The organism is Xanthomonas massiliensis (assembly GCF_900018785.1).
Lineage (GTDB): Bacteria > Pseudomonadota > Gammaproteobacteria > Xanthomonadales > Xanthomonadaceae > Xanthomonas_B > Xanthomonas_B massiliensis.
Window position 1 is genome coordinate 515,484 of the sequence record NZ_FCOY01000007.1, and the last position, 54,631, is coordinate 570,114.

The following is a 54,631-nucleotide window of genomic DNA, read 5'->3' on the forward strand; positions in this document are numbered from 1 at the left end:
TGTCCCAGCCGCCCGCCTCGCGCAGCAGGCTGCGCGCATCGCTACCGGCGCGCGGGCCGGCGGGCAGGCCATCGATGCGGGCCATGCCGCCGCCCGCGTCGCTGAGCGTCCAGCTCTGCCGGGTCACCGGCGCGCTCAACTGCACGGTGTAGGCCGCGCCCTGCTGGTGCCAGTCGATATGGCCGCTGCCGCCGTCGCGGCCGCTGCTGACCGCCAGCCGCCCCTGGAACTCCCAGGCCGGCCGGGCCTGCAACCAGGCGCGGCGCTGGGCCTCGGCCTGGCGCGCCGCCGCGGACACCTGCGCGACCGGCTCGGGCGGCGCCGGGCCGCGCGACGGCACGGAGGTGCAGGCGGACAACGCCGCCGCCAGCGCCAGCAGCGCCGGCCATCGCATCGTCATCGCCAGGTTCATGCGCCGGTCTGCTCCAGGGCCCGTTGCAGCGCGCGGTTGTCCGGGTCGATCTTGCGCGCCTCGTCGAAGTAGTGGCGGGCCTCGTCCTGGCGGCCCAGCCGCCAGAGCACCAACCCGACATGGGCACCGATCTCCGGATCGCGGGCCAGCGACCAGGCGCGCCGGAGCTGGACCAGCGCCTCGCGGTCGCGGCCCAGCCGGTACAGCACCCAGCCATAGCTGTCGATGATGGCGGGGTTGTCCGGCTCGGCGGTGCGGGCGCGGTCGATCAGTTCCAGTGCCTCCTGGTAGCGGTCGGTGCGATCGGCCAGGGTGTAGCCCAGGGCGTTGAGCGCGGCCACGTTCTCCGGCTCGGACACCAGCACCTTGCGCAGGTCGGCCTCGGCACGGTCGATGCGGTCGCGCCGCTCCCACGCCAGCGCCCGCGCATACAGCAGCGCGCTGTCGTCCGGGTAGGCGGCCAGGCCGCGCGCGAACACGTCCAGCTCGCCGGGGTCGTCGCCGGCCTTCTGGCGCAGCTCGGCCTCCAGCAGGTAGGCGTCGCGGCGCGCATCGTCGTCGGCGCCGGCATCGGCCTGCAGCGCATGCACCTCGGCCAGGGCCTGGTCCGGCTGGCCCAGTTCGAACAGGGCATTGGCCGCGCGCAGGCGCGCCTCGCTGCGCTGCGGGTCGGCCGGGACCCCGTGGTACCAGTCCACCGCCTCGCGGTAGCGCTTGAGGTATTCGGCGATCTTGCCCAGCAGCAGGCGCCGGTCCGGGTCCGGGGTGGCGGACGCCTTGGCCAGTTCCCCGTAGAGCCCGCCGAGGGCGGCACGGTCGCCGGCCTTGGCCAGCATCGAGGCACGCAGGCCGTAGCTGCGGGTGTCCTGCGGGCCCTGCGCCAGGATCCGCGCCGCCGCCAGCGGCTCGCCCATCGCGTCGTAGGCCAGGGCCAGCGCATCGCGCAGGTCGGCATCGGTGCTGGCCTTGGGCTCGATGCCCTCCAGCAGCGCCAGCGCCTGCGCCTTGTGGCCGCTCTGGAACAGCTGGGTCGCGTGCAGCAGCGCCACCCGCGGCTCGTCCGGGAAGCGCCGCACCACCTGGTCGACGATGCGCTTGGCCAGCGCCGGCTGGTCCAGGCGCAGGGCGAGGCGGCCGAATTCCTGCCAGGCGTCGAGCTGGTTGGGAATGGCGCCGGCATCGACCAGCGAATCCAGCGCGCGCGCACTGGCCTGCGGGTCGCCGCCATTGGCCAGGGCCACCAGCGCGAAGCGCCAACCATGCGGGTCCGGGTCCCGCAGCAGGGCCAGCAACTGCTTGCGCGCCGCGCGCAGGTCGCCGCGGCGCAGGTCCAGCGAGGCCTGCGAGCTGCGCATGGCCAGCGACTCCGGCGCGCGCTGGCGCCACAGGGCCAGGGCCTGGGCGGCGCGATCCTCGTCGTTGGCGAGCATGGCGATGCGGGTGGCACGCTCGGCCAGGCCGGCATCGCCGGGGGACTGGCGCGCGGCCTCCAGGTAGCCCTCGGCGGCCTGGTCGAGCTGGCCGGCCTGCAGCGCGAACTCGCCGGCCAGCGCCGGTTGCAGGGCACCGGCGACCGGGTCTTCGGCGGGGGACGGGGGGACGACGGCGGCCGCCGGCAGCGCCGGCAGCAGCAGCGCCAGGGCCAGCGCGGCGGTTCGGATGCGAATCGTTTCGGGCATCTGCAGCGACCGGGGCGTAAAATAGGCCCCTTGTTATAGCCAGCAGCTTATCGCAAGCGACTGAACAGATGACCCTCTGGGTGCTCGGACTGAACCACCAGACCGCGCCGCTGGCGCTGCGCGAACGTGCCGCGTTCGCCGGCGATGCGCTGCCCGACGCCCTGGCCTCGCTGCGCGCCCTGCCCCAGGTCAGCGAGGCGGCGCTGCTGTCCACCTGCAACCGCACCGAGCTGTACGCCATGGCCGAGGACGCCTCGCCCCTGGCCGCCTGGCTGGAAGCGCGGGCCAGCGGGCTGCGCGACTACCTGTATGCCCACCACGGCGCCGAGGCCGCGCGCCACCTGTTCCGGGTGGCGACCGGGCTGGACTCGATGGTGCTGGGCGAGCCGCAGATCCTGGGCCAGGTGAAGGACGCCTGGGCGCTGGCGCGCGAGCACGGCGCCCTGGGCCACGAGCTGGACCGGCTGTTCCAGCAGACCTTCGCGGTCGCCAAGCGCGCGCGCACCGACACCCGCATCGGCGCCAACCCGGTCTCGGTCGCCTCCACCGCGGTGCACCTGGCGCAGGATTCCTTCGCCCGCCTCAGCGAATCGACGGTGCTGCTGGTCGGCGCCGGCGAAACCATCGAACTGACCGCCAAGCACCTGGCCGCCGCCGGCGCCAGGCGCCTGCTGGTGGCCAACCGCACCCTGGCCCATGCGCAGACCCTGGCCAGCCGCCATGGCGGCTACGCACTGGCGCTGCCCGACCTGGAGCGCCACCTGGCCGAGGCCGACGTGGTGTTCTCGGCCACCGCCAGCCGCGAGCCGGTGATCGCCCGCAGCCAGGTCGAGGCCGCGCTGCGCGCGCGCAAGCGCAAGCCGATGCTGCTGTTCGACCTGGCCGTGCCGCGCGACATCGAGACCGGCGTGGCCACGCTCGGCGATGCCTACCTGTACACCGTCGACGACCTGGAGCGCGCGGTGGAGGACAACCGCCGCAGCCGCCGCGAGGCCGCCGCCGCGGCCGAGGCGATCATCGACCTGCAGGTGCAGCACTACGTCGAGGCCCGCCGCGCCAGCGCGCTGCAGGAACCGATCAAGCGCCTGCGCGCCTTCGGCGAGGCCACCCGCGCCGAGCTGCTGGCCCGCGCCATGCAGCAGCTGCAACACGGCAAGCCGGCCGAGGACGTGCTCGAGCAGCTCGCCCACGGCCTGACCAACCGCCTGCTGCACCCGCCAACCGCGGCCCTGCGCGAAGGCGCCATGCACGGCGATGCCGACCTGGCCGACGCCGCCGCGCGCCTGTTCCCGGCCATGCCCGGTTACCGGCACACTGTGCAGCCCGACACCGCGATCACGAGGACCGATGACGCCGACCCTGCGCCGAAAGCTTGAAGCGCTGGCCGAGCGCCGCGAGGAAATCGAACGCCTGCTTGCCGATCCGGACGTGGTGGCCGACACCGCCCGGTTCCGCGACCTGTCGCGCGAGTTCGCCCAGCTCGAACCGGTGGCCGCCGCGCTGGCCGAGGAGGCCCGCGCCAAGGCCGACCTGGCCGCCGCGGAGGCGATGCGCCACGATCCCGAGCTGGCCGGCCTGGCCGCCGAGGAGATCGCCGCCGCGCAGGCGCGCCTGGCCGAGCTGGACGGCGAGCTGGCGCTGCTGCTGGTGCCCAGGGACCCGCGCGACGACGGCAACCTGTTCCTGGAGGTGCGCGCCGGCACCGGCGGCGACGAGGCGGCGATCTTCGCCGGCGACCTGTTCCGCATGTACGCCCGCTACGCCGAGCGCCGCGGCTGGAAGGTGGAGATCGAGTCCGACAGCCCCGGCGAGCACGGCGGCTACAAGGAGATCGTGGCGCGCATCGTCGGCCGCGGCGCCTATTCCCGGCTGAAGTTCGAGTCCGGCACCCACCGCGTGCAACGGGTGCCGGCCACCGAGTCGCAGGGCCGCATCCACACCTCGGCGGCGACCGTGGCGATCATCCCCGAAGCCGACGAGGTCGAGGACGTGGTGCTCAACCCGGCCGACCTGAAGGTCGACACCTTCCGTTCCTCCGGCGCCGGCGGCCAGCACGTCAACAAGACCGAATCGGCCATCCGCATCACCCACCTGCCCTCCGGGCTGGTGGTGGAGAACCAGACCGAGCGCAGCCAGCACGCCAACCGCGAGAAGGCGATGAAGCGGCTCAAGGCGCAGCTGCTGGAGGCCGAGCGCAGCCGCCAGGCCGCGGCCGAGGCGCAGACCCGGCGCCTGCAGGTGGGCAGCGGCGACCGCAGCCAGCGCATCCGCACCTACAACTTCCCGCAGGGCCGGATCACCGACCACCGCGTCGAGGGGCTGACCCTGTACGACCTGCCCGCCATCGTCGAGGGCGACCTCGACCCGCTGGTCGAGCGCCTGCAGCACGAATACCAGGCCGACGAGCTGGCGCGGCTGGCCGCCGCGCCGTGAACGCCGGACGCGACGCCCTGCGCGAGCGCGTGCGTCGGCAACCCGGGGATTTCGTCGCCTGGCTGATGCTGGCCGACGCGGAGATGGCGGCCGGCGCGCTGGCCGCCGCGCAGGGCGCGATCGCGCGCGGCATGGCGCTGCGCCCGGGCCATCCCGAGGCGCTGGCGCGGCTGGGCCGGCTGCGCTGGCAGCAGGGACGCTTCGACGAAGCCGCGCGGGCGCTGGCGCAGGCCGCCGCCGCCGCGCCGCGGCACCCGGGCATCGCCCTGTGGCTGGGCCACGCGCTGGAGGATGCCGGCCAGCCCGAAGCGGCGATGGACGCCTACGAGCGCGCCCACGCTCTGGCGCCGGACGAGCCCTACATCGCCGCGCAGTTGCTGAACTGGCGCCGGCGCCTGTGCGACTGGCGCGGGCTGGAGGCGCTGTCGCGGCAGGTCCGCCGGGCGGTGGCGGAAGGACGCCCCGGCGTGGAGCCGTTCGCCTTCCTGTCCGAGGACGCCGATGCAGCCGAACAACTGGCCTGCGCACGCCTGCGCGCCGGCGCCGTCGCCGCGCAGGTGGGGGCGCTGCCGCCGCCGGGCGCGCGTGCCGCCGGGCCGCTGCGGCTGGGATTCCTGTCCAATGGCTTCGGCGCGCACCCCACCGGCCTGCTCACCGTGGCCTTCTTCGAGGCCCTGCACCGGCGCGGCCGGCCGGCGCAACTGTTCGCGCTCGACGCGGCCGACGGCAGCGCGATCCGCGCCCGGCTGCAGGCCGCCGCCACGCTGCACGACGTGGCCGGCCTGGACCACGCCCAGGTGGCCGCGCGCATCCGCCAAGCCGACATCGACGTGCTGTTCGACCTGCGCGGCTGGGGCGGCGGCGGCGCCCCGGAAGTGCTGGCGCTGCGCCCGGCACGCCGGCAGGTGAACTGGCTGGCCTATCCCGGCACTTCCGGGGCGCCGTGGATCGATGCGGTGCTGGCCGACCGCTTCGTCCTGCCCGCGGCGCTGGCCGCGCACTTCAGCGAGCGGGTGCTGTACCTGCCGCGCGCCTTCCAGCCCTCGGACACCACCCGCGCGGTCGCCGCGCCGCCGCCGCGCGCCGCCTGCGGCCTGCCCGAGCGCGGCCCCGGCACCCAGGGATTCGTGTTCTGTTGTTTCAACAACGGCTACAAGCTCAACCCGCGCAGCGTCGGCCGGTTGCTGGAGGTGCTGCGCCAGGTCCCGGGCAGCGTACTGTGGCTGCTGGCCGCCCCGGGCCGCGCCGACGAGCGCCTGCGCCGGAGCGCCGCCGCCGCCGGGGTGGCGCCCGAGCGCCTGGTGTTCCTGGCCCGGCAGGCGCATGCCGGCTACCTGGCGCGCTACCGCCATGCCGACCTGTTCCTGGACACCTCGCCCTACAACGCCCACACCACCGCCTCGGATGCGCTGTGGGCCGGCTGCCCGGTATTGACCGTGCCCGGCACGACCTTCGCCGCGCGCGTGGCCGGCAGCCTCAACCACCACCTGGGCCTGGCGTCGATGAACGCCGCCGACGACGACGCCTTCGTCGCCACCGCGGTGGCCCTGGCGCACGCGCCGGCGCGCCTGGATGCGCTGCGCGAGACGCTGGCCGCCCGGCGTCGCGACAGCGGCGTGTTCGACATGGACGGCTTCGCCGACGACTTCCTCGCCACGATCGACGCCTTCGCGGCCTGAGCGCCCGCCTCACGCCGGCGCTGCCACACTGGCGGCCTCATCACCGAGGGCATGCGCATGGCCACCGCGAACGGGCAAGCACACAAGGACTACAAGCACCGCCTGCAGGAGCTGCAGCTGGAACTGGCCGGGCGCATCAGCTGGCTGCAGCACGCCGGCCGGCGCGTGCTGGTGCTGTTTGAGGGCCGCGACACCGCCGGCAAGGGCGGCGCGATCCAGGCCATCGCCGAGCACCTCAATCCGCGCCAGTGCCTCCACGTCGCCCTGCCCAAGCCCAACGACCGCGAGGCCACGCAGTGGTATTTCCAGCGCTATGTCGCGCACCTGCCGGCGGCCGGGGAAATGGTGCTGATGGACCGCAGCTGGTACAACCGCGCCGGCGTGGAGAAGGTGATGGGGTTCTGCACCCAGGACCAGTACCGCACGTTCCTGCGCCAGGCGCCGCTGTTCGAGCGGCTGCTGGTGGACGACGGCATCCTGCTGTTCAAGTACTGGCTGTGCGTGGACCAGGCGCAGCAGGAGAAGCGCTTCGCCGAGCGCAGCCGCAACCCGCTCAAGGGCTGGAAGCTCTCGCCGGTGGACCTGGCCTCGCGCAGCCACTACACCGACTACACCCGGGCGCGCGATGCCATGCTGCAGGCCACCCACACGCCGCAGGCGCCATGGACGCTGGTGGACTTCAACGAACAAAAGCGCGGCCGCCTGACCCTGATCCACGACCTGCTGCGGCGCCTGCCGCATTCGGACGACCCGCTGGAGACGGTGCCGGCGCTGACCCCGCTGGCCGGGCGCCTGCACCACGAGAAGTACGACGTGCTCGCGCCGATCCCGCCGTGGCCGGCCGACTGAGCCCGGTCAGCCGGTGACGAAGCCGGGCGCCACCGGTGCCGTCCACGGCAGGCGCTCGACCGCTTCCACCCGCGCCGCCGGCGGGCCCTGCCGCAGCCACGCCGCCAGCGCGTCGATGGCCGCGGCATCGCCGGCCACCACCACCTCCACGCTGCCGTCGGCGCGGTTGAGCGCGCGCCCGTCCAGGCCCAGCGCGCGTGCCCGCTCGCGGGTGGAAGCGCGGTAGAACACGCCCTGCACGCGCCCGCGCACGAGGAACCGCGCCGCGCTCACGGCATCGCCACCTTGCCGCCGGCGGCGGTGATCGCCGCCTCGATCTGGCGGGCGTCCACCGGCCCGAGGAACTGCTTGGCCACCCGGCCGTCCGGGGCGATCAGGTAGGTCATCGGCAGCCCGCGCGGGGTGGCGAAGTCGTGCGGCGGATCGAAGGTGTCCACGATGGCGATCGGATAGGCCACCGGATGCTCGGCCAGGAACGCCTTCATCGCCTCCGGATCGACGTCCTCGTAGGCCAGCCCGACCACTTCCACGTTGTCGCGCAGCGCGTGCAGCGCCGACAGCTCGGGCATTTCCTTCAGGCACGGCGCGCACCAGGTCGCCCAGAAGTTGACCACCACCCACTTGCCGCGGTGGTCGGCCAGGACATAGCGGCCGCCGCCGACGGTGGCCAGGTCCAGCGCCGGCACCTCGGCGGTCTCCTGCACCACGTGCGGGACCGGGGCGGACTCGGCCGGTGCCGACGGTGCGGGACCGACCGGGCCTTGGGCCGGGGCCGGCGGGGTGCGTTGGCATCCTGCCGCCAGCCCGGCCAGGACCAGCGCGGTCAATGCGAACGGACGGGGTTTCATGCGCGCTCTCCGGAAGGATTCTGGTAGATGTCGGCCACCGGCCGGGCCAGCAGCTCGCGCAGCGGCAGGCGCAGGCGGTCCAGCGCCGCCTGCACGGTACGCCCGAGCGCGTCGTCGCGACAGGGCAGCGGCCGGGTGCCGGCGGGGATGCGCAGCTGGCAGTTCTCGTACAGCTCCAGCAGGCTCACGTCGGACAGGTCGCGCGCCAGCAGCCACTCCCCGCCCTCGTCGCGGCGCAGCAGGCCGATCCGCTCCAGTTCGGCCAGGAACTGCTGGATCAGCGCATCGGTGAGCATCGGCTCCAGCACCTGCATGCGCTCCTCGTCCAGTCCCTTGCCCAGCGTGCGCGCCTGCTGGAAGCGGCCGAGCAGGCGCAGCAGCCCGTACAGCTCGTAGCCGTCGGGCAGGCGCATGTCGGCGGGCTGGTAGCGGAACGCGGCGATGGCCGAGGCCAGCGACGCGCCCAGCAGCACTGCCACCCAGCTCAGGTAGATCCACAGCAGCAGGATCGGCAGGATCGCCAGGGTGCCGTAGATGCGCTGGTAGGACTGGAAGTTGCCCAGGTAGGCCCCCAGCCCCCACTTGGCCAGCTCCAGCAGCGCCACCGCCAGCAGCCCGCCGGCCAGGGCATGGCGCCAGCGCACCAGGTGGTGCGGCACCACCCGGTAGATCAGCACGATGCAGGCGAACTCGATCAGCACCGGCGTGGCCAGCAGCGAGAACTCGGCCAGCGCCCGGCCCTCGTCGGTGCGGAACAGCGGCAGCGCCAGGACCCGCGCGGACACCGCCAGCGAGGCGGCCGCCAGCAGCGCGCCCAGGGTCAGCACCGTCCAGTAGACCAGGAAGCGACTGAGCCGGGGCCGTGCCGAGGCCACGCGCCAGATGTGGTTGAACGTCTGCTCGATGCTGTTGAGGGTGACCAGCAGCGAGGCCACCAGGGCGATCACGCCGGCGGCGGTGAGCTGGCCGGCACCGGCCAGGAACCGGTCCAGGTACTGCTGGGCCGAACGCGCCGCACTGGGCACGAAGTTGGAGAACACGTAGTCCACCAGCTGGCCGCTCCAGCCGCCGAAACTGGGGAAGGCACCGAGCACGCCGAACACCACGATCGCCAGCGGCGCCAGGGCGAACACGGTGGTGTAGGCCAGCGAACCGGCGGCCTGGAACAGGCGGTCGGCCAGGAACCGCTGCAGCAGGAAACGGGCGAAGCTGGCCGCGCGATGGCGATCGCGCAGGCGTTCGAGGATCAGGCGCGGCAGGGCCCACGGCTTCATCGCGCCAGCGTACCCGATGCACGCGCCCGCCCGCATCGCCGATACTGGCGCGCTCTTCCCGCATGGCAACCCGACATGGCCGAGATCCTGGTCCTCTACTACAGCCGCGGCGGCTCGGTGGCGCGGCTGGCGCGGCAGATCGCGCGCGGCGTCGGCGAGGTGGACGGCATGGCCGCGCGCCTGCGCACGGTGCCGCCGGTGGCCCCGGTCACCCAGCAGGCGGCCCCGCCCGTGCCGGAGGACGGCGCGCCCTACGTGCAGCCGGCCGACCTGGCCGAGTGCGCTGGTCTGCTGCTGGGCAGCCCGACCCGCTTCGGCAACATGGCCGCGCCGATGAAGTACTTCCTCGACACCCTCGGCGCCGACTGGGCCAGCGGCACCCTCGCCGGCAAGCCGGCCGGCGTGTTCACCTCCACCGCTGCGATGCACGGCGGCCAGGAATCCACGCTGCTGTCCATGCACCTGCCACTGCTGCACCACGGCTGCCTGATCGTCGGCATCCCCTTCACCGAAGCCGCGCTGGGCCATACCCGCGGCGGCGGCACGCCCTACGGCGCCAGCCACGTCGCCGGCACCGACGACGACCCGCAGCCCAGCGCGGACGAAGCGCAGCTGGCCCGCGCGCTGGGCCGGCGCGTGGCCGACGTGGCGCGTCGGCTGCGCGCCTGAGGCCTCGCCGCGCCACGCGGGGCCGGCGCCGGCTCGCGTAGAATCCGCGCCATCCGCACCACCGCAAGGCACGCACCATGATGGACGAGCTGCTGATCGTCACCACCGGCGGCACGATCGACAAGATCTACTTCGACGACAAGTCCGACTACCAAATCGGCGACCCGCAGATCGGCACGATCCTGCGCGAGCTGGGCGTGACCTTCCGCTTCAGCGTGATCCCGATCCTGCGCAAGGACTCGCTGCACATCACCGACGCCGACCGCGAGCTGATCCGCGCCACCATCGCCGCACAGCCGGCGCGCCACGTGCTGGTCACCCACGGCACCGACAGCATGGTCGCCACCGGCCAGGTGCTGAAGTCGATCCCGGACAAGACCATCGTGATGACCGGCGCGCTCAGCCCGGCGCGCTTCCGCGGCTCGGACGCCGAGTTCAACATCGGCTGCGCGATCGGCGCGGTGCAGAGCCTGCCGGCCGGCGTGTACATCGCCATGAACGGGCTGATCTGGGACCCGGCCAAGGTGCGCAAGAACGTGGCCGCCAACCGCTTCGAGGCGATCGGCTGAGCCCATGTCCAGCGCCACGCCCGCCACCCGCGCATTGGATGCGGCCAAGGTCGCCTACGTGCTGCGCCCGTACGACTACGAAGCCGGCGCCGGCGAGCACAAGGGGCTGGAAGCGGCCCACGCGCTCGGCGAGCCGCCGGCGCGGGTGCTCAAGACCCTGCTCGCGCGGGTGGACGGCAAGCCGGTGTGCGTGGTGCTGCCGTCCGACCACGAAGTGTCGATGAAGAAACTGGCGGCGGCCTTCCACGGCAAGTCGGCGCAGATGATGCCGCCGGCCGAGGCCGAGCGGCTGAGCGGCTACCACGTCGGCGGCATCAGCCCGCTCGGCCAGCGCAAGCGCGTGCCGGTGGCGATCGAGGCCGCCGCGCTCGCCCACGACGCCGTGCTGGTCAACGGCGGCCAGCGCGGCCTGCTGCTGCAGCTCGCCCCCCGGGCGCTGGCGGACGTCCTGCGCGCCGTGCTCGCCGACCTGGTGGCCTGACGCCGGCGCGCGCCCATCCGGATCGGCTGCGGGATCATGCGGCCGGGACGAACCCGGGCAAGCCCGCGGGTCGTGCGCCTGCCCGGATCGGCGTGTTGGCCCACACATCCCCGAGCCTGTGGCCGTGCCAGACCGGGTCCGTCGACGGCGGCTTCCGGGCGATCCACGCCCGCCTGGGCGAGCGCACCGGACAGGTGTGGGGGGCCGGCCAGCCCGCCGGCCGCACGACGTCGCTGGCGATCCACACGAGGAACTCGCCGCCCCAGGCATCCGTTTCGCCCCTGGATCGGCGGTCTTCCTGCACGGCCGCCGCCATTGCCTTCCCCCAAAAAGAAACGGCGCCCCCGCTTCCCTGCGGGGACGCCGTCGGCGGGACTTCCCTGTCCCCTGGCGACGATCAGTAGGTCGCCACCAGACTCACGCCGGAGAAGGTGCTGTAGGCCTTGACCCGCACGTACCAGGTACCGCTGGCCGGTGCGCTGAGGGTGCAGGTCTCGGCGTTGCCGGACAGGTAGGGCCGGCAGGTGTAGCTGCTATCGGTCGGGGCGCTGCCCTGGCGCACGTACAGGTCGGCATCGCCGCTGCCTCCGCTGATCTTCACCGTCAGCGTCGAGCGGCCGGCGGGCACGGCGATCGTGTAGAGCAGCGCGTTGCCGGTGCTGGCGGCCAGGCCGGTCTTGGCCACGCCGGAGGTCAGCACCGTGTCGCTGCCGCCACCGCCACCGCCACCGCCGCTGCTCCCCGCCTTGGCCGCGGTCACCGCCGCATTGGCATCGAGCAGGCCGGCACCGCAGCCCTGCGAGCAGGAGAAGCTGGCCGCCGTGCTCTTGATGATCGATTCCACCTGCGCCGGGGTCAGCGGCGTGGGCGCGACCGACTGCATCAGCGCGACCACGCCGGCCACGTGCGGGGTGGCCATCGAGGTGCCGTTGTAGGACGCGTAGGTGGCGCTGGCCGGCACCGTGGTGCCCGAGTTGAGCGTGGACAGGATGCTCGAGCCGGGCGCGGAGATGTCCACGCCGGTGCCGTAGTTGGAATAGCTGGCCTTGGCCCGCGCCGAGGTGGTGGCCGCCACCGCGATCACGTTCGGGCAGTTGGCCGGCACCGCGGTGGATACGTTGGCGGCGTCGTTGCCGGCGGCCACGACCACGGTGGTGCCGCGCGAGACCGCGCCGTTGATCGCGTTCTGGTAGGTGGTCGAGCAGCTGCCGCTGCCGCCGAGGGACATGTTGATCACCTCGGCCGGGTACGGGTTGGCCGGGACGCCGCTGACCGTGCCGCCGGAAGCCCAGACGATGGCGTCGGCGATGTCGGAGGTGTAGCCGCCGCATTTGCCCAGCACGCGCACCGGCACGATCCTGGCGTTGTAGGCGGTGCCGGCCACGCCGGTGCCGTTGTTGGTCGCCGCGGCGATGGTGCCGGCCACGTGGGTGCCGTGCCAGCTCGAGTTGGACGCCGGATAGCCGCTGCCGCATTCGTTGGCGCCGTACCAGTCGCCCTCGTCGGACGGATCGCTGTCGCGGCCGTTGCCGTCGCGGGCCATGGCCGAGTCGCTGATGAAGTCGTAGCCCGGCAGGATGTTGGCATTCAGGTCGGGATGGGAGGTGATGCCGGTATCGATCACCGCCACCACCACGCCGGCGCCGGTGGCCTGGTCCCAGGCTGGGCGGATGTTGATGCCCGCGGTGGTGGTGCCGAAGGCCCACTGCTGGGACAGGCTGGGATCGTTGGGCACCAGGCTCGCCTTCATCAGCTGGTCGACCTCCACGCTGGCCACCTCCGGATCGGCGGCGAGCTGGCGCATCAGGGTCTCGGCCTCGCTGCGGTCGAGCGGCCGGTCGGCCTGGACCAGCTCCGGGCCGACCGCCAGCCGGCGCACCCCGGTCAGCTGCAGGGCCCTGCCGTTGCGCGCCGGCAGCACGCGCGCCGCCCGCGCCAGCGAGGCTTCCAGCGCGGCACCGGCCTTGAGCCGGGCCGCGGCGCTGGCCGTGGCCTGGGCGGCAACGACGCTGGAGCCGTCCTTGTAGGTGACGATGAAGCGCTGGTGGGTGGACGCGGAGTCCAGCCCGTCCAGGTACACCTCGCCGGCCAGGGCCGGGAAGGTCAGGAGCAGGGACGACAGCGAGGAAACGCCAAGAATCCACCGTGCATGCCGGCGCATGCGGCTACGAACGTCTGACATTGAATTTCCCTTTTCGGTTGTCGTTGAAGTGCCGCGACTGCGGCGACCGCGACGGGAAGGCGATCGTCCGGCCTCCTCGCCGGCTTGCGGACTCGCCCCCTGTTCGGCGTCCGTTCATCGAACCTAGCCAAGGCCAGGGGCCTTGACAACGGAAAGTCCTGCAAACGTGTCAGTAAATTTCCGATTCGTGACTTCACGCGCCATTTCATGTCATTGCATGTCACAAAAGCGGATACCCGCATCCGCCCCGTCCGGGCCCGGATGCGCGAAGGCCCCGCCGGAGCGGGGCCTTCGCAGGTGGCGCGGGCCGTGGGCCCGGCGTCAGTCGCGCAGCTTCACCAACCAGCCGTGGCGGTCGGGCAGGCGCCCGTACTGGATGTCGGTCAGCTCCTTGCGGATGGCCATGGTCACCTCGCCGGCCGGGGCGTTGATGTCGCCGACCGAGAACCCGGTGCCCTTCAGCTCGCCGATCGGGGTGATGACCGCGGCGGTGCCGCAGGCGAACACCTCGCTGATCTCGCCGGAGGCCACGCCCTCCTTCCATTCGTCCACCGACACCTTGCGCTCCTCCACCTTGAGGCCGCGGTCGCGGCCCAGTTGCAGGATACTGGCGCGGGTCACGCCCTCCAGGATGCTGCCCGACAGCGCCGGGGTGACCAGGCGGCCGTCCTTGAATACGAAGAACAGGTTCATGCCGCCCAGTTCTTCCAGGTACTTGCCCTCGACCGGGTCGAGGAACGCCACCTGCGAGCAGCCCTGGGCATAGGCTTCCTGCTGCGGCAGCAGCGAGGCGGCGTAGTTGCCGCCGCACTTGGCCGCGCCGGTGCCGCCCTTGGCCGCGCGCGCGTAGTCGGTGGACAGCCAGATCGACACCGGCGCCACGCCCTTGGCGAAGTAGGCGCCGGCCGGGCTGGCGATCACGTAGTAGCCGGCCTCGGCGGCGGCATGCACGCCGAGGAAGGCCTCGGTGGCGATCATGAACGGGCGGAAGTACAGGCTCGTCTCCGGCGCCGAGGGGACCCAGTCGGCATCGGCCGCGACCAGCTGGCGCAGCGATTCGACGAACTCGCCCACCGGCAGCTGCGGCAGCGCCAGGCGGTGGGCCGAGCGCTGCAGGCGCGCGCCGTTGGCGTCCGGGCGAAAGGTCCAGATCGAGCCGTCGGCGTGGCGGTAGGCCTTCACGCCCTCGAAGATCTCCTGGCCGTAGTGCAGCACCGCGGCGGCCGGGTCGAGCGAGAGCGGGCCGTAGGGTTGCACGCGCGCGTCGTGCCAGCCGCTGTCCTTGTCCCAGTCGATGGCCACCATGTGGTCGGTGAAATGCACGCCGAAGCCGGGATTGGCGAGGATGGCCTCGCGCTCGGCGGCGGGTTTGGGGTGGGACGACCGGATCACCCGGTAGGTCAGCGCAGCGGCAGCGTTCATCGGATACCTTGAGCAGTCGGTTCAGCGGAAGGCGGTCCGGCGAGGCCGGGCCGCGCGGATTCTCAGAGCATGCCCGTTTCCAGGCGGGCCTCTTCGGACATCATGTGCTTGCCCCACGGCGGGTCGAACACCAGTTCGACGTCGGCCTCGGCCACGGTCGGGATCATCTCCAGCTTGGCGCGCACGTCGTCGACCAGGATCTCGCCCATGCCGCAGCCCGGCGCGGTCAGCGTCATCCGCACCTCGACCCGGCGCTGGCCGTCCTCGCGGTGCTCGACGCGGGCCTCGTAGATCAGCCCGAGATCGACGATGTTGAACGGGATCTCGGGATCGAAGCAGGTGCGCAGCTGCTGCCAGACCAGTTTCTCCACGTCGGCGTCGGCGGCGTCGGCCGGCAGTTCCAGCCCCGGCGGCGTTTCCTTGCCGATCGCGTCGCCGTCCTTGCCGGCGATGCGGAACAGGTTGCCGTCCACGAACACCGTGTAGCTGCCGCCCAGCGCCTGGGTGATGTAGCCGTAGCTGCCCGCCGGCAGGGTGACGGTGTCGCCCTGGGGCACCATCACGGCCTGGCAGTCGCGCTCGAATTGGATGGGTTCGCTGCTGCGTGAGTACATGGGAGACCAGATCGGGGCACCCGCGGGCGGGGGCAAGGCAGGCATTTTATCCCGCTTGCACCAAACAGGCCTTATCCTGTCCGCATTCTCCCGGGGTTACCGATGTCTGCCTCACCCGTCACGGCCCGCCCGCGCCACTGGCTCTGGCCGTTGCTCCTGTTGCTCGGCGCGGCCACCGTCACGGTCGCATGGACGATGGTGGCGCTGGCCAGCGGCCGGCAGGCCGGCTGGATGGCCGTGGTGGCGGCGCTGGAAGCGGCATTCATGCTGCGCCTGGGCGGCTGGCGCGGCGGCCCCGGCCGCATCGTCCTGGCGCTGCTGGCCACCGCGGCCGTGGTGCTGGCGGCCAACTGGTGCATCGCATCGGCCTACGTCGGCGGGGCGATGGGGCTCTCGCCCTGGGCCTCGCTGAGCCGCATGGGCCCGGCCTACGCCTGGACGCTGTCGGTGCTGGCCAATTCGGGGGTCGACCTGGCGTGGATGGCGATCGCCGCGGTCGCCGCGGTGATGGCCGCGCGCTGAACGCCGCCGCCGGGCCGTCAACCGATCGCCAGCCGGCGCGTTGATCCAGGCATGTCCGCCTGGAACGCTATCCTGTGCTGGTGAGCCCGCCGACCCACGTGGAACCCGACGTCCTGCCCGCGCCCGCCGACGCGCCGGCGTCGCTGGAGGCATTCCTGGCCGGCATCGGCCCGCGTGCCTTCCGCTTCGCCGAGGCCGGCCTGCGCCATCGCGAGGACGCCCTGGACGCGGTGCAGGACGCCATGGTCAAGCTGCTCGCCTACCGCGAGCGGCCGGCCGGCGAATGGACGCCGCTGTTCTGGAGCATCCTGCGCAGCCGCATCATCGACGTGCAGCGCCGCCGCCGTTTCCGCCTGCGCTTCTGGGCACCGGCCAACGACGCCCAGGACGCGCCGATCGACTGGGCCGACGAGACCCCCGGCCCGGCCGGCCGCCACGAGCAGCGCGAGACCTATGCGCGCCTGGTCCAGGCCCTGCGCCAGCTGCCGGCACGCCAGCGCGAGGCCTTCACCCTGCGCGTGCTCGAGGAACTGGACGTGGCCACCACCGCCAGGGCCATGGGCTGCTCGGAAGGCTCGGTCAAGACCCATCTCTCGCGCGCCCGCGAGGCGCTGAAACAGCAACTGGAGGAACTGCGATGAACATGCCGGACCCGCGCATCGCACCGCCCGCATCGACGCCGGCCGCGGACGCACGCTGCCGCGCCCTGTACCGGACCGCGCTCGGCGCCACCTCGGCGCCGACCCTGGCACGGCTGCGCCAGGCACGCCAGGCGGCCACCGCCCCCGGCCACGCGCGCCACGGCTGGCGCTGGGCGCTGGCCGGCGTGCCGGCGCTGCTGGCCCTGGCGCTGGGGCTGCACCCGGCGCTGCATCCGCCGACGGCGCCGGTTCCCGCCCCTGCCGCTGCGGCCACCGCGCCCGCGGGCGAGGACGATCCCGGTGCGCTGCTGGAAGAAAACCCCGACCTGTACGTCTGGCTGGATGCCCATCCGGCCCTGGCGATGGAGTGAGCCCATGTCCCGCTTCCCCACTTTGCGCAATGCCGTCTGCCTGCTGTTCGCCGCCGCCGTGGCCGCCGTGCCGGGCGGCCTGATGGCGCAGTCGCGCCCGCCCGCACCGGCCGGCACCGCCGCACCGCTGCCGGACTGGGACCACCTCAGCGCCGAACAGCGCGAGCTGCTGGTCGCGCCGGTGCGCGAGCGCTGGAACGGCGCCCCGGAACAGCGCGCGCGCATGCTCGACCATGCCCGGCGCTGGCAGCAGATGACGCCCGAGCAGCGCGACAAGGCCCGCGACGGCGCGCGCCGCTTCGAGCGCATGTCGCCCGACCAGCGCGCACGCGCGCGCCTGATCTTCGACAAGACGCGCGACCTGCCGCCCGAGCAGCGCAAGCAGTGGTTCCAGCGCTGGCAGCAGATGACGCCGGAACAGCGCCAGGCCTGGTTCGACCAGAACGGCGGCGGCGCGCGCTGAAACGCCTCCGTCCGCGCCCTCGCCGCGGACGCCAAAAGCCGCCCAGCCGCTCAGTGCAGCGTGTGCGACGGCGCGTCGGACGGGGTCTCCAGGCGTTCGATCACGCCCTGCAGCGCGCTGTCGAAGGCGTCACCGCCTACGTGCGGGCGCAGGCGGCCGAGCTTGACCATCATCGCCAGTTCCTCGGGCGAGGCCACGCAGAAGCGCACGCCGCGGCGGTTCACGAACAGCCGGCGCGCGGAGATCGGGCTGATCCAGGACAGCTTGCCCGGCTGCACCTTGCCGTCGCGGTCGATGAAGTCCAGCCAGGTTCCGATCTCCATCTGCCGGAAACGCTCGGCGTCGGCATCGTCGAAGCCGCCGCCGTTGGCGGCCACCGGCGGCGGCTCCATCGGCGCGGCCGCGGCGGGCGGCAGGTTGCTGGCCGCCACCGCCGAGCGCGCCGACTCGGGCAGCGGCCGCAGCGCCTCCTGCGGCTGGTGTTCGGCGATGGCCTGCAGTGCGCCGTGCAGGACATCGATGGAGGCGTCGCACGCCTCGCCCTGCAGGCCGACGCTGGCCAGCACCTTGCGCAGCGCCGGCTGCCAGGCTTGCAGCCATGGCTTGCCGACCACGTGGCGGCGCGCCTCGGAGAGCTCGTCGAGCACGCCGTCGGCCAGGGCCAGCGCCTCGGCCACGCCGGCGCCATCCTCGCCCTCGCGCAGCAGCAGCAGGGTCAGGTGGTGGGTCCATGCCTGGCGCATGAAGTCGTCCAGCGCCGGCGGCAGGCTCACCTCGTCCAGGCGGCTGTCCAGTTCGCCGGTGGCGCGCTGGCGCGCCTGCTCCAGCTTCTCCTGGCCGCGCTGGGCCTCGGCCGCGCGACGCTCGGCGATCTCGATCTTGCGCCGGTGCCGGGCCAGGAACTCGCGGAACTCCTCCTCCAGGGTCAGGAAGATGGCCAGGTTCTCGTTGAACTCGGCCACCAGCCGGTCGACCACTTCCTCGACCTTGCCCATCAGCGCCTGCTCGGCCGGGGTCTGCCCGGTGTTGCCCTCGCAGGCCTCGGCCAGCGAGTTGAGCAGGCGCCGCGCCGGATGGGTCTTGTGCACGAACATCTTGCGGTCCAGCAGCGCCACCTTGACGAAGGGCACCACCAGCCGGCCGATCAGCTCGCGCGAACGGCCCTCCAGCTCGCGCTCGTCGAGCATCACGTCGAACAGCATGCCGACCAGGTCGATGGCGTCCTCGTCGACCGGATCCAGGCGGGCGCTGGCCGGGTCCACGCCCAGTTGCGACACCCCGGAGAGCACCTCGCTCTTGAGCCGCTGCGCCAGCGACTCGCCGTTCTCGCCCAGCGCCGCACTCAGGGTGGCGCTGGGCGCGGCCTGCAGCAGCGACAGCACCGAAAGCATCTCGCGCTGGCTCAGCGAGCGCCCGCTGCCGGCGCCACCGCCCGCCGTGCCCGGCCCGGCGCCGGGTGCCTGCGCCCCGGTGCCGGCCTGGCCGCGGCCCTGGCGGCTCTGCTCGAGCAGTTCGTGCAGTGCCTCCAGCATCAGGCCCTGGGCCTGGCTGGCGCCATAGCCGCCGGGTGCCGCGCCAGGCTCGCCACCACTACCGCCACCGCCACCGGCTTCGGCCTCGATCCCGTGGGCCTGGGCCCAGCGCTGCAGGAAACGGCTGGCCCACGGCGGCGGCGCGCCCGGGCCCTCCTCGTCGGCGGCGAACGCCGCCGCGGCCGGCGGCGGCGAAGCCGACGCCCGGCCCTGGCGGCCCAGGTCCGGCAGCACGCCGGCCTTGAGCAGGGCGGCATCGAGCGCCGGGTACAGCGACGTCACTGCCCCGACCAGCGCGCGCTCGAACAGCTTGAACAGCACCAGCCGCACTTCCGCGGCCAGCTCGGCGCTGGCCAGCGCCTCGTGCACGGCCACGCCGATGTGGTCCGGGCCGACGGGATCGGTGTCCGGCGCCAGGGCATCGACGCCGGCGACCCAGCCGAGGCGGGGCTCCATGCGCGCCAGTACCGCCTTGGCCTCGCGCTGCAGCACCGAGGCCAGGTTGCGCACGGCCAGGCGCGATTCGAGTTCGTCCTCGCCGACCAGGCTCAGGCCCTCGGCCGCCGGGCCGGACAGCACCGCCTCGGCCGACAGCGGCGTGCCTTCGGCCAGGGCGCGCCAGGCGCGGTCGAGATGGGCCCGGAAGCGGCCGGCGATCTGGCCGCCGCGGCGGCGCATCTCGCGCATGCCGTCGAGGAAACGCATCTGCGCCGGGCCGGCCTGCTCGGCCCGGTCGAACAGGGCGTCGTCGGCACGTGCCAGCGTAGCCGCGAACGTCTCCGCCAGCGCCGGCACCATCATCGCGTGGGCGCGCTCGAGCAGCTGCGGATCGCGTGGGCCGGACACGGCGGGACTGGACATGGCGGTTGCGGGGCTCCCCACCCCGGGCTTCTCGTTCGGTCACGCGCCCCTGTCACGCGTGCAGACATGGTAGCGATTCGGGAGAAAGGGGCAATGTGATCGCGGCCGCAGTCTGCCGCGTCGCGTCGCCTTGCGACCGGGCGCCGGGCGCCGCCCCCGCGCTAGGCCGCCACCGGGCGCTCCAGGCGGTCCACCGCGGCCTGCATCGCCGCATAGAACGCATCCTCGTCGCGGTGCAGCGCCACGCGCTGCAGCTGCACCATCAACGCCAGTTCCTCCGGCGACACCACGTGCAGGCGCGCACCGCTGCGGTCCACGAACATGCGCCGGCCGGAGATGGGGCTGATCCAGGCCAGCTTGCCCGGCCGGCGGCGCCCCTGGCGGTCGACGAAATCCAGCCACGTACCCAGCGGCAGGCTGCGGAAATAATCGGCGGTGACATGGTCGAAGCCGGCCTCGGTCTCGGCCGGGTCGATCAGGACGGACGACGCCACTGCCTCAGCCGCGGCCGCCTCCGGCGCCGCTTCCTGCGGCGACGACGGCGCGGCCGGCACGTCGGCCGGCGGCACCGGCGCCTGGTCGCAGGCCGTGGCCAGCGCCTCCCATTCGTCCTGGGCCCGGTCGGGCGCGAGCCCCTGCCCGGCCCACAGCGCCAGCAGCGCGGCCTGGTGCTCGTGCAGCCAGCGCCGGCGTGCCTGCGGTTCGCCGGGAATCTCGCCCAGCGCCATGGCGCGCACCAGGCCGGCGCCGTCCTCGCGCAGCGCCAGCTGCTCGATGCCGGTGCGCCACGGCCCGGCCAGGAATGCGGCGAAGGCCGGCGGCAGCGCGCGGGCGCGACCGTGTTCGCGCCAGGCCTGGTCGGCCAGCGCGCGCGCCTGCGCGCGGCGCTCCTCGGCCCGCTGCATTTCCCCGGCGCGGCGCTCGGCGATCTCGGCCTTGCGGCGGAACTGCTCGTAGTGGCGCGACAGCGCCAGCGCGGCGGCCAGGAAGGGGCCGAGATGCTCGTGGTAATCGGCCACGACCTGGTCCACCGCCTCCTGCACCTGCTCGAGCATGGTCTGTTCGGCCGCGGTCGCCCCACCGTTGCCGTCGCAGGCATCGGCCACCAGGTTGAGCAGGCGCCGCGCCGGATGGCCGTCGCGCACGAACAGGCCCGGATCGAGCAGCGCCACCTTGGCCAACGGCACCAGCAACCGGCCGAGCAGCTCGCGCTGCGGCGGCTGCAGGGTGCTCTGCTCCAGCACGGTCTCGAACAGGCGGCCGACCAGGTCCAGCGCGTCGGCATCCAGCGGATGCAGGCGGGTGCTGGCCGCATCCAGCCCGAGCGAGGCCGCGCTGGCCTGCACCGCGCGGCGCAGGCCCAGTCCCAGCGACCCGCCGCCCAGCAGGACCACGTCGCCGAAGCCGGCGCCCGGCCCCATCTGCAGCAGCGACAGCGCCGAGACGAGCTCGTCGCGCGCCAGGATCCGTCGCCCGGCGGCCGCGGCCTGGTCCGGCTCCTCGTGCCGGCGGGCGTCGCGCAGCAGCTGCTGCAACGGTTCGGGCAGGTGCACGCGCGGTATTGCCTCGCCCGCCGCCGCGCCGGTATCGGGGGCGTCGTCGGCATCGATCGCGTCCACGTCCTCGCCGGGCACGGCCCATTCGGCGAAGAAGCGCGCGATCCAGTCCGGCTGCGCTTCCTCGGCTTCGCCCTGGCCGTCGCGCGGGATGCCGCGGCGGCGCGCGCGCGGCTCGGGCAGCTCGCGCAGGTGGGCCACGTCCTGCAGGCGTGCCTGCAACGTGGCGTACAGGCCGCCCACGCCGGCCACCAGCGGCGCCTCGAGCCGGCGCACGATGGCCAGCTGCACTGGCGCGGCCAGGGTCAGCGGCGCATAGGCCTGCCGTACTGCCAGGGCGATGTGCTCCGGTCCGAGCGGGTCGGTGTCGCCGTCCACGCGCAGTCCGCACACCAGGCCGAGGTAGCGCTCCAGGCGCATCAGCTCCGGGCGCCAGCGGTGCTGGATCGCCCCGGCCAGGTTGCGCACGGCCAGGCGCACGTCCATGTCCTGTTCGCTGACCAGGGCGAAGCCGGCGCCGGCCTGGCCGTGCAGGCGCTCGGCCGACAGCGGGCGCCCGGCTTCCAGTGCCTGCCAGGCCCGGGCCAGGTGCGCGCGGAAGCGCGCGACCACTGGCTCGCGCTCGCGCCGCAGCTGGGTGATGGCCTCCAGGTAATCCCCCTGGCCGCTGCGCAGGCTGCCGGCGATGCGGAACAGCTCCTGTCCCAGCGGCGCCTGGGCGCCATCGAACACCCCTGCAAGCGCCGGCAGCATCAGCTCGCGGATGCGTTCGAGCAGCTCCGTGTTGCCGATCACGGATGCTTCGTGGAACGGCGGATTCGTCATGGCCTCCCTTCGACGTCCGTGGCGCAACGGCGGGTGCACCTATAATTCATGATGCACGTCTCGAAAAGATGAATCATGACCGATCCTGCCCTGCTGCAAGCGCTGGACCAGCGCCGCTCGGTACCCTCGCGCCAGCTCGGCGAGCCGGGACCCGATCCCGCCACGCTGCTGCGCATGCTGCGCGCGGCGGTGCGCGTGCCCGACCACGGCAAGCTGGTGCCGTTCCGGTTCCTGGCGGTACGCGGGGATGCGCGGCTGGCGCTGGGCGACTTCCTCGCCGCGCGCGCGCGCCAGCGCGACCCGCAGGCGCCGGAGCCGGCCATCGCCAAGGACCGCCAGCGCTTCGCCCACGCGCCGCTGGTGGTGGTCGTCGTCGCCTGCCTGCACGACAGCCCCAAGGTCCCGCCGGTGGAGCAGTGGATGACCGCCGGTTGCACCTGCTTCGCCCTGCTGCAGGCGGCACAGGCGTTCGGCTACGGGGCGCAGTGGCTGACCGGCTGGGCCGCCTTCGATCGCCCCGTCGCCACCCACCTGGGCCTGGCCGGGAACGAGCACGTGGCTGGCTTCATCCACATCGGCACCGCCCAGGTGCAGGCGCCCGAGCGCGACCGCCCCGATCCGGCGACGCTGCTGGCGGACTGGCGCCCGTGAGCGCCGACGGCGCCCCGGTGCCGCCGCGCCCGCCGCTGGTGCTGGTCGATGCCAGCGTCTACGTGTTCCGCGCCTGGCACGCCATGCCCGACAGCTTCGTCGATGCCGAGGGCTGGCCGGCCCAGGCGGTGCACGGCTTCGCCCGCTTCCTGCTGGAACTGCTCGAGCGCGAGCGCCCGCGGCACATCGCGGTGGCCTTCGACGAGGCGCTGGACGGCAGCTTCCGCAACGCGCTCTATCCGGCCTACAAGGCCAACCGCGCCCCGGCCCCGGACGAACTGCGCCGCCAGTTCGCGCACTGCAAGGCGCTGTGCGCGGCGCTCGGCCTGGGCGTGCTGGCCGATGCCCGCTACGAGGCCGACGACCTGATCGGCAGCGCCCTGCACGCGGCCCGTGGCGACGGCTTCCGCGGCCTGATCGTCTCGGCCGACAAGGACCTGTCCCAGCTGCTGCGCACCGGCGACGAGCAATGGGATTTCGCCCGCAACCAGCGCTGGGGCGCGGCCGGCGTCAAGGCGCGCCACGGCGTGCACGCCGAACAGATCGCCGACTACCTGGCCCTGTGCGGCGACGCGGTGGACAACATCCCCGGGGTGAGCGGCGTCGGCGCCAAGACCGCGGCCATCCTGCTGGCCCACTTCGGCAGCCTGGACGCACTGCTGGCGCGCATCGACGAGGTGCCGTTCCTGCGCCTGCGCGGCGCCGCCCAGGTTGCCGTGCGCCTGCGCGAGCAGCGCGAGCACGCGCTGCTGTGGCGGCAGCTGACCACCATCGCCCTGGACGCGCCGCTGGCGCTGCCGGCCCACGGCTTCGCCCGCGGCGCGGCCGATGCGGACATGCTCGACGGGCTGGTCCAGGCACTGCGCCTGGGCCCGCTGACCCGGCGCCGCCTGCGCCTGGCGGCGGGGCTGCCCGATCCCTTCAGCCAAGAGGTTTCCATCGCATGAGCATCGACAACGACGCCGCGCCGCGCGTGGTCTGGGAAGGCAAGTACCAGCGCATGCTGGTGCGCGGCACCTGGGAGTACACCGAACGCACCAACCCCGGCAGCGTGGCGGCGATCATCATCGCCGTGACCCCCGAGGACAGGATCGTGTTCGTCGAGCAGTTCCGCATCCCGCTGCAGGCGCGCACCATCGAGATGCCGGCCGGTCTGGTCGGCGACATCCATGCCGGCGAATCGATCGAGCAATCGGCCATCCGCGAACTGGAAGAGGAGACCGGCTGGACCGCCGAGCACGCCGAGGTCCTGGTGGTCGGCCCGGTGTCCTCCGGCGCCAGCCGCGAGCGCGCGGCGATGGTGCGCGTGACCGGCCTGCGCAAGGTCGGCCCCGGCGGCGGCGACGCCAGCGAGGACATCACCGTGCACGAGATCCCGCGCGCGCAGGCCCCGGCCTGGCTGATGGAGATGGGCCGGCGCGGCTACCAGCTCGATCCCAAGCTGTGGGCGGGGCTGTGGATGATCGAGCATGCCATGGACGGCCGTCCGCGCTGAGTGCAGCGCCGCGTCCCCGGCGCGCTCCGGGCGGCCGAGGCGCGCGGCCTCAGTCGGCCGCCGCGCGCGCGTAGCGGCGCTCCACCTCGAACCGGCTGCCCGGCCGCGGGATCGGCCCCTCGGCCTTGACCTGCACCGCCAGCACCCCGGCCTCCGGCTCGGTATAGCGGTAGTCCACCTGGATGCCGTTGCTGGTCTGGATGTGCAGGCCGAGCTGGCCGTCCTGGTCCTGCAGGCGGGCCTGCACGCCCGGGGCGATCTCCACCGGCGCCCCGGACAGCGGCAGCACCACGCTGTCCGAGCCGTGCGGGCGCCCGAACAGCACCGCCTCGCGGGTGCGGTACAGCACCAGCGTGCCGGCCACCGGTGCGGCGAAATCCATTTCCGGGCGCAGCATCGCCGCCGCGCTGACCTGGCGGCCGCTTGCGCCAGGCGAATCGCCATGGCCGCCGTGGCCGCCGCGCCCCTCGCCCGGGCCGCCGCCGTCCGGGCCGCCCTCGCCGGGCGGGCCACCCGCGCCGCCGGCGCCGCGTCCTTCCGGAGGATGCCCGTCCCGGCCCTCGCGCGCGGCCGGCGGCGGCGCGCCGGCCTGGGCCAGCTTCGCCGCCTCCTTCTGCGCATGCTTGTTGGCCTTGGCATCGGCCTGCCAGGCCACCGGCGCATCGGTCACCACCGGCTGGGCCAGGGCGACGAACGCCGGCACCAGCAGGAACAGGGGGAACAGGCGTCGGGACAGGGACATCGCGGGCCTCGCGGCAGGGAAAGCACGCATGCTAGGCACCCGCGCCGGCGCGGATTTGCCGGCGCCGACACGTGCGCATGCCGCGCGCCGCCGGTTCAGCCGGCGTAGCGGTCCGTGGCCGCGACCAGCGCGTCCACGTGCTCGGGCTCGAAGGCCGAATGGCCGGAGGTCGGGTTGATGTGCAGCTCGCCCTTGGGCCAGGCCTTGTGCAAGTCCCAGGCGTTGACCAGCGGGCACACCACGTCGTAGCGCCCGTGCACGATCACCCCGGGGATGTCGGCGATGCGGTGGGCGTCGCGCAGCAGCTGGTCCTCGACCTCGAAGAAGCCGCCGTTGACGAAGTAGTGGTTCTCGATGCGGGCGAAGGCCAGGGCGAACTGCGCGTCCTCGTGGCCGCTGATGAAGTCCTGGTCCACGTGCAGGAAGCTGGTGGCGCCTTCCCACACGCTCCATGCGCGTGCCGCGGCCAGGCGGGTGGACTCGTCGTCGCTGGTCAGGCGGCGGCCGAAGGCGGAGATCAGATCGTGGCGCTCCACCGGCGGGATCGCGGCGACATAGTGCTCCCAGGCATCCGGGAACAGGCGGTTGGCGCCTTCCTGGTAGAACCACTCCAGCTCGAAGCGGCGCAGCAGGAAGATCCCGCGCAGCACCAGCTCGGTGACCCGCTCCGGGTGCTTCTCGGCATAGGCCAGCGCCAGCGTCGATCCCCAGCTGCCGCCGAACACCTGCCAGGTGGCGATGCCGAGCTTCTCGCGCAGCTTCTCGATGTCGGCCACCAGGTCCCAGGTGGTGTTGTCGGTCAGGTCCGCGTGCGGCGTGGAACGCCCCGAACCGCGCTGGTCGAACAGCACGATGCGGTATCTGGCCGGGTCGTGGAACTGGCGCATCTTGGCGCTGCAGCCGCCGCCGGGCCCGCCATGCAGCAGCACCACCGGCTTGCCGTGCGGGTTGCCGCACTGTTCGTAGTAGAGCGTGTGGCGCCCGTCGACCTTCAGCAGGCCGGTGTCGTAGGGCTCGATGGCGGGATAGAGGGTGCGCATGACGGGTGGCGCCGTGGAAACGGAGAAGACGCCATTCTAGCTATCCGGATGGATGCGCCCACCGCCCGCGGCGACTGCATGCAGGTCGATGCCCCGGCCGGCCCCGGCGCCGGCGGGCTCCCGGCGGACGCCGATATGGGCCGGGCGATGACCCGATGCGGGCCTGGCCCGGCGGGGGAAGCGGCATGGCGCCGGCACGCCCCGCCACCTTGGCGCCATGTTGCGCCATGCGGTGTGCCGGGGTAAAAGGCCCGATCCGTTTCACAGGCAGGAACGAAACCATGGCTTCCCTGGCCACACGCATTCGCCTGGCACGCCACCAGGCCGGTTGTTCGCAGTCGCTGCTCGCGCAGCGGCTGGGCGTGGGCCGCAGCGCCGTGGCCAACTGGGAGTGCGGCAAGGCCCATCCCAGCACCCAGCACCTGCTGCGGCTGGCAGCCACCACCGACGTGTCGCTGGCGTGGCTGGGCACCGGCGAAGGCCCGATGGCGACGCCCGCCGCCCGGGCGCCGCAGGGCGCCGCCGGTCCGCTGAGCGAGCAGGAACACCTGCTGCTGAGTGCCTTCCGGGCCGCGTCCGAGGCACGGCAACCGCACATCCTGCGCGTGGCCCTGTCCCTGGCCGCCACCACTGCCGTATCGCTGTCGGATCTGCTCTCCCCGATCGCCGGCTAGGACCGCAACCGCGGTCGCCCCCCGCCGGGCCGAGGGTCAGCCCGGCCGGCGTCCCAGGCTGACCCGGTCGCGGTCTTCCAGGTCGCGCACGGTCGCCACGCCGGCATAGCCGCCGGCTTCCAGCAGCGCGCGCACCGCCTCGCCCTGGTCCCAGCCGTGCTCCAGCAACAGCCAGCCGCCGGGCACCAGGTGCGCCGGCGCACCGGCGACCAGGCGGCGGATCGCGTCCAGTCCGTCGGCGCCGGAGGCCAGGGCCGGGGCCGGCTCGAAGCGCAGGTCGCCCTGCGCCAGATGGGGGTCGCCGGCGGCGATGTAGGGCGGATTGCTGGCGATCAGATCGAAGCGCTCGCGGCCCAGCGCGACGAACCAGTCGCCGCGGCGGAACCAGACGTTGTCCACGCCGTTGGCCCGGGCGTTGCGGGTGGCCACCGCCAGGGTCGGGCCGTACAGGTCGGTGGCGACCACCGCCGCCAGCGGCCGTTCGCGGGCGATGGCCAGGGCGACGGCGCCGCTGCCGGTGCCCAGGTCGGCCACCCGCAGCGGTTCGCCCTGCGGCAGCAGGGCCAGGGCCTGCTCGACCAGCAGCTCGGTCTCCGGACGCGGGATCAGCGTGGCCGGGGTGACCTCCAGGTCCAGCGTCCAGAAGCCGCGCCGGCCGGTCAGGTAGGCCACCGGCTCGCCGCGGGCGCGACGCTCGACCAGCCGGGCGAAGGCCGTGGCCGCATCGGCGTCCACCGGGGCCTCGCCATGGGCGAACAGCCAGGCACGGTCGCGGCCGAGCGCATGCAGCAGCAGCGCTTCGGCATCGAAGCGGTCGATCGTGGCGGCGGCCTGGCGCAGCAGCTGCGCGGCGGAAGCATCGGGCATGGGCGGGAACAAGGACGACGGGCGCTTAACCGGCCCACGTCACCATTATCCCGTGGACGGGGATTTCGATAGATGAACCCTATCTATTCGATTCCATCAATCGATTTGAGTTATCTATCGACGATTCCTATGATCATCCCCGGTCCATATCGACCCTTTGCCAACCCAAGAGGAACGCCATGTCCGTCATCAACACCGAAATCCTCCCCTTCGAAGCCGACGCCTACAAGGACGGCAAGTTCATCAAGGTCAGCGACGCCGACCTGAAGGGCAAGTGGTCCGTGGTCGTGTTCTACCCGGCCGACTTCACCTTCGTGTGCCCGACCGAGCTGGAGGACCTGGCCGACCATTACGCCGAGTTCCAGAAGCTGGGCGTGGAGGTGTACTCGGTGTCCACCGATACCCACTTCTCGCACAAGGCCTGGCACGACACCTCGGCCGCGATCGGCAAGATCAAGTTCGCCATGATCGGCGACCCGGACCACAAGATCGCCACCAACTTCGACGTGCTGCGCCCGAGCGGCCTGGCCAACCGCGGCACCTTCATCATCGACCCGCAGGGCGTGGTCCAGGCGCTGGAGATCACCGCCGAGGGCATCGGCCGCGAGGCTTCGGACACGCTGCGCAAGGTCAAGGCCGCCATCTACGTCGCCAACCACCCGGGCGAGGTGTGCCCGGCCAAGTGGAAGGAAGGCGAGAAGACCCTGGCGCCGTCGCTGGACCTGGTCGGCAAGATCTAAGCCTTGCCGCGTCCCCGCCTCCGCCCGCGCGGCGGAGGCCGGGGGCGAACCGGAGCCGGTGCCGGCCAGCCCGCCACCGCCCGCCATGCCGCCTGCGCCGGCTGCGGTTCGCCCCCCATCCCTTCCCGATCCGCCGGCAGCCGCCCGCTGCCGTCCCCCATTCGCTCATTCGCGAGGAGTCCGCACCATGTTGGATGACGCCCTGAAGACCCAGCTCAAGGCCTACCTGGAAAAGGTGGTCCGCCCGATCCACATCACCGCCTCGGTCGATGATGGCGCCAAGTCCGCCGAGATGCTGGAACTGCTCGAGGACCTGGCATCGCTGTCCGATGCCGTGAGCCTGGAAGTGCGCCGCGACGACGACGTGCGCAAGCCGTCCTTCGCCCTGACCAGCCCCGGCCAGGACATCCACCTGCGCTTTGCCGGCATCCCGATGGGCCACGAATTCACCTCCCTGGTGCTGGCCCTGCTGCAGGTCGGCGGGCATCCGTCCAAGGCCGCGCCGGAGCTGCTGGAGCAGGTGAAGAACCTCGACGGCGACTACCGCTTCGAGACCTATTTCTCGCTGTCGTGCCAGAACTGCCCAGACGTGGTCCAGGCGCTGAACCTGATGGCGGTGCTAAACCCCCGGGTGCAGCACGTGGCCGTGGACGGCGCCCTGTTCCAGGACGAGGTCGAGCAGCGCCAGGTGATGTCGGTGCCGACGGTCTACCTCAACGGCGAGCCCTTCGACCAGGGCCGCATGACGCTGGAGCAGATCGTGGCCAAGCTCGACACCGGCGCAGCCGCGCGCGAAGCCGGCAAGATCGCCGCCAAGGCACCGTTCGACGTGCTGGTGGTCGGCGGCGGCCCGGCCGGCTCGGCGGCGGCGGTCTATGCCGCACGCAAGGGCATCCGCACCGGCCTGGTGGCCGAGCGCTTCGGCGGCCAGGTGCTCGACACCATGGCCATCGAGAACTTCGTCTCGGTCGAATACACCGAGGGCCCGAAGCTGGGCGCGGCGCTGGAGAGCCACGTGCGCATGTACGACGTGGACATCATGAACCTGCAGCGCGCCGAGCAGCTGGTGCCGGCCGGCGCCGACGGCCTGGTCGAGGTCAAGCTGGCCAGCGGCGCCTCGCTGAAGTCGCGCACGGTGATCCTCTCGCCCGGCGCACGCTGGCGCGACATGGGCGTGCCCGGCGAGGCCGAGTACCGCACCAAGGGCGTGACCTACTGCCCGCACTGCGACGGCCCGCTGTTCAAGGGCAAGAAGGTGGCGGTGATCGGCGGCGGCAACTCCGGCGTGGAAGCGGCCATCGACCTGGCCGGCGTGGTCGGCCACGTCACCCTGATCGAGTTCATGGAGACCCTGCGCGCCGACGAGGTGCTGCAGCGCAAGCTGCGCAGCCTGCCCAACGTGGACATCGTCACCCATGCCCAGACCACCGAGGTCCTGGGCGACGGGCAGAAGGTCACCGGCCTGGCCTACAAGGACCGCGCCACCGGCGAATCGCACACGGTGGAACTGGCCGGCGTGTTCGTGCAGATCGGCCTGCTGCCGGTCACCGGCTGGCTGAAGGACACGGTGGCGCTGACCCCGCGCGGCGAGATCGTGATCGACGAGCGCGGCCAGACCAGCCTGCCCGGCGTGTTCGCCGCCGGCGATGCGACCACGGTGCCCTACAAGCAGATCATCATCGCCATGGGGGCCGGCGCCACCGCCGCGCTGAGCGCCTTCGACCACCTGATCCGCACCAGCGCCCCGGCCGAAAGCGCCGAGGCCAAGGCCGCATGACGGAGGCGCGGCGGGGCCCGCCCCGCCGCCACGGACCGGCATGAACCTGCGCGATCTCAAGTACCTGGTGGCCCTGGCCGACCACAAGCACTTCGGCAAGGCCGCCGAGGCCAGCTTCGTCAGCCAGCCCACGCTCTCCACCCAGATCAAGAAGCTGGAGGAGGAGCTCGGCGTGGCGCTGGTCGAGCGCGCCCCGCGCAAGGTCATGCTGACCCCGGCCGGGCGCGAGGCCGCCGAGCGCGCGCGCCGCATCGTCGCCGAGATCGACCAGCTCAAGGAGGCGGCGCGGCGAAGCCGCGACCCGGAAGCCGGCACCGTGCGCCTGGGCATCTTCCCCACCCTGGGGCCATACCTGCTGCCGCACGTGGTGCCGCGCATCCGCCAGCGCTTCCCCCACCTGGAGCTGCTGCTGGTGGAGGAGAAGAGCGACCGCCTGCTGGCCCAGTTGCACGAGGGCAAGCTCGACGCCGCCATCCTCGCCCTGCCGGTGCACGACGACCAGCTGCACACCGAATTCCTGTTCGAGGAGGCCTTCCTGCTGGCCGTGCCCGAGGGCCATGCGCTGGCGGCGCGGCCGGACATCGCCCTGGACGACCTGCACGAGCAGCGCCTGCTGCTGCTCGAGGACGGCCACTGCCTGCGCGACCAGGCACTGGACGTGTGCCATCTGGCCGGTGCCAGCGAGAAGTCCGAGTTCCGCGCCACCAGCCTGGAGACGCTGCGGCAGATGGTGGCCGCCAACGTCGGGGTGACGCTGCTGCCGGCGCTGGCAGTACAGCCGCCGGTGGCGCCGTCCCCTGACATCCGGCTGCTGCCGTTCCGCGACCGGCCGCGGCCAAGCCGGCGCATCGCCATGGCGTGGCGGCGCAGCTCGGCCATGGCCGGCTTCCTGGCGCGCCTGGCCGAGCAGTTCCGGGCCCTGCCGCCGGCGCTGCTGGCCGGGGAGGGCGAATCCGCGCCGGGCATCCGGGCCAGGGCCTGAACCGTCGCCGGGCCGGGTCTCGCCTCGGCCCGCGTTCCTCCGGACAATGGCGCGGGGCGCCGGATGCGGCGCCCTTCGTCCATCCATGACCGGAGCCTTCCGATGAACACCCATGCCAGCGGCCTGCCGCCGTCCCCCGCCGCCCCTTCCCTGATCCTCTCCAGCCACGACCTGGCCCGGCTGGAAGCCCTGCTCGAGTCGCCCGCCCTGGCACGCCTGCCGGCGGCCGCGGCCCTGGCCGGCGAACTCGAACGCGCCACCGTGGTGCCGCCCGGGCAGCTGCCGCCGGACGTGGTCGCCATGCACTCGCAGGTGGACTGCGAGGATGAGCTGGGCGGCGAGCACCACCGCCTGATCCTGGTCTACCCGCACGAGGCCGACGTGGCCCGCGGCCGGATCTCGGTGCTGGCGCCGGTGGGCGCGGCGCTGCTGGGCCTGCGCCAGGGCCAGTCCATCGACTGGCGCACCGCCGACGGACGCGCCCTGCGCCTGCGCGTGAGCGCCGTGCGCCGCCCGACCGAGGCCGCCGGCGACGCCCATCGTTGAAGCGGTTAAGGTAGCCGTCCGACACCGCGCACACCGAGAAAACCAAGCGATGACGCAGAACGAATCCAAGCTGGCCCAGCTGCGGCGCATGTCCGTGGTGGTGGCCGACACCGGCGACTACGAGGCCATCAAGCGCCTGCAGCCGGTGGACTGCACCACCAATCCCACCCTGGTGAAGAAGGCGCTGGACCTGCCGGTCTATGCCGGGCTGATCGAGCGCGAGCTGGCCTGGGGCCGGCAGCAGGCCGGCGACGCCGGCACCGTGGCGCGCCAGGTGGCCGACCGCCTGACCGTCGGCGTGGGCAGCATGCTGGCCGGGCTGGTGCCGGGCCGGGTCTCCACCGAGGTCGATGCCGACCTCTCCCACGACAGTGCCGCCACCGTGGCCAAGGCGCGCGCGTTCATCGCCCTGTACGCCGCGCGCGGCGTGCCGCGCGAGAAGGTGCTGATCAAGATCGCCGCCACCTGGGAGGGCGTCGAGGCCGCGCGCCAGCTGCAGGCCGAAGGCATCGACTGCAACCTGACGCTGATCTTCAACCCCACCCAGGCGCTGGCCTGCGCCGAGGCCGGCGCGTTCCTGATCTCCCCGTTCGTCGGCCGCATCCTCGACTGGTACGTGGCCCACGGCCAGGCGCCGGCCAGCATCGACGAGGACCCGGGCGTGATCTTCGTGCGCGCGGTGTATACCGGCTTCAAGCGCCGCGGCTTCGCCACCGTGGTGATGGGCGCCTCGTTCCGATCCACCGCGCAGATCGAGGCGCTGGCCGGCTGCGACCGCCTGACCATCTCGCCGGAGCTGCTGGAGAAGCTGGACGCCGAGTACGGCCCGCTGCCGCGCAAGCTGGTCCCCGGCGCGGCGGACCCGGTCGAGGCGGCGGCACCGGTGGATGCGGCCCGCTTCGCCGCCGCCCTGGAGGCGGATGCGATGGCCCGCGAGAAGCTGGCCGGCGGCATCGCCACCTTCGCCCAGGACCTGCAGGCACTGCGCGAGCGGCTGGGCGAGCGCCTGCGCGCCTGAGATCGACCCGCCGCGCGCCACTGCGGTGCGCGGCGGCCATCGCCTTGCCGTGCGTGGTGGCCGTCGCCTTGCCGTGCGTGGTGGCCACAGCCGACCATCGGCTGATCCCTGGGCGAAGAAGGGAGGCGGCATGGCGAAGAACGCGACCGTGATGGTCGATGGCGCGTGGCGGACAGGGAGATCGGCCTGGTGCTGCCGGCCGCGCGCGAAGGGTTCGGCGACGAGGTGGCCAGCGCCCGCATCGATGGCCAACCGCTGGAGTCGATCGGCGGGCTGCGGATCGTGCCGCAGTTCGCCCTGTCCGGCCTGGACCCGCTGGAGGCCGACCTTGGATCCTGCCCGGCGGCGAGCGCCGGCAGGCCGGCGAGATCCCGGGCCTGAGCATCCTGCCGCGCCAGCGCCTGCAGCACGGCCGGCCGGTGGCGGCGATCTGCGGCGCCACCCTGGCGCTGGGCCATGCCGGCCTGCTGGAACGGCATGCCCACACCAGCAATTCGCCCGGGTTCCTGCAGCGGCACCTGCCCGGCTACGCCGGCCAGGCGCTGTACCGGACGCAGCCGGTGGTGAGCGAAGGCGGGTTGGCGACCGCGCCGGGCATCCGCCCGGTCGGCTTCGCCTGCGCCTGCTGCATCCCGAACGCGAGGACACGATCGGGCAGGTCCGCGCGGAGTTCGTCGCCGAATTCGCCGGCGCCCGCTGAAGCCGCGCGCCTCAGCGCGGTGCTTCGGGCGGGTCGGAATCGATCACCTGCACCGGCTGGCCGGTGGTCTGCGGCAGCACTTGCGCATCGGTGGCCACCATCACCGTGCCCGGTGCCAGCAGCGGCAGCACCTGCGCCTTGAACGCTTCCGGGATCACGATCTGGTTGGCCTCGGCGGGCGTGAGCACCTGGCCGGCATCGTCCTCGTGGCCAGGCACGCCGATGGCGATCCACGACGGCTGCGGTGCGTCGGCCGCCGCATCGGCCGTGGCCGGCGGCACGTAGCCGTCGGCGACGATGTAGACGCGGGTGCCGGTGCGCGGCTGCGGCTCGTCCAGCGCGATGCGGGTGCGGCCGATCTCCACGCCGTCGCGGTAGACGAACATGATCCGGTCGCTGCGGCTGAACACGATCGAGATCGGCCCGGTGCCGGGCGCGCGCTCGGGCTCCCAGCGCCACGGCCGGCCGTCCTCCAGCAGCAGGTCCACGGTCTTGCCGGTGGCCGGGTCGATCGGGCTCAGCGGACCGGGATGGACCACGTCCACCGGCGCCTTGCCGGCCTCGGACACCACCACCGTCATGCCCATGTTGGAAGCCTCGAACAGCTTCTCGGCGAACACCGTGGGCAGGTGGATGCAGCCGTGCGACTCGGGATAGCCGGGCAGGCCGCCGGCATGCAGCGCCACCCCGCCCCAGGTCAGGCGCTGCTGGTAGGGCATGGGGGCGTTGTCGTACTCGTTGGAGTGGTGGTCCTTGTCCTTCTGCAGGATGGTGAACACGCCGGTCGGGGTCTCGTAGCCCTTCCTGCCGCTGCTGATGGTCGACACCCCCACCAGGATGCCGTTGCGGTACACGTAGGCGCGCTGCTCGGTCAGGCTGACGACCACCGCCATCGGCCCCAGTGCCTTGCTGTCGCCGCCCCAGATCCATTCGCCGGGCTTGAGCTGCGAGGGCGCGGTATCCACGCTGCTGGACTTCGGCGCGCCCCAGGTGGGCGCCGCCAGCGCCGGGACGGCCAACAGCAGCAGGGACAGGGCCAGGACGAACGGCCGGCAGAATGCAGCGGAGAGGGACATGCGGGGCGACTTCCATTTCGGAAACAGGGCCAAGTCTATGGCCTGGCATCCCTCCCCGGGCAGATCGCGCCGTCACCGCGCCTGCCCCGGGGGCGAGGAGGAAGGAAGAGGCCGTGGACCTGCGTTCCCGCCGAGCGATGACGAAGCAGCCCCGGGCACGCGCAGGCGCGGCGTCCCCGGTTTGGCCTGCCGGTGAGTGGACGACAAGCCCCGGCGACGGCCGCATCGCCGCTTCGCGGCCGCCGCCGCGCCTGCGCGGCATATGGTCATCGCCAGGCGTCATGACGGTTTTCCCGAAGCCGCGTTTACGTTGGGCACCCCCCATCTGCACCGGCCCGACCATGCCCCAAGCCCGCCTGAGCCGTCGCGTCTTCCTCGGAGGGGCCGGTGCCGGCCTGGCCTCGCTGCTGCTGCCCTGGCCGGTCCTCGGCCAGGCCCCGCCGCGCACCACGCCGGTACCGCAGGTGGACGCGCTCAAGATCCGCGTGGTCACCGACGGGCTGTCCTACGCGCTGGCCAAGAGCGGCCGCGAGGGCGACGTCGATGTCGTGCGCCCCGGGCACTTCCTGACCAGGGACGCGCCACCGGGCAAGGCGCTGATCGGCGAGTTCGGGCTGTCGCTGCACGCCGAGTCGGTGCTCGGCGCGCAGACCCGGCGCGTGCTGGTCGATTTCGGCTATACCCCCGAGGCGATCAACAACAATCTCGAGCTGCTCGGCATCGACGTGTCGCAGCTGGACGCGCTGGTGCTCAGCCACGGCCACTACGACCATTTCGGCGGCATGGCCGGCTTCCTGGACAAGCACGGCCCGGCGCTGAAGCCGGACATCCCGCTGTACCTGGGGACCGAGGAGGCGTTCTGCGCGCGCCGCTACACCAGCAACGGTGGCAACTACGGGGTGATCGACCGCGCCGCGCTGCAGGCCGCGCACGTACGCGTGGCGTCCTCCGACGCGCCGGCCCTGGTCGCCGGCCACGCCCTCAACACCGGGTACATCCCGCAGGACGGCTTCGAGAAGGTGCTCTCGCCGACCCAGTACCGGGCCGGCCTGGACGCGGCCGGCAACGGCTGCCGGCCCGACCGGCTGGCCGATGCGCACGACCACGACGCCGACGTCCCCGACGACTTCCACCACGAGGTCGCCACCGCCTACCACCTGCGCGGCAAGGGGCTGGTGGTGCTGACCTCGTGCGGCCATCGCGGCGTGGTCAATTCGGTCAAGCGCGCCCGGGCCGTGTCCGGCGTGGACAAGGTGCACGCGGTGATCGGCGGCTTCCACCTGGCCCCGCACGGGCCGGACTACGTGGCCGAGACGCTGGACGGCCTGCTGGCGCTGGACGTGGACCACATCGTGCCGCTGCACTGCAGCGGCGAGCCGTTCTACGAGCTGGCCCGTGCCACCGCGCCAGAGCGCCTGATCCGCGCCTACGTCGGCACCACGCTGGGGTTCAGCGCGTAAGCGTGGCGGCGGTGTCCGCCGCGCTCGCCACCTGGCGTGGCGGCTGCTGCAGCCGCGCCTGGGCGCAGCGCGCCAGCGCCGAACGTGCCAGCCAGGCCTGCTCGGGGTAGTAGGAAAAGACGAACTGGCCGTCCTTGAGCTGGTCGATGATCGGCTTGGCCACCGCCTTGCGCAGCGCCGGGCAGCCCCAGCTGCGGCCGAGCCGGCCCATGCGCCGGCCGTTGTCGGCATCCACGTAGGGGGCACCGTGCATGACGATGGCCCGGCTCATCGCCGCGTCGTTGAAGCCCGCGTCGAGCCCGTCCAGGCGCAGCGAATAACCGTTGCGCCCCTGGTAGGTGCCGCGCGTGTAGAACAGCCCCAGGCTGGAAGCGTGGGTGCCGTCGTCGTTGGAGAAGCGGGTCGGCACGTCGCCGCCGGAGCCCTGGCCGTGCGCCACCCACTCCCGGTACAGCAGCTGCCGGGCAGCCAGGTCGAACACCCACAGGCGCGGGGTCAGCGAGGAACGGCTGTAGTCGATCACCGCCAGCCGGGTGGCGTCGCGCCCGGTGCCGGAGGCCTGCGCGCAGCGCATGGCCGACAGGCCCAGCGCCAGCACCTGCGGATCGGCGCCGGGCGCCAGGCGGGCCAGTTCCTCGCCGGTGGGCATGGCGGTGGGCATGGATCCGCCCCCCGCCGCCGGCGCCAGCGGCGGGCGCAGCGATCCGGCGGCATCGGGCAGGCGGGCGGGTTCGGCGGGCGAACGTGCGCCGGCCGGGGCGATGGCGGCGGCCAGCACGGCCAGGGCGGGAAACAGGAAATACTTCATGGCAGGCGATTCAGGGCAGGGACGGGGGAGAACACGGAAGGCACGGCGCCCTTGCTTATCCCGGCGACGGCGTGGCCGCCACGCCCACGCCGAGCGGGCAACTCACCCCGGTGCCGCCGAGCCCGCAGTAGCCGTCCGGGTGCTTGGCCAGGTACTGCTGGTGCTCGTCCTCGGCGAAATAGAACGGCGGCGCCGGGAACACGATCTCGGTGGTGACCGGCGCGAAGCCGGCCTCGGCCAGCCGCGCCTGGTAGGCGTCGCGGCTGGCCAGCGCCGCCGCGTACTGGGCGCGCGAATGGCAATAGATGGCCGAGCGGTACTGGGTGCCCACGTCGTTGCCCTGGCGCATGCCCTGGGTGGGATCGTGGCTCTCCCAGAAGGTGCGCAGCACGGTGTCCAGGTCGACCCGGGCCGGATCGAATACCACCCGCACCACCTCGGCATGGCCGGTCAGCCCGGAGCACACCTCGCGGTAGGTGGGATGGGGCGTGTAGCCGCCCTGGTAGCCGACCGCGGTGACCAGCACGCCCGGCAGCTGCCAGAAGCGGCGCTCGGCGCCCCAGAAGCAGCCCATGCCCAGGTCGATGACCTCGGCGCCGGCCGGATACGGCCCGCGCAGCGCCTGGCCGCCGACGTAGTGCACGTCGTGCAGCGGCAACGGCTCGGCGCGCCCGGGCAGCGCCTCCTCCGGCCGCGGCATGCGCTGCTTGAACGCGCCGATGCCCAGTCCCAATGCTTCGCCGATGCCCAGCATCGTGTTCCTCCTCAGGCCGGCGCCAGGCCGGAATCCAGATCTTCCTGCGAGGTGGGGACGGCGGCGGCGGCGTCCAAGTCCAGCGCGCGCACCGCCGCCTGCGCGGCCGGCAACGATTCATCCGGCACGCACACCCGCAGCACGCCGAACAGCGGCAGCTCGCCGGCCCCGCCCAGCAGCGACTCGCCCAGCACGAACACCGGGATCCCGGCATCCTCGATCGCGTGGCGCGCCAGGTGGGCATCGATCAGGTTCGCGGCGTGGTAGGCGACCTTCATGGCGCGGCTCCGGCAAGGGACTTCGAAGATACGCCTGGCGGCCCGGCGCGATAAACTGCCGGCCTCCTTGCATTCAGTTCCGGCATGTCCAGCACGCCTTCCGACACTTCTTCTTCCGCTTCGGCGCCCGAGACCCCCATCGCCGACGCCCTGCCGGAAAAACGGGATTTCATCCGCCAGATCGTCCGCGAGGACCTGGCCAGCGGCCGCCAGCACGCCATCCGCACCCGCTTCCCGCCCGAGCCCAACGGCTACCTGCACATCGGCCACGCCAAGGCGATCTGCCTGGATTTCGGCATCGCCGCCGAGTTCGGCGGGCGCTGCAACCTGCGCCTGGACGACACCAACCCGGCCAAGGAAGACCCCGAGTTCGTCGCCGCGATCCAGGACGACGTGCACTGGCTGGGCTTCGACTGGGCCAGCCTGCGCCACGCCTCGGACTACTTCCAGGTGCTGTACCTGGCCGCCGAGAAGCTGATCGCCGACGGCAAGGCCTTCGTCTGCGACCTGAGCGCCGAGCAGGTGCGCGAGTACCGCGGCACCCTGACCGAGCCGGGGCGCGAATCGCCGTGGCGCGGGCGCAGCGTCGAGGAGAACCTGGACCTGTTCCGGCGCATGCGCGCCGGCGAGTTCCCGGACGGCGCGCGCACGCTGCGGGCGAAGATCGACATGGCCGCCGGCAACATCAACCTGCGCGACCCGGCGCTGTACCGGATCAAGCACGTCGAGCACCAGAACACCGGCAGCGACTGGCCGATCTACCCGATGTACGACTTCGCCCATTCGCTGAGTGACGCCATCGAGGGCGTGACCCACTCGCTGTGTACGCTGGAGTTCGAGGACCACCGCCCGCTGTACGACTGGTGCGTGGACAACGTCGACCTGGCCGGCCATCCCGAGCTGCTGCAGCCACTGCTGGACAAGGGCTTCCCGAAGGAAGCCGGCAAGCCGCGCCAGATCGAGTTCTCGCGGCTCAACATCAACTACACGGTGATGAGCAAGCGCAAGCTCACCGCGCTGGTCGAGGACCACCTGGTCGACGGCTGGGACGACCCGCGCATGTACACCCTGCAGGGCCTGCGCCGGCGCGGCTACACCCCGGCGGCGCTGCGCCTGTTCGTGGACCGGGTGGGCATCAGCAAGCAGAACTCGGTGATCGACTTCTCGGTGCTGGAAGGCTGCCTGCGCGAGGACCTGGATGCGCACGCGCCGCGGCGCATGGCGGTGGTCGAGCCGCTCAAGCTGGTGCTCGCCAACCTGCCCGAGGGCCACGAGGAACGCCTGACCTTCCCCAACCACCCCAAGGACGCCACCTTCGGCGAGCGCCAGGTGCCGTTCTCGCGCGAGCTGTGGATCGAGCGCGAGGACTTCGCCGAGGTCCCGCCCAAGGGCTGGAAGCGGCTGGTGCCGGGCGGCGAAGTGCGCCTGCGCGGGGCCGGCATCGCCCGCGTGGACGAGGTGGTGAAGGACGCCGCCGGACAGATCGTCGAGCTGCGCGGCTGGCTCGACCCGGAATCGCGCCCGGGCATGGAGGGCGCCAACCGCAAGGTCAAGGGCACCATCCACTGGGTCAGCGCCGCGCATGCGGTGGAGGCGGAGATCCGCCTGTACGACCGCCTGTTCTCGGTGGAAAAGCCCGACGACGAATCCGAGGGCAAGACCTACCGCGACTACCTGAACCCGGAATCCAAACGCAGCGTGCGCGGCTACGTCGAGCCGGCCGCGGCGCTGGCGGCGCCGGAGCAGTCGTTCCAGTTCGAGCGCACCGGCTACTTCGTCGCCGACCGCCGCGACCACGCGCCGGACAAGCCGGTGTTCAACCGCAGCGTGACCCTGCGCGACACCTGGGCCAAGTGAACCGGGGCGGGCCGTGGACCCAGCCTCCTCCCTGAGCCTGCGCAGCTACGGCCCGGACACGGCCGCCCACCGCCACGACCACGCCCAGCTGGTGCTGCCGCTGCGCGGCACGATGGCGCTGGACATCGACGGCCGCGGGCTGCGCGTGGGCGCCGCCCGCGGCGCCTTCATCGCCCCGGGCGAGGCCCACGCCTGCTCGGCACAGGCCTGCGACCGCTTCGCGGTGATCGACTGCAGCCTGGCCGACCTCGGCGAGGCCACGGTGGAGCGCCTGCGCCGCGCACCGAACCTGGCAGTGCCCGCGCCGGCGCTGCACCTGCTCGGCTACCTGGCCACGCTCGGCGCAGCGCATGCCACCCTGCCGGACGACGTCGCCGGCCATTGCCTGCCGCTGCTGCTGGCCGGGCTGACCGATGCCGACGCACCGCGGACCCGCCTCGACGCGCTGGCCCGGCAGGTGGAAGCCGCAGCCGGGGAGTCCTGGCCGGTCGAGCGCATGGCGCGCGTGGTCGGCGTCGGGCCGGCCCGCCTGCATGCGCTGTTCCGCCGCGAGCTGGACACCACCCCGCAGGCGTGGCTGACCGGACTGCGCCTGCGCGAGGCGATGGCCCGCCTGGCCTGCAGCGACCGGCCGATCGCCCGGATCGCCCAGGACGGGGGCTGGTCGGACCAGAGCGCCCTGACCCGGGCCATGCGGCGCGTGGCCGGCTGCACGCCGGCCACCTACCGTCGCCGCCATCGCGGCTAGCCCGGGCCGAAACCGGCGAGCTTCGGCCAAGACGCCTGCCCGCACCACCGCGATGCTGCCCCGCATGACGCATGCCACGCCCGCCTCTTCCCGCCTTGCCGCCGGCATCGCCTGCGGCGTCGGCGCCGGCGCGCTGTGGGGCCTGGTGTTCCTGGCCCCGCAGCTGCTGCACGACTTCTCCCCGCTGCAGCTGTCGGCCTCGCGCTACCTCGCCTACGGGCTGGTGGCGGCGGTGGTGCTGGCGCCGCGCTGGCGCCGCGCCACCGCCGGGATCGGCGCCACCGAGTGGTGGGCACTGGCGCGCCTGAGCGTACTCGGCAACCTGCTCTACTACGTGCTGCTGGGCACCGCGGTGCAGTGGGCCGGCGGCGCGGCCAGTTCGCTGATCGTGGGCATGGTGCCGGTGGTGGTGACCCTGGCCGGCACCCGCCGCGGCGGGCTGGGCGAACTGCGCCGCCTGGCCGGGCCGACTGCGCTGTGCGTGCTGGGCATGGCGCTGGTGGCGACGCAGGCGCTGGCCGCCGGCGATGCCCATGCCGTGCCGCTGGGCCGGCGCGTGGCCGGGCTCGCCTGCGCCTTCGGCGCGCTGCTGTCCTGGTCGGCCTATTCGGTGGCCAATGCGCGCTGGCTCTCGCGCCTGCCCGCCACCTCGGCGCAGGACTGGTCGCTGCTGACCGGCGTGGTCACCGGCGCGCTGGCGCTGCTGCTGGCGGTACCGGCCTTCGTGCTGGACGCCGCGCCGCACCGCGGTGCGGACTGGCTGCGCTTCTGGGCCGTGGCCGCGGTGCTGGCGGTGCTGGCCTCGGTGGTCGGCAACGCGCTGTGGAACGGGGCCAGCCGGCGGCTGCCGCTGGCGCTGGTCGGGCAGATGATCGTGTTCGAGACGGTGTTCGCGCTGCTGTACGCCTTCGCCTGGAACCGCCGCGGCCCCACCGCCCTGGAACTGGCCGCCATCGCCAGCCTGCTGGCCGGCGTGCTGTGGTGCGCCTGGGTGCACCGCCCGCGTCCGCCGTCGGGCTGAACGGCACGCACGCCGGGCCGGTTTAGGATGGGCGGGCCACCCGACCGGAGTCCGCCATGAACACACGCCCGTCCGTGTTGCCCGGCCTGCTGCTCGGCGCGCTGCTCGGCCTCGTGCTCGGTGCCTGTTCGGCGGCGCCGGCCGCCGCCCCGACGCCGCGGGCGGCCGGCGACGGCCTGCCGGTGCAGGTGGACACGCGCTGCCGCAGCGACGCCGATTGCACGGTCAAGAACGTCGGCAACTGCTGCGGCGCGTTCCCGACCTGCGTCAACGTCGCCAGCCCCACCGATCCGGACGGGGTGATGGCCCAGTGCCGGGCCAGCGGCCGCATGAGCGTGTGCGGGTTCCCCCAGGTCACCGGCTGCAGCTGCGTATCCGGCCAGTGCGTGGCCAACTGGGAGTGCGGCAAGGCCCATCCCAGCACCCAGCACCTGCTGCGGCTGGCAGCCACCACCGACGTGTCGCTGGCGTGGCTGGGCACCGGCGAAGGCCCGATGGCGACGCCCGCCGCCCGGGCGCCGCAGGGCGCCGCCGGTCCGCTGAGCGAGCAGGAACACCTGCTGCTGAGTGCCTTCCGGGCCGCGTCCGAGGCACGGCAACCGCACATCCTGCGCGTGGCCCTGTCCCTGGCCGCCACCACTGCCGTATCGCTGTCGGATCTGCTCTCCCCGATCGCCGGCTAGGACCGCAACCGCGGTCGCCCCCCGCCGGGNCGCTGATGCTGCACACCCAGGTCCACCTCACCCTCCCCGCCTGGATCGACGCCGCCGTCGATACCGACCGCGCCTATCCGGGCGATGCCGACAAGGTCGGCCTGGCGATCGCGCTGTCGCGGCTGAACGTGGAACACGGCAGCGGCGGCCCGTTCGGCGCGGCGGTGTTCGGCCCGGACGAGCGCATCATCGCGGTGGGCGTGAACCGGGTGGTGCCGCAGCACACCTCGCTGGCCCACGCCGAGAACATGGCCTACATGCTGGCCCAGCAGAAGGTGCAGGATTTCCGCCTCAACGCCACGCGCGCGCCGGTCACCCTGGCCACGTCCTCGCAGCCGTGCTGCCAGTGCTACGGCGCCACCATCTGGGCCGGCATCGACCGCCTGCTGATCGGCGCGCGCGCCGAGGACGTGATGGCGCTGACCGAGTTCGACGAAGGCCCGCTGCCGGCCGACTGGGTCGGCGAACTGGAGCGCCGCGGCATCGCCGTGGTCCGCGACGTCGCCCGCCAGGAGGCCTGCGCGGTGCTGCGGCACTACGGCGAAGGCGGCGGCGCCCGCTACTGACGCCCTACCGGAGCCGCATCGTGGACGCCCTGCTTTGCTACTGTCGCGCCGGCTTCGAGCCGGAGCTGGCCGCCGAACTCGGCGAACGCGCCGCCGAGGCCGGCCAGCCCGGCTACGCGCGCGCGCGCCGCAACGACGGCTATGCCCTGTTCTTCTGCGAGAACGCCGACGCGCTGTCGCGGCAGCTGCCGTGGCGCACGCTGGTGTTCGCGCGCCAGAAGATGCGCGTGATCGCCGAACTGGAAGGGCTGCCGGCCAGCGACCGCATCGCCCCGATGCTGGCGGCCCTGGCCGGCCACCGCCCGTTCGGCGACGTCTGGGTGGAACATCCGGATTCGGACGCGGGCAAGCCGCTGGCCGGGCTGGCGCGCAGTTTCGGCAATGCCCTGCGCCCGGCGCTGCGCAAGGCCGGCCTGCTCGGCGAGAAGGCCGATCCGCGCCGCGGGCGCCTGCACGTGTGCTTCCTGGACGGCGACCATGCCGTGCTGGGCGCGGCCGACCCGCGCGACAGTGCGCCCTGGCCGCTGGGCATCCCGCGCCTGCGCCAGTCCGCGGACGCACCCTCGCGCTCGGCGCTGAAGCTGGAGGAAACGCTGCTGACCCTGCTCGATGCGGACGAGCGCGCGGCCTGGCTGCGCCCGGCGATGACCGCGGCCGACCTGGGGGCCGCGCCCGGCGGCTGGACCTGGGTGCTCACCCGCCACCACGTGCGCGTCACCAGCGTGGACAACGGCCCGCTGCGCCCGCAGCTGCTGGATACCGGCCTGGTCGAGCACCTGCGCGCGGACGGCTTCCACTGGCAGCCGCCGCAGCCGCTGGACTGGATGGTCTGCGACATGGTCGAGCAGCCGCGCCGCGTCGCCGCGCGCATGGCCACCTGGCTGCGCGAAGGCTGGTGCCGGCGCACGATCTTCAATCTCAAGCTGCCGATGAAGAAGCGCTGGGACGAGACTCGCCTGTGCCTGGACATCCTGCGCGAGCAGGCCGGCGGGCCGCTGGAGCTGCGCGCCAAGCAGCTCTACCACGACCGCGAGGAGATCACCGTGTTCGCCAGCGCGCAGGGATCCTGAGCCCGCGTCCCGGGGAAGGACGCTGCGCGCCAGGCCCGGCCGGCAACCGGCGGGGCCTGGCCAGTCCCGGTCGCGTCCCGCGCCGCCGGCCGGGACGCTGGGGCCGTCAGAAGCGCCAGTCCAGGCTCACCGCGTAGTTGCGCGGGGCCCCGTAATAGCCGATCTGGTACAGGCTGCCGATGTACTTCTCGTCGGTGATGTTCCTGACGTTGAAACGCAAGGTGGCGTTGGGCAGGAAATCCCAGGCGAGGAAGGCGTTGAGCACCGCGTAGCTGCCCTGGCGGACGGTGTAGCCGCTGTAGCTGTCCGGTGCCGAGGTAGTGCTGCTCTGCCAGCGCCCGCTGACCCCGAAGGACAGGGCGGTGTAGCTCGGCAGGCGCGCGCTGAGGGCCAGGTTGACGGTGTTGCGCGGCACCCACGCGTAGGTGCCCTGGTCGTCCTGCTCGTCCAGGCCCTCCATCTTCATGTGGGTGTAGCCGAACACCAGGTCCAGGTAGTCGTTGAGCTTGCCGGTGACCTCCAGTTCCACGCCCTTGGATTCCACGTCCTTGGGAACGTAGAAGTACTGGAAGGTGGTCAGGTCCATCCCGCCGTAGATCGCCAGCCCCTTCTGCTTGGCATCGAACAGCGCCAGGGTGGTCAGCAGCCGCTTGTCGAGCCAGTCGGCCTTGGCGCCGATTTCGTAGTTGACGCCCTTGGTCGGCGCCAGGTAGGCCTGGTTGATGTCCTGCTGGTCCTGCGGCTGGTAGATGTCCGAATAGCTGACATAGCCGGTCACGTGGCCATCGAAGTCCCAGGTCAGGCCGGCGTAGGGGCTGACGTGGCTGTCGCTCTGCTCGAACGGCACGCCGCTGGTCACGCCATCGCGATGGAACGCGGCATAGTTGAAGCCGACCACGGCCTTGAGCCGGTCGCTCAGGGCGACGCGGGTCGCGCCGTAGCCGCGCTTGAGGCGCTGTCCAAGGGTGTCCGGGGCCTGGCGCGCGCCCCAGACCGGCTCGGGGATCGCGTTGCCGGCATAGGGGAAGCCCGGCAACGCACCGAAGGCCGGATCGTCCGAATCGGTGGCGTTGTACCAGCTGTCCTGGTGGCTCTGCGCCAGGCTGAAGCCCAGCATGGCCTCCTGCTCGCGCCCGAACAGCGTGTAGCTGCCGTTGAGCGAGACCGTGCCGAGATTGGCGGTGGTCTTGTCCTGCCCCTTGTAGGGCCAGCCGTACAGGCCTTCGCCGGTGGCCGGGTCCAGCCCGGTGGTGGTGTAGGCGAAGAACAGCTGGTCGTCGGCGGTGCTGCGCCGGTAGTCGTAGGACAGCTTCAGCTTCCAGTCCGCACCGAGCTGCTGGGTGTATTCCAGGAAACCGGTCTGGTTGTTGGTGTTCCAGTAGGTCCAGTCCTGGGTGGTCGAGGCGCTGCGGCTCCACGAGGTCTGGCTGCCGTCCAGGTAGTTGAAGCTCAGCGCGCCCCACATGTTGCCGGTGCTGTCGGCCTGCTGGTACGAGTAGCCGGCCGTCAGCGTGCCGTTCTCGCCGATCTGGCCATCGACCACGCCGTACAGGAAGGTGCGCCGCTTGTCGTAGTCGCGCAGGTACGAGCCGCCTTCCTCGTGGGCGGCGACCATGCGCACCGCCCAGCTGCCGTCGGTGGTCAGCGGGCTGGAGTAGTCCACCTGCTCGCGCTTGGTCCCCCAGGAACCGTAGCTGATCCCGACGCTGCCCTGCTCGTCGTTGGTCGGGCGCTTGCGCACGTAGTTGATGGTGCCGGCGGCATTGCCGACGCCGGTGAGCAGGCCGTTGGCGCCGCGGATCACCTCGATCTTGTCGAAGCCGAACGAATCCATCGCCCCGGTGACGATGCCCCAGCCGTTGGGCAGGCCGACGCCGTCGATCTGGGTGTTCTCGATCTCGAAGCCGCGCGAGAGGTAGTTGGTCCGGTTGGTCTCCCATTCCTCGACCTGGATGCCGGTGGCCAGGCGCAGCGCATCGTTGAGGCTGTTGGCGCCGAACTGCTGCATCTGCTCCTGGCTGACCGTGCTGATCGACTGCGGGGTGTCCTTGAGGGTCAGGTCGAGGTTGGTGGCGCCGTTGCTGACGCGCTCGGCGCGCTGGGCGACGACCAGCACCTTGTCCAGTTCCGTGGCGGGGCTGCCCTGGACGGCGGTGCCGGCATCCTGTGCGTGGGCATGGACGGCGGCCAGCAGGCCCAGGGCCAGCAGGGAGGGGCGCGGCAAGCCGGCGGAGCGATGGCGAGAAATGGACATTTGACTACCCGGATGGCTGAGGTTCCGGACATGGCGATGGGCGCCATCCCCGGGGCGGCGGCATTCTACATGGAAATAATTCTTATTTGCCCGGAATCGACGGTGCACTGGCGGGCGATGGCCGCAGCCGGGCGTGGCCGTTCATCGCCGGTTGCCATCGCCGGCAGCCGCGCAGGGGCTCGCGGAACGCGGCTCGGGCCAGCCGGTACGGCTGGCCCGCCCCGCCGCGGCGGCCGCCACCCTGTCCCGGGGCGGGCGGCGGGGCCAGCCACCGCCACCCCGCGGTCCTCGGCGCCGCCGAGACTGCGGCACGACGTGGCCTCCGTTCCGGGGCCATCGGCAGCTGTCGGCCCCCGTTGCGATCTCCGGATTGCGATTTCCGGATTGCGGCTTCCGGGCTGCGGGCGCCGGCGGCCGGTGCAGGCGCCGGTTCGGGGAAAGCCATCCACCGTCCACCCCGGTCCTCGGTGCCGCCGAGACTGCGGCACGGCGAGCCCCCTCGTTCCGGAGCCATCGGCAGCTGTCAGCCCTCCGTTGCGATCTCCGGATTGCGATCTCCGGATTGCGATCTCCGGATTGCGGCTTCCGGGCTGCGGGCGCCGGTGGCCGGTGCAGGCGCCGGGTCGGGGAAAGCCATCCACCGTCCACCCCAGTCCTCGGTGCCGCCGAGACCGCGGCACGGCGGCCCCCTCGTTCCGGGGCCATCGGCAGCTGTCAGACTCGTTGCGATCTCCGGGCTGCGACTTCCGGATTGCGGCCTCCGGGCTGCGGGCGCCGGCGGCCGGTGCAAGCGCCAGGTCCGGCAAGGCCATCCACCGCCCACCCGGTCCTCGGTGCCGCCGAGACGGCGGCCCGGCGAGCCCCCTAGTTCCGGGGCCCGCGGCAGCTGTCCGCCCCCGCTGCGATCTCCGGATTGCGGCTTCCGGGCGGCTGGTGCAGGCGCCGGGTCCGGAAAAGCCATCCACCGTCCACCCCGGTCCTCGGTGCCGCCGAGACTGCGGCACGGCGAGGCCCCCGTTGCGGCCTCCGGGCTGCGGGTGCCGGCGGCCGGTACAGGCCCCGGCAGCGGCCCCCCCCTCGCCGCCCGCACCCGGCTGGCTCAGTCGCTGGCCGGCTCGCCCAGCAGGTAGCGGTACATGCTGGAAATGTCCTGCCGGGCATAGCCGGCCTCGGCGCCGGCCTGCCACAGCGTGGCGATCTGGCCCAGGCCCGGCAGCTCCAGCTCGGCCGGCGCCGCCTCGCGCCAGGCCTGCAGCGCCAGCGCCGCATCCTTGGCCCCCCACTGCAGCGCCATCTCGGTGGAGAAGTCCTGGCGGCCGATCTTGCCCAGCTTGCCCTGGATGTAAGGCGAGGCCAGCGGCCCGCCGTCGAGCGTGGCCCACAGCTGCCCGGCGCTGAACCCCAGCGCGTGCGCCAGCGCCGCGGTCTCGGCGATGCCCTCCATCATCGACACCAGCCAGGCGTTGACCACCAGCTTCATCCGCGTGCCGGCCCCGGCGCCGCCCAGCCATACCGTCGCCCGCGAAATGGCGCCGAACACCGCGGCCAGGTGCGCGCCGGCGGCCTGCGCGGCGGCGTCCCCGCGCGGCCGCGGCGGGGCCTCGCCCAGGGTGTCGCTGGAGGCCAGGATGGTGATCCTGGCTTGCTCGGCCGGCCCCTTGGTCCCGGATACCGGCGCATCGACGAAGAACAGGTCCGGCCGCCGCTGCGCGACCGCGCGCGCCAGCGCCGTGGTGCCATCCAAGCCGATGGTGCCCATCTGCACGTAGACCGCGTCCTGCGGCAGGGCCTCGAGCGCCGGCCCGCCTTGCTCGCCGGCGAGCATCACCTGTCCGGTGACCTCGGCCGTGGTCAGCATGCTGATCGCCACCGCCGCCGCCGCCGCGGCCTCGGCGGCGGTGGCATGGACGTGGGCACCGGCATCCTGCAGCGCGCGCGCCTTGTCGATCGAGCGGTTCCACACGTGCACCGGGAACCCCGCCTTGAGCAGGTTGCGCGCGAACGCCGCGCCCATGATGCCGAGCCCTAGCACCGCCACCGGCGGCCGGGTGGATTGACTGTTCATGCCGATGAACTCCTGTGTTCTTGCGAAGGATCCGGGACCGATGCTCCCGCGGGGGCGATGATGATGCCGTTCATCGCCGCCGCCCGCACGGCGCGCCCGTCTCATCCGCTGCAATGGCCGGGCGGCACACTGCGGTTTCCCCAAGGAGGCCCGCATGCGCGAGATTGAACTCCACGACCCGGCCGGCTTCGCCGCCGAATTCCTGCGGCTGACCCTGCTGCAGGGTTTCCAGTCGCTGACCAAGCGCGACCTGGAACTGCTGATCTTCGTGCTGCTCGAACGCGACGGCGCCATCGCCCACGCCGACAGCAACGCCGAGGTCGCCGCACGCCTGCGCGTCACCCCGGCCAAGGTGCGCGCCCTGCGCCGCGACGGCTACGCGCGCTGGCGTATGCTGGTGCCCGAGGATCCGGACCGGGCGATGGCGCGCATCATCGCCGCCGCGCTGACGCCGGCGGCCATCCGCGCCGGCAGCCGCCATGTCGGCGAACGCAGCCGCAAGGACGGGTTCCTGGCCGTGCGCATCGAGCATCCCGACGACGCCGCGCGCTTCGAGCAGGCCATCGTCGAGGTCGGCGCGGTGCCGGTGTACGAACGCAACCGCCAGGTGCTGGCGGTGCGCTTCGACACCCTGGTGCGCCTGTCCGAACGCTGGGGCCACCTGCAGCCGGACCCGGCCGCCGTGCTCGGCCAGCTGCGGCGCCTGGCCCCGGCCAGCGACGAGCTCGCCGCGCTGCTGGCCAAGGACCTGGGCGAACTGCACTGGCGCGACGTGCGCGAGGCGCTGAACGGGCTCGGCGCCAAGGCCGTGGCCGACAGCGCCGGCGACGGCCTGAAGGGACTGCTGCGGCTGCTGTTCCCGTTCCTGCCGGGCTGAGTGCCCCGGCGCGGCGATTCAGCCGAGCCCGGAGGCGTGGCGCCACAGCGCCGAGCGCAGCGGCGCGCAGCGCCCGGCCAGCCCCAGCGCCGGCCCGCGCGCCAGGGCCAGGTGCATCTCCTCGCTGGAGAACAGCGCGTTGATCGCCTCGAATCCGTAGGCGGCCAGGGTGTCCTCGCTGCGCCGCTCGCGCGCCCAGCGCTGCAGCCGGTGCGGTGCGTCCCAGCGCAGCCGCCGCGCCTGCGCGTGGCGCACCGTCGCCGCCAGCGCCGCCACGTCGCGCAGGCCCAGGTTCACCCCCTGCCCGGCCAGCGGGTGCACCACGTGCGCGGCATCGCCCACCAGCACCACGCGCCCGGCCACGTAGGCATGCGCCAGCTGCCGGCGCAGCGGGAATGCCGCCCGTGCAGAGGCCAACTCCATCCGGCCCAGGCGCGCGGCGAAGGCGCGGGTCAGGGCGTCGCCGAACCCGGCCTCGTCCAGGCCGAGCACGCGCTCGGCCTCGTCCTGCGGCAGCGACCACACGATCGAGCCGAGCCCTGCGTCGCAGGGCAGCAATGCCAGCGGCCCGCCCGGCAGGAAACGCTGCCAGGCGGTGTCCTCGTGCGGGCGCTCGCTGCGCACGTAGGCCACCACGCCGCGCTGGCGGTAGTCGTGGGCGGCCACGTCCAGCCCGGCCAGCCCGCGCAGGGTGGAGCCGGCGCCGTCGGCGGCCACCGCGACCGCCGCCTCCAGGCGGCGGCCATCGTCCAGGCGCAGGCGCACGCCGTCGGCATCCTGTTCCAGCGCCTCCACCCGCGCCGGGCAATGCAGCGCCACCCCGGCCGGCGCCAGCGCCGCCCACAGGCGGTCCACCAGCAGGCCGTTCTCGACGATCCAGCCCAGCTGCGCCCGGCCCAGCGCATCGGCATCGAAGCACAGCTCGCCGCCACCGCCGGCGTCCCACACGCGCATGCGCCGGTAGGCATGGGCGCGGCGCGTGCGCACGGGATCCCACACCCCCAGCCGCGCCAGCAGGGAGGCGTTGTCCGGGGCGAAGGCATACACGCGCAGGTCGCGCGGCTGCGGCTGCCAGGCGGCCGGCGCGTGGCCCTCGACCAGGGCCACCTGCAGGCCGGCCTCGGCCAGGGCCAGCGCACAGGCGGCGCCGACCACGCCGCCGCCGACGACCACCGCATCGGTGCGCGCGCGCCGGCTCACGCCGCCTGCTCCCGGCACAGCCGCGGCACCTCGCCGCGGAAGCCCATCGCCCCGCCGACCAGCAGCGACTGCAGGCCCGGCAGGCGCGCGGCGGCCAGCAGGCCGGCGCTGCGCAGCGGCCGCAGCAGCGGCGTGTCGTTGGCGGTCAGGCGCGCCAGGCCGCCGGAGAACCGCAGCGTCTGCTCGCGGTCGGGCGCGCGCCGGCGCCGGTATTCCTCCAGCAGCGCGGCGCTGCCCGGATCGGCCGCATCGCCCGGCCCGACCAGCTCGGCCAGGGTCAGCGCATCGCGCAGGCCCAGGTTGAATCCCTGCGCCCCCAGCGGATGGATGGTCTGGGCGGCGTTGCCCAGCAGCACGGCGCGTGCCCCGGCCTGCGCCTGCGCCAGCACCTGCACCAGCGGGTAGGCGCTGCGCTCGCCGCTGGCCAGCAGGCGCCCGGCGCGCCAGCCGAGGGCGCGCTGCAGGCGCGCCAGCCAGCCGGGTTCATCCAGGGCCGCCACCGCGGCGGCCTGCCCGCGCGCCACCCCGTGGACCACGCCGTAGTGGCCGTCGCCCCGCGGCAGCAGCGCGGTCGGGCCGTGGTCGCCAAAGCGCTCCCAGGCGGTGCCGTCGGGCGCGCGTTCGCTGCGCAGACGCGCCACGAACAGGGTCTGGTCGAAGTCGTGCTCGTCGATGCCGATGCCGAGCGCGGCGCGCACCGCGCTGCGCGTGCCGTCGGCACCGACCAGCAGCCGCGTGCGCAGCACGTGCTCGCCGTCGCCGTCGGCGATGCGCACGCCGCGCCAGCCCGGCTGCGCCTCGACCAGGCCGACGAAGCGGGCCGGCCGGTAGCGCACCAGTCCCGGCAGCTCGGCCATGCGTGCCTCCAGCGCCTGGCCGAAATCGCGCGCGACCACCACCTTGCCGAACCAGTCGCGGCCGTAGTCGGCCGCGGCCAGCAGCACGCGGCCGAAGTCGCCCTCGCGGCTGACATGGATGCGCCGGATCGGCCCCGGCGGGCTGCGCAGGTGCGCCATCACCCCCAGCGCGGTCAGCGCATTGACGGTGGCCGCGGAGAAACTCAGGTTGCGCTGGTCGAACACCGCCGGCAGGGCATCGGCGGCAGCGGCCTCCACCAGGGCCACGGCGGTGCCCTGGCGGGCCAGCGCGATCGCCAGGCTGGCGCCGACCAGGCCGCCGCCGACGATGAGGACATCGTGATCTGCAGTCATGGCCCCATGATACGGGGCCGCGCCGGGTACCGCCGGCACGGTCGCGGGCCGGCGCTAGAATGTCCCGTCCCCCCGAATGGCGCGTCCTCCGCATGAACGTCCCGGCCTCGTCCTCCACCCCGCTGCGCGTGTTCGTGCTCGCCGTGCTGGCCCTGCTGATGCTGGCCAGCCGCGCCCATCCGTTCGACCACTTCACCCCGCCGGATGCGTCCTGGGCGGCATTCTTCCTCGGCGGCTTCTACCTGCGCCGCTGGACGCGCTGGGCATTCCCGCTGCTGATGGCGCTGGCGGTGGCGATCGACTGGGCGGTGATCCACGCGCAGGGCATCGACTTCTGGCGCCACTACTGCGTCTCGGCCGCCTACTGGTGCCTGATCCCGGCCTATTTCGTGCTGTGGGCCGGCGGCAGCTGGCTGGCCCGGCATTACCGCGGCGCCGGCTGGACGGCACTGGCGAAGGCGCTCGCGGCGCTGGTGGTCGCGGCCGCGATCTGCCAGCTGCTGGCCCAGGGCAGCTTCTACTGGATCAGCGACAGCGTGCCGCAGCCGACCCTGGCCGGCTGGTGGCGCAACTACCTCGACTGGCTGCCGTCCTACCTGCGCACCGCCACCGCGTACGTGGCCGTCGCCGCGGTCCTGCAGGTGGCCGGCGAACACATCGCCCGCCGCCTGGCCGGGCGCGGCGCGCCGGCCGCGCGCTGATGGGCCACCGGCTCAGCCGCATCTACACCCGCACCGGCGACGACGGCAGCACCGGCCTGGGCGACGGCAGCCGCACCGGCAAGGATTCCGCGCGCGTGGCCGCTTATGGCACCGTGGACGAGGCCAACGCCGCGCTCGGCCTGCTGCTGGCGGTGCCGGGCCTGCCGGCGGACGTGCGCGACCTGCTCGCCGGCCTGCAGCACCGGCTGTTCGACCTGGGCGGGGAACTGTGCATCCCCGGCCGGGCCGTCGTCACCGCCGCCGACGTGGCCGCGCTGGAGCAGGCGCTGGATCGCTACAACGCCACGCTGCCGCCGCTGAAGGAGTTCATCCTGCCGGCCGGCGGCGAGGCCGCGGCCCGCTGCCACCTGGCGCGCACCATCGTGCGCCGCGCCGAGCGCGAGACCGTGGCCCTGTCCCGCCACGAGGCCGTGCGCCCGGAGGCGCTGGCCTGGCTCAACCGGCTCTCGGACCTGCTGTTCGTGCTGGCGCGGGTGCTGGCACGCGCCGCCGGCGCCGGCGAGGTCGCCTGGCAGCCGGCGCCGCGCGCGCCAGCCTGACACGCGCCGGCCCGCCCCTGCATACGACTTTCCGCCGACAGCGCCGGCCACGCCGACCGGCTAAAGTGGCGCGATGCTGGTCTTCTCCCACCCCGCCTGCCTGGACCACGACCCCGGTCCGGACCATCCCGAGTGCCCGGACCGCCTGCGCGTGGTGACCGAGGCCCTGCGCGGCGCCTACCCCGACCTGCAATGGCGCGAGGCGCCGATCGCCACCCTGGGCGACCTGGCGCGCGTGCACGAGCGCGAGCAGATAGACGCGATCCTGGAGCCGCGCTTCGAGGGCCACCGCATGGTCGATGCCGACACGGTGATGTCGCCCGGCTCGGCCCAGGCGGCGCTGCGCGCGGCCGGCGCCGGCGTGGCCGCGGTGGACGCGGTGATGCTGGAACAGACCGACACCGCCTTCTGCGCGGTGCGCCCGCCCGGCCACCATGCCACCGGCCAGGCGTCGATGGGCTTCTGCCTGTTCAACAACATCGCCGTGGCCGCCGCCTATGCCCTAGACAAGTACGGGCTGGAGCAGGTGGCGATCGTGGACTTCGACGTCCACCACGGCAACGGCACCCAGTCGATCTTCGAGCGCGAGCCGCGGGTGCAGTACTTCAGCAGCCACGAGTCGGGGCTGTATCCGTACTCCGGCGGGGTGCACGAGCGCGGCGTGGGCAACATCCACAACGCCCTGCTGCCGCCGGGCAGCGGCGGCTTCCGCTTCCGCAACACCTGGGCCGAGCAGCTGCTGCCGCTGCTGGAGGCGTTCCGGCCGCAGCTGCTGCTGGTGTCGGCCGGCTTCGACGCGCACATGCGCGACCCGCAGGCCGACCTGATGCTCGATACCGAGGACTTCGGCTGGATCACCGCCGAGCTGCGCCGCATCGCCCGCCACCATTGCGCCGGACGCCTGGTCTCGCTGCTGGAAGGCGGCTACGACCTGGAGGCCCTGCGCGAATGCTCGGTGGCCCACGTGGCCGGGCTGCGCTGAATCCCCGCCCTCGCCCCGACCGCGGCTTCATTGCCCGCATGCGCCCGTTGGGGCAAGCTAGCCGCCGTTTTCCGTCCCGAATAGAGCGCGTGACTCGAGTCCTCCGCCTGCTTCCGCTGCCGCTCGGCATCGCCCTGAGCCTGCCGGCCATGGCCGCCGAAAAGCCGCCGAACTGGGCGCTGTGCCCGGCCGGCGAGATCCTGCCCGGCTTCGACCAGGCGCCGCCGCCGGACCACAAGGCCGCCGCCGAGCGCACCGAACTGCCCACCGACATCGAGGGCGACCTGCTCAGCGGCACCGACGTGGTGCCCCAGTACCAGGGCAACGTGGCGGTCAAGCGCGGCGACCAGTTCCTCGGCGCGGACAGCCTGACCTTCGACACCGACACCGGCAACTACCTGGCCAAGGGCAACGTGCGCTACTCGGATTCCTCGATCCGGGTACTGGCCGATCGCGCCGAGGGCAACCAGGACAGCGACAGCCACAAGATCAGCGACATCCGCTACGAGCTGGTGGCCCGGCGCGGCAACGGCCAGGCCGACTCGGTGGACATCCAGGGCGCGACCGGGCGCATGCACCAGTCCACCTACACCACCTGCGACCCGGCCCAGCCGGTGTGGAAGATCGGCGCGCGCGAGATCGACGTGGACAACGACGAGGGCTTCGGCACCGCCCACCACGCGGTGATCCGCATCGGCGGGTTCCCGGTGATGTACGCGCCCTGGTTCAAGTTCCCGATCGACGACCGCCGCTCCACCGGCCTGCTGTTCCCGGAGCTGAGCCTGTCCGGCCGCAACGGCCTGGACTACACCCAGCCGATCTACCTGAACCTGGCGCCGAACTACGACGACACGCTGTACCCGCGCATCATGACCCAGCGCGGCTTCATGCTCACCAACGAGTTCCGCTACCTGTACGGCAGCGGCCGCGGCACCCTCAACGCGGCCTACATGCCGCACGACGACCTGCGCGACAGCTACCGCGGCCGCTTCAACTTCTCCGGCTACCACAACCTCAACAGCAACTGGCAGGCCCGCGCCAGCATCAACTGGGTCAGCGACGAGCGCTACGTGGAGGATTTCTCCAGCCGCCTGGTCGGGGTGACCGCCTCCAACCTGCAGAGCACCGTCGGCCTGTACGGCACCGGCCGCTACTGGACCGCCGGGATCATGGCCGACCGCTGGCAGCTGACCGACTACACCCTGGACGAGAGCTCGCTGGCCTACAACCGCCAGCCGCGGCTGTACCTGAACTGGGATCGCCCGTTCGGGCGCTGGTTCGAGGCCGGCGTGTACGCCGAGGCGGTGCGCTTCACC

At 73.0% G+C, this 54,631-nt stretch carries 52 protein-coding genes and 2 pseudogenes (2 of these 54 only partly in view); 33 read left to right on the plus strand and 21 right to left on the minus strand.

The annotated features are described in order from the left end of the window. Window positions 1-406: the 5' portion of a lipoprotein insertase outer membrane protein LolB gene (lolB, locus tag BN3794_RS12405; protein ID WP_066098855.1), read on the minus strand. 239 nt of this gene lie to the left of the window's left edge; only the first 406 of its 645 coding nucleotides appear in the window; the start codon lies at window positions 404-406; its stop codon lies beyond the left edge, outside the window. Window positions 407-408: 2 nt separating this feature from the next. Continuing rightward, window positions 409-2,091 (minus strand): tetratricopeptide repeat protein, encoded by a 1,683-nt coding sequence (locus tag BN3794_RS12410; protein ID WP_066097691.1) that lies wholly within the window; start codon window positions 2,089-2,091, stop codon window positions 409-411. Between the two features lie 68 nt (window positions 2,092-2,159). On the opposite strand from BN3794_RS12410, the gene hemA reads away from it, so the two are divergent. Genes hemA through ppk2 form a run of 4 tightly spaced genes read left to right on the plus strand, consistent with a single transcriptional unit; the run spans window position 2,160 to window position 7,052 of the window. Next, complete coding sequence (hemA, locus tag BN3794_RS12415) at window positions 2,160-3,467, plus strand: glutamyl-tRNA reductase (RefSeq protein WP_066097693.1); 1,308 nt, start codon at window positions 2,160-2,162, stop codon at window positions 3,465-3,467. After that, window positions 3,439-4,524 (plus strand): peptide chain release factor 1, encoded by a 1,086-nt coding sequence (prfA, locus tag BN3794_RS12420; RefSeq protein WP_066097695.1) that lies wholly within the window; start codon window positions 3,439-3,441, stop codon window positions 4,522-4,524. The genes hemA and prfA overlap by 29 nt, the downstream gene beginning before the upstream one ends. Then, window positions 4,521-6,203 (plus strand): O-linked N-acetylglucosamine transferase, SPINDLY family protein, encoded by a 1,683-nt coding sequence (locus tag BN3794_RS12425; protein WP_066097697.1) that lies wholly within the window; start codon window positions 4,521-4,523, stop codon window positions 6,201-6,203. The genes prfA and BN3794_RS12425 overlap by 4 nt, the downstream gene beginning before the upstream one ends. 57 nt (window positions 6,204-6,260) lie before the next feature. After that, window positions 6,261-7,052 (plus strand): polyphosphate kinase 2, encoded by a 792-nt coding sequence (gene ppk2 / locus BN3794_RS12430; RefSeq protein WP_066098858.1) that lies wholly within the window; start codon window positions 6,261-6,263, stop codon window positions 7,050-7,052. A gap of 6 nt (window positions 7,053-7,058) precedes the next feature. On the opposite strand, the gene BN3794_RS12435 is transcribed toward ppk2, so the two are convergent. From BN3794_RS12435 to BN3794_RS12445, 3 genes are read right to left on the minus strand one after another with little or no spacing between them, the layout of a single operon-like run. Beyond that, window positions 7,059-7,325, minus strand: a complete 267-nt coding sequence (locus BN3794_RS12435; protein WP_066097699.1) for an acylphosphatase — start codon at window positions 7,323-7,325, stop codon at window positions 7,059-7,061. Then, the gene (locus BN3794_RS12440; protein WP_078059743.1) at window positions 7,322-7,900 is read right to left on the minus strand and encodes a TlpA family protein disulfide reductase; all 579 of its coding nucleotides are present in this window, start codon (window positions 7,898-7,900) and stop codon (window positions 7,322-7,324) included. Before BN3794_RS12440 ends, BN3794_RS12435 begins: the two co-directional genes overlap by 4 nt. Further along, the gene (locus BN3794_RS12445) at window positions 7,897-9,174 is read right to left on the minus strand and encodes a YihY family inner membrane protein (protein WP_066097703.1); all 1,278 of its coding nucleotides are present in this window, start codon (window positions 9,172-9,174) and stop codon (window positions 7,897-7,899) included. The genes BN3794_RS12440 and BN3794_RS12445 overlap by 4 nt, the downstream gene beginning before the upstream one ends. Window positions 9,175-9,249: 75 nt before the next feature. Here BN3794_RS12445 and wrbA point away from each other — a divergent pair, with 75 nt between their 5' ends. From wrbA to ybaK, 3 genes are all read left to right on the plus strand, one after another. Next, window positions 9,250-9,843 (plus strand): NAD(P)H:quinone oxidoreductase, encoded by a 594-nt coding sequence (gene wrbA / locus BN3794_RS12450; protein ID WP_066097705.1) that lies wholly within the window; start codon window positions 9,250-9,252, stop codon window positions 9,841-9,843. Window positions 9,844-9,923: 80 nt separating this feature from the next. After that, window positions 9,924-10,412: an asparaginase domain-containing protein gene (locus BN3794_RS12455; protein ID WP_066098860.1), complete on the plus strand. Its 489-nt coding sequence runs from the start codon at window positions 9,924-9,926 to the stop codon at window positions 10,410-10,412. Window positions 10,413-10,416: 4 nt separating this feature from the next. Next, window positions 10,417-10,893, plus strand: a complete 477-nt coding sequence (gene ybaK, locus BN3794_RS12460) for a Cys-tRNA(Pro) deacylase (RefSeq protein WP_066097707.1) — start codon at window positions 10,417-10,419, stop codon at window positions 10,891-10,893. Window positions 10,894-11,290: 397 nt separating this feature from the next. Here ybaK and BN3794_RS12470 read toward each other — a convergent pair whose 3' ends face one another. The 3 genes from BN3794_RS12470 to sufT all read right to left on the minus strand — a co-directional run bounded on the left by BN3794_RS12470 (window position 11,291) and on the right by sufT (window position 15,111). Next, a complete protein-coding gene (locus BN3794_RS12470; RefSeq protein ID WP_147675762.1) occupies window positions 11,291-13,075 on the minus strand; it encodes a S8 family peptidase in 1,785 nt (594 codons plus the stop codon). 321 nt (window positions 13,076-13,396) lie between these two features. Next, the gene (locus BN3794_RS12475; RefSeq protein ID WP_066097711.1) at window positions 13,397-14,497 is read right to left on the minus strand and encodes a branched-chain amino acid aminotransferase; all 1,101 of its coding nucleotides are present in this window, start codon (window positions 14,495-14,497) and stop codon (window positions 13,397-13,399) included. Window positions 14,498-14,559: 62 nt separating this feature from the next. Then, the gene (sufT, locus tag BN3794_RS12480) at window positions 14,560-15,111 is read right to left on the minus strand and encodes a putative Fe-S cluster assembly protein SufT (RefSeq protein WP_066097713.1); all 552 of its coding nucleotides are present in this window, start codon (window positions 15,109-15,111) and stop codon (window positions 14,560-14,562) included. Window positions 15,112-15,213: 102 nt separating this feature from the next. Between sufT and BN3794_RS12485 the strand changes: the two genes are divergently transcribed. From BN3794_RS12485 to BN3794_RS12500, 4 genes are all read left to right on the plus strand, one after another. Further along, the gene (locus BN3794_RS12485; RefSeq protein WP_066097715.1) at window positions 15,214-15,633 is read left to right on the plus strand and encodes a hypothetical protein; all 420 of its coding nucleotides are present in this window, start codon (window positions 15,214-15,216) and stop codon (window positions 15,631-15,633) included. Between the two features lie 74 nt (window positions 15,634-15,707). Next, window positions 15,708-16,274, plus strand: a complete 567-nt coding sequence (locus tag BN3794_RS12490; RefSeq protein ID WP_425476718.1) for an RNA polymerase sigma factor — start codon at window positions 15,708-15,710, stop codon at window positions 16,272-16,274. Then, entirely contained in the window at window positions 16,271-16,645 is a 375-nt protein-coding gene (locus BN3794_RS12495) for a hypothetical protein (RefSeq protein WP_236493254.1), read from the plus strand. The genes BN3794_RS12490 and BN3794_RS12495 overlap by 4 nt, the downstream gene beginning before the upstream one ends. 4 nt (window positions 16,646-16,649) lie before the next feature. Then, window positions 16,650-17,108 carry a DUF3106 domain-containing protein gene (locus tag BN3794_RS12500; protein WP_066097718.1) on the plus strand — a complete coding sequence of 153 codons (459 nt, stop codon included), beginning with the start codon at window positions 16,650-16,652 and terminating at the stop codon, window positions 17,106-17,108. Window positions 17,109-17,158: 50 nt separating this feature from the next. Here the strand turns inward: BN3794_RS12500 and BN3794_RS12505 are convergent, their stop codons facing one another. Further along, window positions 17,159-19,501, minus strand: coding sequence for a DUF1631 domain-containing protein (locus BN3794_RS12505; protein WP_066097720.1), 2,343 nt, complete (start codon window positions 19,499-19,501; stop codon window positions 17,159-17,161). A gap of 161 nt (window positions 19,502-19,662) precedes the next feature. Then, window positions 19,663-21,852 (minus strand): DUF1631 family protein, encoded by a 2,190-nt coding sequence (locus tag BN3794_RS12510; RefSeq protein WP_328585353.1) that lies wholly within the window; start codon window positions 21,850-21,852, stop codon window positions 19,663-19,665. 105 nt (window positions 21,853-21,957) lie between these two features. On the opposite strand from BN3794_RS12510, the gene BN3794_RS12515 reads away from it, so the two are divergent. From BN3794_RS12515 to BN3794_RS12525, 3 genes are read left to right on the plus strand one after another with little or no spacing between them, the layout of a single operon-like run. Beyond that, window positions 21,958-22,533, plus strand: coding sequence for a nitroreductase family protein (locus BN3794_RS12515; protein ID WP_066097724.1), 576 nt, complete (start codon window positions 21,958-21,960; stop codon window positions 22,531-22,533). Continuing rightward, on the plus strand, window positions 22,521-23,480 hold the full coding sequence (locus BN3794_RS12520) for a 5'-3' exonuclease (protein WP_066098867.1): 960 nt from the start codon (window positions 22,521-22,523) through the stop codon (window positions 23,478-23,480). Before BN3794_RS12515 ends, BN3794_RS12520 begins: the two co-directional genes overlap by 13 nt. Then, on the plus strand, window positions 23,477-24,028 hold the full coding sequence (locus tag BN3794_RS12525; RefSeq protein WP_066097725.1) for an NUDIX hydrolase: 552 nt from the start codon (window positions 23,477-23,479) through the stop codon (window positions 24,026-24,028). Before BN3794_RS12520 ends, BN3794_RS12525 begins: the two co-directional genes overlap by 4 nt. A 49-nt stretch (window positions 24,029-24,077) precedes the next feature. Here BN3794_RS12525 and BN3794_RS16630 read toward each other — a convergent pair whose 3' ends face one another. Both BN3794_RS16630 and pip read right to left on the minus strand, forming a co-directional pair. Beyond that, window positions 24,078-24,770 carry a hypothetical protein gene (locus BN3794_RS16630; RefSeq protein ID WP_066097728.1) on the minus strand — a complete coding sequence of 231 codons (693 nt, stop codon included), beginning with the start codon at window positions 24,768-24,770 and terminating at the stop codon, window positions 24,078-24,080. Between the two features lie 95 nt (window positions 24,771-24,865). Further along, a complete protein-coding gene (gene pip, locus BN3794_RS12535) occupies window positions 24,866-25,810 on the minus strand; it encodes a prolyl aminopeptidase (protein ID WP_066097730.1) in 945 nt (314 codons plus the stop codon). Between the two features lie 281 nt (window positions 25,811-26,091). Here pip and BN3794_RS12540 point away from each other — a divergent pair, with 281 nt between their 5' ends. Next, window positions 26,092-26,484, plus strand: a complete 393-nt coding sequence (locus tag BN3794_RS12540; protein ID WP_066097732.1) for a helix-turn-helix domain-containing protein — start codon at window positions 26,092-26,094, stop codon at window positions 26,482-26,484. A gap of 36 nt (window positions 26,485-26,520) precedes the next feature. Here the strand turns inward: BN3794_RS12540 and prmC are convergent, their stop codons facing one another. Next, complete coding sequence (gene prmC / locus BN3794_RS12545) at window positions 26,521-27,351, minus strand: peptide chain release factor N(5)-glutamine methyltransferase (protein WP_066097734.1); 831 nt, start codon at window positions 27,349-27,351, stop codon at window positions 26,521-26,523. A 179-nt stretch (window positions 27,352-27,530) separates the two neighbouring features. On the opposite strand from prmC, the gene ahpC reads away from it, so the two are divergent. The 6 genes and pseudogenes from ahpC (at window position 27,531) to BN3794_RS12575 (ending at window position 33,114) form a co-directional block, all read left to right on the plus strand. Further along, window positions 27,531-28,091 carry an alkyl hydroperoxide reductase subunit C gene (gene ahpC, locus BN3794_RS12550; RefSeq protein ID WP_066097736.1) on the plus strand — a complete coding sequence of 187 codons (561 nt, stop codon included), beginning with the start codon at window positions 27,531-27,533 and terminating at the stop codon, window positions 28,089-28,091. A 187-nt stretch (window positions 28,092-28,278) separates the two neighbouring features. Next, on the plus strand, window positions 28,279-29,868 hold the full coding sequence (ahpF, locus tag BN3794_RS12555) for an alkyl hydroperoxide reductase subunit F (RefSeq protein ID WP_066097738.1): 1,590 nt from the start codon (window positions 28,279-28,281) through the stop codon (window positions 29,866-29,868). 40 nt (window positions 29,869-29,908) lie between these two features. Then, a complete protein-coding gene (gene oxyR, locus BN3794_RS12560; protein WP_066097740.1) occupies window positions 29,909-30,850 on the plus strand; it encodes a DNA-binding transcriptional regulator OxyR in 942 nt (313 codons plus the stop codon). 102 nt (window positions 30,851-30,952) lie between these two features. Continuing rightward, window positions 30,953-31,396 (plus strand): nucleoside diphosphate kinase regulator, encoded by a 444-nt coding sequence (gene rnk, locus BN3794_RS12565; protein ID WP_066097742.1) that lies wholly within the window; start codon window positions 30,953-30,955, stop codon window positions 31,394-31,396. Window positions 31,397-31,445: 49 nt separating this feature from the next. Continuing rightward, window positions 31,446-32,414, plus strand: a complete 969-nt coding sequence (locus BN3794_RS12570) for a transaldolase (RefSeq protein ID WP_066097744.1) — start codon at window positions 31,446-31,448, stop codon at window positions 32,412-32,414. A gap of 130 nt (window positions 32,415-32,544) precedes the next feature. Further along, a pseudogene (locus BN3794_RS12575) lies at window positions 32,545-33,114 on the plus strand (DJ-1/PfpI family protein). 11 nt (window positions 33,115-33,125) lie between these two features. Here the strand turns inward: BN3794_RS12575 and BN3794_RS12580 are convergent. Beyond that, window positions 33,126-34,190, minus strand: a complete 1,065-nt coding sequence (locus BN3794_RS12580) for a L,D-transpeptidase (RefSeq protein ID WP_147675765.1) — start codon at window positions 34,188-34,190, stop codon at window positions 33,126-33,128. A 341-nt stretch (window positions 34,191-34,531) separates the two neighbouring features. Between BN3794_RS12580 and BN3794_RS12585 the strand changes: the two genes are divergently transcribed. Next, entirely contained in the window at window positions 34,532-35,650 is a 1,119-nt protein-coding gene (locus BN3794_RS12585; protein ID WP_066097746.1) for an MBL fold metallo-hydrolase, read from the plus strand. Here BN3794_RS12585 and BN3794_RS12590 read toward each other — a convergent pair. The 3 genes from BN3794_RS12590 to BN3794_RS12600 are packed head-to-tail and all read right to left on the minus strand — an operon-like array spanning window position 35,640 to window position 37,490. Continuing rightward, window positions 35,640-36,458 (minus strand): murein L,D-transpeptidase catalytic domain family protein, encoded by an 819-nt coding sequence (locus BN3794_RS12590; protein ID WP_066097748.1) that lies wholly within the window; start codon window positions 36,456-36,458, stop codon window positions 35,640-35,642. The two genes, BN3794_RS12585 and BN3794_RS12590, sit on opposite strands and share 11 nt — an antisense overlap. A 55-nt stretch (window positions 36,459-36,513) precedes the next feature. After that, window positions 36,514-37,212, minus strand: coding sequence for a peptide-methionine (S)-S-oxide reductase MsrA (msrA, locus tag BN3794_RS12595; RefSeq protein WP_066097750.1), 699 nt, complete (start codon window positions 37,210-37,212; stop codon window positions 36,514-36,516). Window positions 37,213-37,223: 11 nt separating this feature from the next. After that, window positions 37,224-37,490 carry a putative signal transducing protein gene (locus BN3794_RS12600; RefSeq protein ID WP_066097752.1) on the minus strand — a complete coding sequence of 89 codons (267 nt, stop codon included), beginning with the start codon at window positions 37,488-37,490 and terminating at the stop codon, window positions 37,224-37,226. A gap of 84 nt (window positions 37,491-37,574) precedes the next feature. Here BN3794_RS12600 and BN3794_RS12605 point away from each other — a divergent pair, with 84 nt between their 5' ends. The 6 genes and pseudogenes from BN3794_RS12605 (at window position 37,575) to rlmM (ending at window position 43,465) form a co-directional block, all read left to right on the plus strand. Next, the gene (locus tag BN3794_RS12605; RefSeq protein ID WP_078059746.1) at window positions 37,575-39,347 is read left to right on the plus strand and encodes a glutamine--tRNA ligase/YqeY domain fusion protein; all 1,773 of its coding nucleotides are present in this window, start codon (window positions 37,575-37,577) and stop codon (window positions 39,345-39,347) included. Between the two features lie 13 nt (window positions 39,348-39,360). After that, window positions 39,361-40,095 carry a helix-turn-helix transcriptional regulator gene (locus BN3794_RS12610; RefSeq protein ID WP_066097754.1) on the plus strand — a complete coding sequence of 245 codons (735 nt, stop codon included), beginning with the start codon at window positions 39,361-39,363 and terminating at the stop codon, window positions 40,093-40,095. 52 nt (window positions 40,096-40,147) lie between these two features. After that, entirely contained in the window at window positions 40,148-41,116 is a 969-nt protein-coding gene (locus BN3794_RS12615; protein ID WP_236493256.1) for a DMT family transporter, read from the plus strand. Between the two features lie 89 nt (window positions 41,117-41,205). Continuing rightward, a pseudogene (locus tag BN3794_RS12620) lies at window positions 41,206-41,508 on the plus strand (hypothetical protein); the annotation flags it as partial. 326 nt (window positions 41,509-41,834) lie between these two features. Further along, the gene (locus BN3794_RS12625; RefSeq protein ID WP_066097756.1) at window positions 41,835-42,395 is read left to right on the plus strand and encodes a nucleoside deaminase; all 561 of its coding nucleotides are present in this window, start codon (window positions 41,835-41,837) and stop codon (window positions 42,393-42,395) included. Between the two features lie 20 nt (window positions 42,396-42,415). Beyond that, complete coding sequence (gene rlmM / locus BN3794_RS12630; protein WP_147675766.1) at window positions 42,416-43,465, plus strand: 23S rRNA (cytidine(2498)-2'-O)-methyltransferase RlmM; 1,050 nt, start codon at window positions 42,416-42,418, stop codon at window positions 43,463-43,465. A gap of 106 nt (window positions 43,466-43,571) precedes the next feature. Here rlmM and BN3794_RS12635 read toward each other — a convergent pair whose 3' ends face one another. Together BN3794_RS12635 and BN3794_RS12640 are read right to left on the minus strand one after the other, a co-directional pair. After that, entirely contained in the window at window positions 43,572-45,719 is a 2,148-nt protein-coding gene (locus BN3794_RS12635) for a TonB-dependent siderophore receptor (protein WP_066097758.1), read from the minus strand. A 1,099-nt stretch (window positions 45,720-46,818) separates the two neighbouring features. After that, window positions 46,819-47,784, minus strand: coding sequence for an NAD(P)-dependent oxidoreductase (locus BN3794_RS12640; protein WP_066097760.1), 966 nt, complete (start codon window positions 47,782-47,784; stop codon window positions 46,819-46,821). Between the two features lie 154 nt (window positions 47,785-47,938). Between BN3794_RS12640 and BN3794_RS12645 the strand changes: the two genes are divergently transcribed. Continuing rightward, on the plus strand, window positions 47,939-48,661 hold the full coding sequence (locus BN3794_RS12645) for a hypothetical protein (protein WP_066097762.1): 723 nt from the start codon (window positions 47,939-47,941) through the stop codon (window positions 48,659-48,661). Between the two features lie 18 nt (window positions 48,662-48,679). On the opposite strand, the gene BN3794_RS12650 is transcribed toward BN3794_RS12645, so the two are convergent. Both BN3794_RS12650 and ubiH read right to left on the minus strand, forming a co-directional pair. After that, on the minus strand, window positions 48,680-49,861 hold the full coding sequence (locus BN3794_RS12650) for a UbiH/UbiF family hydroxylase (RefSeq protein WP_066098875.1): 1,182 nt from the start codon (window positions 49,859-49,861) through the stop codon (window positions 48,680-48,682). After that, window positions 49,858-51,072 carry a 2-octaprenyl-6-methoxyphenyl hydroxylase gene (ubiH, locus tag BN3794_RS12655; protein ID WP_066097765.1) on the minus strand — a complete coding sequence of 405 codons (1,215 nt, stop codon included), beginning with the start codon at window positions 51,070-51,072 and terminating at the stop codon, window positions 49,858-49,860. Before ubiH ends, BN3794_RS12650 begins: the two co-directional genes overlap by 4 nt. 92 nt (window positions 51,073-51,164) lie before the next feature. Here ubiH and BN3794_RS12660 point away from each other — a divergent pair, with 92 nt between their 5' ends. The 4 genes from BN3794_RS12660 to lptD all read left to right on the plus strand — a co-directional run. Then, entirely contained in the window at window positions 51,165-51,773 is a 609-nt protein-coding gene (locus BN3794_RS12660) for a hypothetical protein (protein WP_066097767.1), read from the plus strand. Further along, window positions 51,773-52,333: a cob(I)yrinic acid a,c-diamide adenosyltransferase gene (locus tag BN3794_RS12665; protein WP_066097770.1), complete on the plus strand. Its 561-nt coding sequence runs from the start codon at window positions 51,773-51,775 to the stop codon at window positions 52,331-52,333. Before BN3794_RS12660 ends, BN3794_RS12665 begins: the two co-directional genes overlap by 1 nt. 73 nt (window positions 52,334-52,406) lie before the next feature. After that, window positions 52,407-53,315 (plus strand): histone deacetylase family protein, encoded by a 909-nt coding sequence (locus BN3794_RS12670; protein ID WP_066097772.1) that lies wholly within the window; start codon window positions 52,407-52,409, stop codon window positions 53,313-53,315. Window positions 53,316-53,404: 89 nt separating this feature from the next. Beyond that, window positions 53,405-54,631, plus strand: partial view of an LPS-assembly protein LptD gene (gene lptD, locus BN3794_RS12675; RefSeq protein WP_147675767.1) — the 5' portion only. Its footprint extends 1,167 nt past the window's final position; only the first 1,227 of its 2,394 coding nucleotides appear in the window; the start codon lies at window positions 53,405-53,407; the stop codon falls past the right edge of the window.

What these genes read in the sequence shown, in the direction of transcription:
- BN3794_RS12410 (WP_066097691.1), bottom strand. Translation starts at nt 2,091, where the DNA reads ATGCCCGAAACGATTCGCATCCGAACCGCCGCGCTGGCCCTGGCGCTG.
- hemA (WP_066097693.1), top strand. Translation starts at nt 2,160, where the DNA reads ATGACCCTCTGGGTGCTCGGACTGAACCACCAGACCGCGCCGCTGGCG.
- prfA (WP_066097695.1), top strand. Translation starts at nt 3,439, where the DNA reads ATGACGCCGACCCTGCGCCGAAAGCTTGAAGCGCTGGCCGAGCGCCGC.
- ppk2 (WP_066098858.1), top strand. Translation starts at nt 6,261, where the DNA reads ATGGCCACCGCGAACGGGCAAGCACACAAGGACTACAAGCACCGCCTG.
- BN3794_RS12440 (WP_078059743.1), bottom strand. Translation starts at nt 7,900, where the DNA reads ATGAAACCCCGTCCGTTCGCATTGACCGCGCTGGTCCTGGCCGGGCTG.
- BN3794_RS12445 (WP_066097703.1), bottom strand. Translation starts at nt 9,174, where the DNA reads ATGAAGCCGTGGGCCCTGCCGCGCCTGATCCTCGAACGCCTGCGCGAT.
- wrbA (WP_066097705.1), top strand. Translation starts at nt 9,250, where the DNA reads ATGGCCGAGATCCTGGTCCTCTACTACAGCCGCGGCGGCTCGGTGGCG.
- BN3794_RS12455 (WP_066098860.1), top strand. Translation starts at nt 9,924, where the DNA reads ATGGACGAGCTGCTGATCGTCACCACCGGCGGCACGATCGACAAGATC.
- ybaK (WP_066097707.1), top strand. Translation starts at nt 10,417, where the DNA reads ATGTCCAGCGCCACGCCCGCCACCCGCGCATTGGATGCGGCCAAGGTC.
- BN3794_RS12470 (WP_147675762.1), bottom strand. Translation starts at nt 13,075, where the DNA reads ATGTCAGACGTTCGTAGCCGCATGCGCCGGCATGCACGGTGGATTCTT.
- BN3794_RS12475 (WP_066097711.1), bottom strand. Translation starts at nt 14,497, where the DNA reads ATGAACGCTGCCGCTGCGCTGACCTACCGGGTGATCCGGTCGTCCCAC.
- sufT (WP_066097713.1), bottom strand. Translation starts at nt 15,111, where the DNA reads ATGTACTCACGCAGCAGCGAACCCATCCAATTCGAGCGCGACTGCCAG.
- BN3794_RS12485 (WP_066097715.1), top strand. Translation starts at nt 15,214, where the DNA reads ATGTCTGCCTCACCCGTCACGGCCCGCCCGCGCCACTGGCTCTGGCCG.
- BN3794_RS12495 (WP_236493254.1), top strand. Translation starts at nt 16,271, where the DNA reads ATGAACATGCCGGACCCGCGCATCGCACCGCCCGCATCGACGCCGGCC.
- BN3794_RS12500 (WP_066097718.1), top strand. Translation starts at nt 16,650, where the DNA reads ATGTCCCGCTTCCCCACTTTGCGCAATGCCGTCTGCCTGCTGTTCGCC.
- BN3794_RS12505 (WP_066097720.1), bottom strand. Translation starts at nt 19,501, where the DNA reads ATGTCCAGTCCCGCCGTGTCCGGCCCACGCGATCCGCAGCTGCTCGAG.
- BN3794_RS12515 (WP_066097724.1), top strand. Translation starts at nt 21,958, where the DNA reads ATGACCGATCCTGCCCTGCTGCAAGCGCTGGACCAGCGCCGCTCGGTA.
- BN3794_RS12525 (WP_066097725.1), top strand. Translation starts at nt 23,477, where the DNA reads ATGAGCATCGACAACGACGCCGCGCCGCGCGTGGTCTGGGAAGGCAAG.
- BN3794_RS16630 (WP_066097728.1), bottom strand. Translation starts at nt 24,770, where the DNA reads ATGTCCCTGTCCCGACGCCTGTTCCCCCTGTTCCTGCTGGTGCCGGCG.
- pip (WP_066097730.1), bottom strand. Translation starts at nt 25,810, where the DNA reads ATGCGCACCCTCTATCCCGCCATCGAGCCCTACGACACCGGCCTGCTG.
- BN3794_RS12540 (WP_066097732.1), top strand. Translation starts at nt 26,092, where the DNA reads ATGGCTTCCCTGGCCACACGCATTCGCCTGGCACGCCACCAGGCCGGT.
- prmC (WP_066097734.1), bottom strand. Translation starts at nt 27,351, where the DNA reads ATGCCCGATGCTTCCGCCGCGCAGCTGCTGCGCCAGGCCGCCGCCACG.
- ahpC (WP_066097736.1), top strand. Translation starts at nt 27,531, where the DNA reads ATGTCCGTCATCAACACCGAAATCCTCCCCTTCGAAGCCGACGCCTAC.
- ahpF (WP_066097738.1), top strand. Translation starts at nt 28,279, where the DNA reads ATGTTGGATGACGCCCTGAAGACCCAGCTCAAGGCCTACCTGGAAAAG.
- oxyR (WP_066097740.1), top strand. Translation starts at nt 29,909, where the DNA reads ATGAACCTGCGCGATCTCAAGTACCTGGTGGCCCTGGCCGACCACAAG.
- rnk (WP_066097742.1), top strand. Translation starts at nt 30,953, where the DNA reads ATGAACACCCATGCCAGCGGCCTGCCGCCGTCCCCCGCCGCCCCTTCC.
- BN3794_RS12570 (WP_066097744.1), top strand. Translation starts at nt 31,446, where the DNA reads ATGACGCAGAACGAATCCAAGCTGGCCCAGCTGCGGCGCATGTCCGTG.
- BN3794_RS12580 (WP_147675765.1), bottom strand. Translation starts at nt 34,190, where the DNA reads ATGTCCCTCTCCGCTGCATTCTGCCGGCCGTTCGTCCTGGCCCTGTCC.
- BN3794_RS12585 (WP_066097746.1), top strand. Translation starts at nt 34,532, where the DNA reads ATGCCCCAAGCCCGCCTGAGCCGTCGCGTCTTCCTCGGAGGGGCCGGT.
- BN3794_RS12590 (WP_066097748.1), bottom strand. Translation starts at nt 36,458, where the DNA reads ATGAAGTATTTCCTGTTTCCCGCCCTGGCCGTGCTGGCCGCCGCCATC.
- msrA (WP_066097750.1), bottom strand. Translation starts at nt 37,212, where the DNA reads ATGCTGGGCATCGGCGAAGCATTGGGACTGGGCATCGGCGCGTTCAAG.
- BN3794_RS12600 (WP_066097752.1), bottom strand. Translation starts at nt 37,490, where the DNA reads ATGAAGGTCGCCTACCACGCCGCGAACCTGATCGATGCCCACCTGGCG.
- BN3794_RS12605 (WP_078059746.1), top strand. Translation starts at nt 37,575, where the DNA reads ATGTCCAGCACGCCTTCCGACACTTCTTCTTCCGCTTCGGCGCCCGAG.
- BN3794_RS12615 (WP_236493256.1), top strand. Translation starts at nt 40,148, where the DNA reads ATGCTGCCCCGCATGACGCATGCCACGCCCGCCTCTTCCCGCCTTGCC.
- BN3794_RS12625 (WP_066097756.1), top strand. Translation starts at nt 41,835, where the DNA reads ATGCTGCACACCCAGGTCCACCTCACCCTCCCCGCCTGGATCGACGCC.
- BN3794_RS12635 (WP_066097758.1), bottom strand. Translation starts at nt 45,719, where the DNA reads ATGTCCATTTCTCGCCATCGCTCCGCCGGCTTGCCGCGCCCCTCCCTG.
- BN3794_RS12640 (WP_066097760.1), bottom strand. Translation starts at nt 47,784, where the DNA reads ATGAACAGTCAATCCACCCGGCCGCCGGTGGCGGTGCTAGGGCTCGGC.
- BN3794_RS12645 (WP_066097762.1), top strand. Translation starts at nt 47,939, where the DNA reads ATGCGCGAGATTGAACTCCACGACCCGGCCGGCTTCGCCGCCGAATTC.
- ubiH (WP_066097765.1), bottom strand. Translation starts at nt 51,072, where the DNA reads ATGACTGCAGATCACGATGTCCTCATCGTCGGCGGCGGCCTGGTCGGC.
- BN3794_RS12660 (WP_066097767.1), top strand. Translation starts at nt 51,165, where the DNA reads ATGAACGTCCCGGCCTCGTCCTCCACCCCGCTGCGCGTGTTCGTGCTC.
- BN3794_RS12665 (WP_066097770.1), top strand. Translation starts at nt 51,773, where the DNA reads ATGGGCCACCGGCTCAGCCGCATCTACACCCGCACCGGCGACGACGGC.
- BN3794_RS12670 (WP_066097772.1), top strand. Translation starts at nt 52,407, where the DNA reads ATGCTGGTCTTCTCCCACCCCGCCTGCCTGGACCACGACCCCGGTCCG.